General features: G+C 68.7%; 60 protein-coding genes, 1 tRNA gene and 2 pseudogenes (1 of these 63 running past the window's edge). 55 read left to right on the top strand and 8 right to left on the bottom strand.

The features are described from left to right. Together B042_RS0100320 and B042_RS0100315 are read right to left on the bottom strand one after the other, a co-directional pair. A protein-coding gene (locus B042_RS0100320) for an adenosine deaminase (protein WP_028646530.1) crosses the window boundary here: on the bottom strand, window positions 1-639 show its 5' portion. The gene continues 426 nt to the left of window position 1, outside the view; 639 of the gene's 1065 nt are visible here — the first part of the coding sequence; its start codon is at window positions 637-639; its stop codon lies beyond the left edge, outside the window. A gap of 160 nt (window positions 640-799) precedes the next feature. Continuing rightward, the gene (locus B042_RS0100315; RefSeq protein ID WP_028646529.1) at window positions 800-2008 is read right to left on the bottom strand and encodes a pyridoxal phosphate-dependent aminotransferase; all 1209 of its coding nucleotides are present in this window, start codon (window positions 2006-2008) and stop codon (window positions 800-802) included. A gap of 216 nt (window positions 2009-2224) precedes the next feature. Here B042_RS0100315 and B042_RS0100310 point away from each other — a divergent pair. From B042_RS0100310 to rplA, 5 genes and pseudogenes are all read left to right on the top strand, one after another. Next, window positions 2225-2297: transfer RNA gene (locus B042_RS0100310), tRNA-Trp, on the top strand. Window positions 2298-2383: 86 nt separating this feature from the next. Next, window positions 2384-2617: pseudogene (gene secE, locus B042_RS21510) on the top strand (preprotein translocase subunit SecE); the annotation flags it as partial. A gap of 380 nt (window positions 2618-2997) precedes the next feature. Then, window positions 2998-3795 (top strand): transcription termination/antitermination protein NusG, encoded by a 798-nt coding sequence (gene nusG / locus B042_RS0100300; RefSeq protein ID WP_028646528.1) that lies wholly within the window; start codon window positions 2998-3000, stop codon window positions 3793-3795. 236 nt (window positions 3796-4031) lie between these two features. Next, window positions 4032-4460, top strand: a complete 429-nt coding sequence (gene rplK / locus B042_RS0100295; RefSeq protein ID WP_028646527.1) for a 50S ribosomal protein L11 — start codon at window positions 4032-4034, stop codon at window positions 4458-4460. A 109-nt stretch (window positions 4461-4569) separates the two neighbouring features. Then, window positions 4570-5247: a 50S ribosomal protein L1 gene (gene rplA / locus B042_RS0100290; RefSeq protein WP_028646526.1), complete on the top strand. Its 678-nt coding sequence runs from the start codon at window positions 4570-4572 to the stop codon at window positions 5245-5247. Window positions 5248-5330: 83 nt separating this feature from the next. On the opposite strand, the gene B042_RS25480 is transcribed toward rplA, so the two are convergent. After that, on the bottom strand, window positions 5331-5498 hold the full coding sequence (locus tag B042_RS25480; RefSeq protein ID WP_155988806.1) for a hypothetical protein: 168 nt from the start codon (window positions 5496-5498) through the stop codon (window positions 5331-5333). Window positions 5499-6519: 1021 nt separating this feature from the next. Here B042_RS25480 and rplJ point away from each other — a divergent pair. From rplJ to truA, 41 genes are all read left to right on the top strand, one after another. Next, window positions 6520-7047: a 50S ribosomal protein L10 gene (gene rplJ, locus B042_RS0100275; RefSeq protein WP_028646524.1), complete on the top strand. Its 528-nt coding sequence runs from the start codon at window positions 6520-6522 to the stop codon at window positions 7045-7047. 96 nt (window positions 7048-7143) lie between these two features. Then, window positions 7144-7533: a 50S ribosomal protein L7/L12 gene (rplL, locus tag B042_RS0100270; RefSeq protein ID WP_028646523.1), complete on the top strand. Its 390-nt coding sequence runs from the start codon at window positions 7144-7146 to the stop codon at window positions 7531-7533. Window positions 7534-8150: 617 nt separating this feature from the next. Beyond that, window positions 8151-11618: a DNA-directed RNA polymerase subunit beta gene (gene rpoB, locus B042_RS0100265; RefSeq protein ID WP_028646522.1), complete on the top strand. Its 3468-nt coding sequence runs from the start codon at window positions 8151-8153 to the stop codon at window positions 11616-11618. 34 nt (window positions 11619-11652) lie between these two features. Then, complete coding sequence (locus B042_RS0100260) at window positions 11653-15531, top strand: DNA-directed RNA polymerase subunit beta' (protein ID WP_028646521.1); 3879 nt, start codon at window positions 11653-11655, stop codon at window positions 15529-15531. A 135-nt stretch (window positions 15532-15666) separates the two neighbouring features. After that, the gene (locus tag B042_RS0100255) at window positions 15667-17871 is read left to right on the top strand and encodes a hypothetical protein (RefSeq protein WP_028646520.1); all 2205 of its coding nucleotides are present in this window, start codon (window positions 15667-15669) and stop codon (window positions 17869-17871) included. Between the two features lie 495 nt (window positions 17872-18366). Then, window positions 18367-18738, top strand: coding sequence for a 30S ribosomal protein S12 (rpsL, locus tag B042_RS0100250; protein WP_014912437.1), 372 nt, complete (start codon window positions 18367-18369; stop codon window positions 18736-18738). 2 nt (window positions 18739-18740) lie between these two features. Then, a complete protein-coding gene (rpsG, locus tag B042_RS0100245) occupies window positions 18741-19211 on the top strand; it encodes a 30S ribosomal protein S7 (protein WP_028646519.1) in 471 nt (156 codons plus the stop codon). Between the two features lie 39 nt (window positions 19212-19250). Further along, window positions 19251-21362, top strand: coding sequence for an elongation factor G (fusA, locus tag B042_RS0100240; RefSeq protein ID WP_028646518.1), 2112 nt, complete (start codon window positions 19251-19253; stop codon window positions 21360-21362). A gap of 83 nt (window positions 21363-21445) precedes the next feature. Then, window positions 21446-22639 carry an elongation factor Tu gene (tuf, locus tag B042_RS0100235; protein ID WP_028646517.1) on the top strand — a complete coding sequence of 398 codons (1194 nt, stop codon included), beginning with the start codon at window positions 21446-21448 and terminating at the stop codon, window positions 22637-22639. A 254-nt stretch (window positions 22640-22893) separates the two neighbouring features. Further along, the gene (gene rpsJ / locus B042_RS0100230) at window positions 22894-23202 is read left to right on the top strand and encodes a 30S ribosomal protein S10 (RefSeq protein WP_014908366.1); all 309 of its coding nucleotides are present in this window, start codon (window positions 22894-22896) and stop codon (window positions 23200-23202) included. A 12-nt stretch (window positions 23203-23214) separates the two neighbouring features. Beyond that, window positions 23215-23865, top strand: a complete 651-nt coding sequence (gene rplC / locus B042_RS0100225) for a 50S ribosomal protein L3 (RefSeq protein WP_028646516.1) — start codon at window positions 23215-23217, stop codon at window positions 23863-23865. 3 nt (window positions 23866-23868) lie between these two features. Next, window positions 23869-24540: a 50S ribosomal protein L4 gene (rplD, locus tag B042_RS0100220; protein ID WP_028646515.1), complete on the top strand. Its 672-nt coding sequence runs from the start codon at window positions 23869-23871 to the stop codon at window positions 24538-24540. Continuing rightward, on the top strand, window positions 24537-24827 hold the full coding sequence (rplW, locus tag B042_RS0100215; protein ID WP_028646514.1) for a 50S ribosomal protein L23: 291 nt from the start codon (window positions 24537-24539) through the stop codon (window positions 24825-24827). The genes rplD and rplW overlap by 4 nt, the downstream gene beginning before the upstream one ends. Before the next feature lie 56 nt (window positions 24828-24883). After that, window positions 24884-25723, top strand: a complete 840-nt coding sequence (rplB, locus tag B042_RS0100210; RefSeq protein WP_028646513.1) for a 50S ribosomal protein L2 — start codon at window positions 24884-24886, stop codon at window positions 25721-25723. Between the two features lie 12 nt (window positions 25724-25735). After that, window positions 25736-26014: a 30S ribosomal protein S19 gene (rpsS, locus tag B042_RS0100205; protein WP_028646512.1), complete on the top strand. Its 279-nt coding sequence runs from the start codon at window positions 25736-25738 to the stop codon at window positions 26012-26014. Window positions 26015-26089: 75 nt separating this feature from the next. Next, complete coding sequence (rplV, locus tag B042_RS0100200; protein WP_017598542.1) at window positions 26090-26458, top strand: 50S ribosomal protein L22; 369 nt, start codon at window positions 26090-26092, stop codon at window positions 26456-26458. Beyond that, a complete protein-coding gene (rpsC, locus tag B042_RS0100195) occupies window positions 26458-27267 on the top strand; it encodes a 30S ribosomal protein S3 (RefSeq protein ID WP_028646511.1) in 810 nt (269 codons plus the stop codon). The genes rplV and rpsC overlap by 1 nt, the downstream gene beginning before the upstream one ends. A 2-nt stretch (window positions 27268-27269) precedes the next feature. Beyond that, complete coding sequence (gene rplP / locus B042_RS0100190) at window positions 27270-27683, top strand: 50S ribosomal protein L16 (RefSeq protein WP_028646510.1); 414 nt, start codon at window positions 27270-27272, stop codon at window positions 27681-27683. After that, complete coding sequence (gene rpmC / locus B042_RS0100185; protein WP_028646509.1) at window positions 27683-27937, top strand: 50S ribosomal protein L29; 255 nt, start codon at window positions 27683-27685, stop codon at window positions 27935-27937. Before rplP ends, rpmC begins: the two co-directional genes overlap by 1 nt. Then, on the top strand, window positions 27934-28206 hold the full coding sequence (gene rpsQ, locus B042_RS0100180; protein ID WP_028646508.1) for a 30S ribosomal protein S17: 273 nt from the start codon (window positions 27934-27936) through the stop codon (window positions 28204-28206). Before rpmC ends, rpsQ begins: the two co-directional genes overlap by 4 nt. 104 nt (window positions 28207-28310) lie before the next feature. Beyond that, entirely contained in the window at window positions 28311-28679 is a 369-nt protein-coding gene (rplN, locus tag B042_RS0100175) for a 50S ribosomal protein L14 (protein WP_014911091.1), read from the top strand. Between the two features lie 3 nt (window positions 28680-28682). Beyond that, window positions 28683-28988, top strand: a complete 306-nt coding sequence (gene rplX / locus B042_RS0100170) for a 50S ribosomal protein L24 (RefSeq protein WP_028646507.1) — start codon at window positions 28683-28685, stop codon at window positions 28986-28988. Then, window positions 28988-29563, top strand: coding sequence for a 50S ribosomal protein L5 (rplE, locus tag B042_RS0100165; RefSeq protein WP_028646506.1), 576 nt, complete (start codon window positions 28988-28990; stop codon window positions 29561-29563). Before rplX ends, rplE begins: the two co-directional genes overlap by 1 nt. Window positions 29564-29576: 13 nt before the next feature. After that, complete coding sequence (locus tag B042_RS0100160; RefSeq protein ID WP_028646505.1) at window positions 29577-29762, top strand: type Z 30S ribosomal protein S14; 186 nt, start codon at window positions 29577-29579, stop codon at window positions 29760-29762. A gap of 283 nt (window positions 29763-30045) precedes the next feature. Further along, the gene (rpsH, locus tag B042_RS0100155) at window positions 30046-30444 is read left to right on the top strand and encodes a 30S ribosomal protein S8 (protein ID WP_028646504.1); all 399 of its coding nucleotides are present in this window, start codon (window positions 30046-30048) and stop codon (window positions 30442-30444) included. 17 nt (window positions 30445-30461) lie between these two features. Next, window positions 30462-31001: a 50S ribosomal protein L6 gene (gene rplF / locus B042_RS0100150; protein ID WP_028646503.1), complete on the top strand. Its 540-nt coding sequence runs from the start codon at window positions 30462-30464 to the stop codon at window positions 30999-31001. Between the two features lie 2 nt (window positions 31002-31003). Continuing rightward, a complete protein-coding gene (gene rplR / locus B042_RS0100145) occupies window positions 31004-31384 on the top strand; it encodes a 50S ribosomal protein L18 (RefSeq protein ID WP_028646502.1) in 381 nt (126 codons plus the stop codon). A gap of 50 nt (window positions 31385-31434) precedes the next feature. After that, a complete protein-coding gene (gene rpsE, locus B042_RS0100140; protein WP_028646501.1) occupies window positions 31435-32037 on the top strand; it encodes a 30S ribosomal protein S5 in 603 nt (200 codons plus the stop codon). Between the two features lie 2 nt (window positions 32038-32039). Beyond that, a complete protein-coding gene (rpmD, locus tag B042_RS0100135) occupies window positions 32040-32225 on the top strand; it encodes a 50S ribosomal protein L30 (RefSeq protein ID WP_028646500.1) in 186 nt (61 codons plus the stop codon). Then, window positions 32222-32686 carry a 50S ribosomal protein L15 gene (rplO, locus tag B042_RS0100130; RefSeq protein ID WP_028646499.1) on the top strand — a complete coding sequence of 155 codons (465 nt, stop codon included), beginning with the start codon at window positions 32222-32224 and terminating at the stop codon, window positions 32684-32686. Before rpmD ends, rplO begins: the two co-directional genes overlap by 4 nt. 284 nt (window positions 32687-32970) lie before the next feature. Beyond that, window positions 32971-34284, top strand: coding sequence for a preprotein translocase subunit SecY (gene secY, locus B042_RS0100125; protein ID WP_028646498.1), 1314 nt, complete (start codon window positions 32971-32973; stop codon window positions 34282-34284). Continuing rightward, window positions 34285-34950, top strand: a complete 666-nt coding sequence (locus tag B042_RS0100120; protein ID WP_197024139.1) for an adenylate kinase — start codon at window positions 34285-34287, stop codon at window positions 34948-34950. It abuts the gene before it with no gap. Beyond that, a complete protein-coding gene (gene map, locus B042_RS0100115; RefSeq protein WP_028646496.1) occupies window positions 34950-35774 on the top strand; it encodes a type I methionyl aminopeptidase in 825 nt (274 codons plus the stop codon). The genes B042_RS0100120 and map overlap by 1 nt, the downstream gene beginning before the upstream one ends. Before the next feature lie 53 nt (window positions 35775-35827). Further along, on the top strand, window positions 35828-36277 hold the full coding sequence (locus tag B042_RS0100110; protein WP_028646495.1) for a DUF1707 domain-containing protein: 450 nt from the start codon (window positions 35828-35830) through the stop codon (window positions 36275-36277). Window positions 36278-36626: 349 nt separating this feature from the next. Then, the gene (gene infA, locus B042_RS0100105) at window positions 36627-36848 is read left to right on the top strand and encodes a translation initiation factor IF-1 (RefSeq protein ID WP_013156135.1); all 222 of its coding nucleotides are present in this window, start codon (window positions 36627-36629) and stop codon (window positions 36846-36848) included. 49 nt (window positions 36849-36897) lie between these two features. Further along, window positions 36898-37011 carry a 50S ribosomal protein L36 gene (gene rpmJ / locus B042_RS0100100; RefSeq protein ID WP_028646494.1) on the top strand — a complete coding sequence of 38 codons (114 nt, stop codon included), beginning with the start codon at window positions 36898-36900 and terminating at the stop codon, window positions 37009-37011. A gap of 211 nt (window positions 37012-37222) precedes the next feature. After that, window positions 37223-37603, top strand: coding sequence for a 30S ribosomal protein S13 (rpsM, locus tag B042_RS0100095; protein WP_028646493.1), 381 nt, complete (start codon window positions 37223-37225; stop codon window positions 37601-37603). 67 nt (window positions 37604-37670) lie between these two features. Beyond that, window positions 37671-38078, top strand: a complete 408-nt coding sequence (rpsK, locus tag B042_RS0100090; protein ID WP_028646492.1) for a 30S ribosomal protein S11 — start codon at window positions 37671-37673, stop codon at window positions 38076-38078. A 175-nt stretch (window positions 38079-38253) separates the two neighbouring features. After that, the gene (locus tag B042_RS0100085) at window positions 38254-39273 is read left to right on the top strand and encodes a DNA-directed RNA polymerase subunit alpha (protein ID WP_028646491.1); all 1020 of its coding nucleotides are present in this window, start codon (window positions 38254-38256) and stop codon (window positions 39271-39273) included. A gap of 70 nt (window positions 39274-39343) precedes the next feature. Further along, a complete protein-coding gene (rplQ, locus tag B042_RS0100080; RefSeq protein WP_028646490.1) occupies window positions 39344-39832 on the top strand; it encodes a 50S ribosomal protein L17 in 489 nt (162 codons plus the stop codon). Window positions 39833-39925: 93 nt separating this feature from the next. After that, window positions 39926-40771 (top strand): tRNA pseudouridine(38-40) synthase TruA, encoded by an 846-nt coding sequence (gene truA / locus B042_RS0100075; protein WP_028646489.1) that lies wholly within the window; start codon window positions 39926-39928, stop codon window positions 40769-40771. 46 nt (window positions 40772-40817) lie between these two features. Here the strand turns inward: truA and B042_RS26300 are convergent, their stop codons facing one another. After that, window positions 40818-42134, bottom strand: a complete 1317-nt coding sequence (locus B042_RS26300; protein ID WP_231493641.1) for a hypothetical protein — start codon at window positions 42132-42134, stop codon at window positions 40818-40820. 689 nt (window positions 42135-42823) lie between these two features. On the opposite strand from B042_RS26300, the gene rplM reads away from it, so the two are divergent. The 4 genes from rplM (at window position 42824) to B042_RS0100050 (ending at window position 46563) form a co-directional block, all read left to right on the top strand. Then, on the top strand, window positions 42824-43273 hold the full coding sequence (gene rplM, locus B042_RS0100065; RefSeq protein ID WP_028646487.1) for a 50S ribosomal protein L13: 450 nt from the start codon (window positions 42824-42826) through the stop codon (window positions 43271-43273). Between the two features lie 37 nt (window positions 43274-43310). Further along, window positions 43311-43823 (top strand): 30S ribosomal protein S9, encoded by a 513-nt coding sequence (gene rpsI, locus B042_RS0100060; RefSeq protein WP_028646486.1) that lies wholly within the window; start codon window positions 43311-43313, stop codon window positions 43821-43823. 408 nt (window positions 43824-44231) lie between these two features. Next, the gene (gene glmM / locus B042_RS0100055) at window positions 44232-45566 is read left to right on the top strand and encodes a phosphoglucosamine mutase (RefSeq protein WP_028646485.1); all 1335 of its coding nucleotides are present in this window, start codon (window positions 44232-44234) and stop codon (window positions 45564-45566) included. A gap of 22 nt (window positions 45567-45588) precedes the next feature. Further along, entirely contained in the window at window positions 45589-46563 is a 975-nt protein-coding gene (locus tag B042_RS0100050; RefSeq protein ID WP_028646484.1) for an ROK family glucokinase, read from the top strand. Window positions 46564-46632: 69 nt separating this feature from the next. Here the strand turns inward: B042_RS0100050 and B042_RS26970 are convergent. Beyond that, window positions 46633-46806: pseudogene (locus B042_RS26970) on the bottom strand (Uma2 family endonuclease); the annotation flags it as partial. A 304-nt stretch (window positions 46807-47110) separates the two neighbouring features. Between B042_RS26970 and B042_RS0100045 the strand changes: the two are divergent. The 4 genes from B042_RS0100045 (at window position 47111) to B042_RS21505 (ending at window position 51680) form a co-directional block, all read left to right on the top strand. After that, complete coding sequence (locus B042_RS0100045) at window positions 47111-47884, top strand: SDR family NAD(P)-dependent oxidoreductase (protein ID WP_028646483.1); 774 nt, start codon at window positions 47111-47113, stop codon at window positions 47882-47884. Between the two features lie 9 nt (window positions 47885-47893). After that, window positions 47894-48658: a crotonase/enoyl-CoA hydratase family protein gene (locus tag B042_RS0100040; RefSeq protein ID WP_028646482.1), complete on the top strand. Its 765-nt coding sequence runs from the start codon at window positions 47894-47896 to the stop codon at window positions 48656-48658. Window positions 48659-49263: 605 nt separating this feature from the next. Beyond that, window positions 49264-50274: a UDP-glucose 4-epimerase GalE gene (gene galE, locus B042_RS0100030; protein WP_028646480.1), complete on the top strand. Its 1011-nt coding sequence runs from the start codon at window positions 49264-49266 to the stop codon at window positions 50272-50274. Window positions 50275-50669: 395 nt separating this feature from the next. After that, complete coding sequence (locus B042_RS21505; RefSeq protein WP_051415361.1) at window positions 50670-51680, top strand: hypothetical protein; 1011 nt, start codon at window positions 50670-50672, stop codon at window positions 51678-51680. A gap of 60 nt (window positions 51681-51740) precedes the next feature. On the opposite strand, the gene B042_RS0100020 is transcribed toward B042_RS21505, so the two are convergent. After that, window positions 51741-52616 carry a hypothetical protein gene (locus tag B042_RS0100020; RefSeq protein WP_028646479.1) on the bottom strand — a complete coding sequence of 292 codons (876 nt, stop codon included), beginning with the start codon at window positions 52614-52616 and terminating at the stop codon, window positions 51741-51743. 179 nt (window positions 52617-52795) lie between these two features. Here B042_RS0100020 and B042_RS0100015 point away from each other — a divergent pair, with 179 nt between their 5' ends. Further along, the gene (locus tag B042_RS0100015; protein WP_028646478.1) at window positions 52796-53254 is read left to right on the top strand and encodes a flavodoxin family protein; all 459 of its coding nucleotides are present in this window, start codon (window positions 52796-52798) and stop codon (window positions 53252-53254) included. Window positions 53255-53486: 232 nt separating this feature from the next. On the opposite strand, the gene B042_RS0100010 is transcribed toward B042_RS0100015, so the two are convergent. Further along, window positions 53487-55088, bottom strand: coding sequence for a polyamine aminopropyltransferase (locus tag B042_RS0100010; RefSeq protein ID WP_081748520.1), 1602 nt, complete (start codon window positions 55086-55088; stop codon window positions 53487-53489). A 56-nt stretch (window positions 55089-55144) separates the two neighbouring features. Then, a partial coding sequence (locus B042_RS0100005) for a DUF350 domain-containing protein (RefSeq protein ID WP_028646476.1) occupies window positions 55145-55541 on the bottom strand: 397 nt, incomplete at its 5' end.

Raw genomic sequence — 55541 nt, 5'->3', positions numbered from 1 at the left:
GATGCTGCGCGGCCCCTGGAGCTCGCCGCCGTGGGGTGCTAACAGCAGCCCCGCGCGCCGGGCGATGCGGAACGCCCCCTCGAACTCCCGGGCACGCCCCTTGCGCTCGTCGTTGTTCAGGCCGAAGGAGACCACGCCCCGGCCCGCGTACTGCCGGGCCAGACGGGCCAGCACCTTGGCCTCCAGAGGGTGCTTCGTGCGGTTGGCCGCCACCATCAGGCCCACCGGCACCCCGGTCGCGTGCTCGGCCGCTCGGGCGGCCTCCAGCACCAGTTCCAGGGTGGGGGTCAGGCCGCCGAAACGGGAGGCGTAGCCGCTGGGGTCCACCTGGATCTCCAGCCAGCCCGAACCCGCGTCGCGCTCGTCCTCGGCCGTCTCGCGCAGCAGCCGGTACACGTCCTCGGGACGGCGCAGGGCGGAGCGGGCGATGTCGTAGAGGCGCTGGAAGCGGAACCAGCCGCGCTCGTCGGTGCCGCGCAGGCGGGGCGGCCACTCGTCGACCAGTGCCTGGGGCAGGCGGACCCCGTTCTCGTCCGCGAGTTCCACGAGGGTCGAGTGGCGCATCGACCCGGTGAAGTGCAGGTGCAGGTGTGCTTTGGGCAGCCGGTCCAACCGGCGGGTGCTGGTCGGTCTCTCCATGAACCAACTCTGCCGTATCCGCGCCACCGGCGGTACCGGGTTGAGCGGACTCGCGCGGAAACGGCGGCCGGACGCGGGTGTGCCCTCCGGCGCCGGCCGGAGGGCACACCCGCCTGCTCCCTCACCACGATCCGCTGCGAAGCGCAGCGCGGGTTCGAAGCTAGCGGGCCTCGGCCAGCAGCTTCTGGACGCGGCTCACACCCTCGGCGAGGTCCTCGTCGCTGAGCGCGTAGGACAGCCGGAGGTAGCCGGGGGTGCCGAAGGCCTCGCCCGGGACCACGGCGACCTCGGCCTCCTCCAGGATGAGCTCGGCCAGCTCGGCGGAGGTGGCGGGCGTCCTGCCGCGGATCTCCTTGCCGAGGACGCCCTTCACGGACGGGTAGGCGTAGAAGGCGCCCTGCGGTTCGGGGCAGACCACGCCGTCGATCTCGTTGAGCATGCGCACGATGGTCCGGCGGCGGCGGTCGAAGGACTCGCGCATCGTCGCCACGGCGTCCAGGCTGCCGGAGACCGCTGCCAGGGCGGCGGCCTGCGAGACGTTGGCCACGTTGGAGGTGGCGTGCGACTGGAGGTTGCCCGCCGCCTTGACGACGTCCTTCGGGCCGATGATCCACCCCACGCGCCAGCCGGTCATCGCGTAGGTCTTGGCGACGCCGTTGACGACCACGGTGCGGTCGGCCAGCTCGGGGACCTCGACGGGCATCGAGGAGAACTCGGTGTCGCCGTAGACCAGGTGCTCGTAGATCTCGTCGGTCAGCACCCACAGGTCGTGCTCCAGGGCCCACTGGCCGATGGCGCGGACCTGCTCGCGCGGGTAGACCGCACCGGTCGGGTTGGAGGGGGAGACGAACACCAGGACCTTGGTGCGCTCGGTGCGTGCCGCCTCCAGTTGTTCGACCCCGGCCATGTAGCCGGTGCTCTCGTCGGTGGTGACGAAGACGGGGACGCCGCCCGCGAGCTTGATCGACTCGGGGTAGGTGGTCCAGTAGGGGGCCACCACGATGACCTCGTCCCCCGGGTCGAGCAGGGCGGCGAAGGCCTCGTAGATGGCCTGCTTGCCGCCGTTGGTCACCAGGACCTGGGCGGGCTCGACCTGGTAGCCGGAGTCCCGGGCGGTCTTCTCGGCGATCGCCTTCTTCAGTTCGGGGAGCCCGCCGGCGGGGGTGTAGCGGTGGAAGCGCGGTTCGCGCGCGGCCTCGACAGCGGCCTCGACGATGTAGTCGGGGGTCGGGAAGTCGGGCTCTCCCGCGCCGAAGCCGATGACGGGACGTCCCTCCGCCTTCATGGCCTTGGCCTTCGCGTCGACGGCGAGGGTGGCGGACTCGGAGATGGCGCTGATACGTGCAGAGACTCGGGGTCGCTCAGTCATGGGCCCTATGGTGTCACGTGCACGCCCCCGGTGGTGGCGGGAGGGTAGCAGGCCGCAGTGGTGCGCTGCGGCCGTGCGCTGGGGGGAGGGGCGGGTTTGTCCGCGGCGGGCCGTGCGCATACACTCGTTCGCGTCGAGCCGGTTCACGGCATCGCGGGCCGTGATGGTGTGCGTAGCCGCGGTCGACCGGCTATGGTGGAAACGCAGTTTCCGTCGAGGGCAGTGGCTCAATTGGCAGAGCACCGGTCTCCAAAACCGGCGGTTGGGGGTTCGAGTCCCTCCTGCCCTGCAAGCGCACGGTGTGCCGACCCGGGTCGGCACACCGTGCGGGAGTTTACGGGGATGTTCCATGGCCCGCGACCCTAAGGACCCCAGGTGACCCAGACTGACGCCGACGCCAAGTCGGGCAAGGAGCCCCAGCGTCGCAACAACCCTTGGAACTTCACCAAGCAGGTCGCCGAGGAGCTGCGCAAGGTTCGCTGGCCCACGCGGCGCGAGCTGATCACCTACACCATCGTCGTGCTGGTGTTCGTGGTCCTGGTCCTGAGCTACGTCTCCCTCGCCGACTTCGTCTTCGCCGAGCTCATCACCTGGCTCTACTCCGGGTTCAGCCCCGAGGGCGAGTTCCGGGGGCTGGGTCTGTGGACCAGCATCGCCACCGGTGTCATGGCCGTTCTCATCGGTGCGGGCGCCTTCATGCGGAGCCGCGGCGACTAGACGGTGTTTTCTTTGAACCTCCGCTTCGGTTCGTGCTCGGACGCCCGGGGAAAGGGAACCTTCGGCACACCCCCTGAGGTAAGCACCACGTCCAAGGACAGGCCTTAAACCATGGCGGGGGCACGGCGCGGGCGCCGTGCCGTCCCGGTGTCTGCTGCCTGGTCCCATCCCGAACCGACAGACCTTAAGCTGGCAGGACCGGGTTCGACGTCGGCCGCTGACCGGTGCGCGTCGGCCCGTCCGCAGCGCATCCGACGAGAGAAAGAGCAGCCGTGTCCGAGTCCCCACTGACCTCTGACGACTTCCCCGAAGAGGAGCCGGGTCATCAGTCGTCGGCGGAAGAGACCGGCCCCGAGGACGAGCGGTCGGCGGACACGGTCGACCGGGCCGACACCGAAGCAGACCGGGAGGACGCCGACGAGGCGGAGGCCAACGGCGCAGCCGCCGAGGCGGATGAGCCCAAGCTCGACCCCGTCGAGGAGTTCAGAAGCGAACTCGTCCTGCTGCCGGGCGACTGGTACGTGGTGCACACCTACGCGGGCTACGAGAAGCGCGTGAAGGCCAACGTGGAGAGCCGCACCCAGTCCCTCAACATGGAGGACTACATCTTCCAGGTCGAGGTGCCCGAACACGAGGTCACCGAGGTCAAGAGCGGCAAACGCCAGCAGGTCGTGGAGAAGGTCCTGCCCGGCTACGTGCTCGTCCGCATGGACCTCACCGACGAGTCGTGGTCGGCGATCCGCAACACCCCCGGGGTGACCGGTTTCGTGGGCCTGTCCAACAAGCCCGCCCCGCTCAGCCTCACCGAGGTCGCCAAGCTCCTGGCGCCCGAGCAGGAGGAGGAGCCGGAGCAGGCGCAGCAGGCCAAGGCCGCCGCGGGCGGCGCGGGCCGCTCCGACGTCGCCTACGAGGTCGGCGAGTCCGTCACCGTCATGGAGGGGCCGTTCGCGACCCTGCCCGCGACGGTCAGCGAGATCAACCCGGAGACGCACAAGCTCAAGGTGCTCGTGTCGATCTTCGGTCGTGAGACCCCGGTCGAGCTCTCGTTCAACCAGGTCGCCAAGATCTGACGCGTTCGGGCCGCGGCCCGATCGGCGTAGACTTGACGGGTCCGCCCCCGGGCGGACCCGTCTCGTGTGCTCCGCCCACGGCGGGGCGCTCCGGCCCGCCCGGTCCCGGTGGGCCCCGCGGTCGCGGCTGCGGCACGCTCCTCCCCGGCGACGGCGCCCGGCGGTCCACGACCGTCCCCGGCTCCACCGGGAGGTGAGGGACCAGCACACATCGCACATCAGGCAAAGGACCCGATATGCCTCCGAAGAAGAAACTGGCCGCACTCGTCAAGGTGCAGCTTCCCGCCGGTCAGGCCACCCCGGCGCCGCCCGTCGGTACCGCCCTCGGTCCGCACGGCGTCAACATCATGGACTTCTGCAAGCAGTACAACGCTGCCACGGAGGCCCAGCGCGGCAACGTCATCCCCGTAGAGATCTCCATCTACGAGGACCGCTCCTTCAGCTTCGTCACCAAGACGCCCCCGGCGCCGAAGCTGATCCTCAAGGCCGCGGGCCTGGACAAGGCCGCCACCGACCCGGGCCGCAGCACCGCCGGTTCGATCACCGCCGAGCAGTGCCGCGAGATCGCGCAGACCAAGCTGCCCGACCTCAACACCGACGACGTCGAGGCCGCCGCCAAGATCGTGGCCGGCACCGCCCGCTCGATGGGCATCGAGGTCAAGTAGCCCTCGCGCCCCGCCGGGTCCCGGACCCGGATGGCGGGACGACGACGAGAACCCACCGTGGCAGGGCCATGCGCTGGCCCGGATACCACACGTTCCTGAGGAGAACAGCGTGAAGCGCAGCAAGAACCACCGCAAAGCCGCCGAGCTGGTGGACCGCGACCGGCTCTACGGGCCCGTCGAGGCCGTGAAGCTGGCCAAGGAGACCACCCGCGTCAAGTTCGACGCCACCGTCGAGGTCGCCCTGCGCCTGGGTGTCGACCCGCGCAAGGCCGACCAGATGGTCCGCGGCACCGTGAACCTGCCCAACGGCACCGGCAAGACCGCTCGGGTCCTGGTCTTCGCGACCGGTGAGCGTGCGGAGCAGGCTCGCGCCGCCGGCGCCGACTACGTCGGCGACGACGACCTCGTCCAGGAGATCCAGAACGGCTTCCTGGACTTCGACGCCGTCGTGGCCACCCCGGACCTCATGGGCAAGGTCGGCCGTCTGGGCCGCGTGCTCGGTCCGCGCGGCCTCATGCCCAACCCCAAGACGGGCACCGTCACCCCGGACGTGGCCAAGGCCGTGACCGACATCAAGGGCGGCAAGATCGAGTTCCGCGTGGACCGCCACGGGAACCTGCACTTCATCATCGGCAAGGTCTCCTTCGACGACGCCAAGCTGGTGGAGAACTACCAGGCCGCGATCGACGAGGTGAACCGCCTCAAGCCGTCCGCCGCCAAGGGCCGCTACATCAAGAAGGCCGTGGTCACCACGACCATGGGCCCGAGCATCCCGCTCGACGCCTAGCCTTCACGCAGACGCGCGGCGGCCCCCGGATCCACAGGGATCCGGGGGCCGCCTTCGTTCACCGTGCCTGTGCGGGCCGACGCCTAGAGGTCGAGGATGTCGCCTTCGGAGGGGACCTCGAAGGAGGTCTCGTCCAGGTTCGAGGAGGCCAGGGAGGTCATGTCCTGGCCGCTGCCGTAGTCGACGCGCATGGGGAAGCCGTCGTCGCTGATCCACACCGACACCTCCCTGACGCCACCGGAACCGTTCATCGAGCCGAAGATCTCCTGCTGTTCCGGGGGCAGGGCCGTGTACTGCTCGGCGGTCAGCGTGCCCTCGACCCGGGGGCCGGGACGCCGCGACCTCCGCGGTCCCCGTTTCCTCGAAGGGGTCGATGCCGGTGAGCGCGGAGTACGGGGAGCCCAGGTCCTCGCGGTCGAAATTCTGGTCCGAGATCTCCACCCGGGTGCCGGACCCGTCCCGGACCCACGGGGTGTCCGCGCCCCGGAGCCCGGTGTGGTCGGAGGGGAACGTCGTACCGTCGGGGAGGGTGGTCACGGTCGTGGTGCCGGGTTCCTCAGGGGGCAGGCCCTCGACGTCCTGCCCTTGGAGTTCGGCCATGCCCCGCACCGTCTCGGCCATGAAAGGCATGTACGTGGACGTCCGGACCGCCCCCGGGTCGTCCATGACCTCCATGGTGATGGAGATCTTGACCGCCTCCGGCCCGGTCAGGACGATGTCGGCCTCGACGGTGCGGTCGGTGAGCTCCGCTGTGCTGGCGGCCCACCCGTCGACGAGGCCGAGGACGCTGGTGGCCCCGGAGCCTTGTGAGGAGCCTTCGGAGGCGGTTGTGCCTTCCGGTTCGCTGCCGCCGTAGGCGGTGAGGGGCGGAGCGAGGGCACCGGCGCTGAGCGCGTCCGGTGTACCGGTCTTCATGTGCGTGCCTTCTTCAGCCGGGGGAGCGGGTTGACCCGTTCGACGGCGGGGGTTCGGGAAGGTTTCGTGGTGCCGGTGGCACGGGCCCCGCAAGTCATCACGAGCACCCCTCCGGGTCCGGTACGATGGGGACTTGCCGAAGACCGCTGGTCGTCACCCCGACGGGTGACCTAAGGACCCACCAGGTGGGCGCCCGCGCAGGTGTCACTCAGAGCTTTCCCGTTCCGGGTGCGCGTTCCCGCGCCCCGCGGACGCGGTCGTGCCCCGTGCGCCTGGCGCTCGGGGCCTTTCTCGTGCTGACGCCCGCTCGCGCGGGTCCTTGGGGACCAACCAGCGTTCACTGTTGGAAGGAGTCCCATGGCGAGGCCGGACAAGGCAGCCGCGGTCGCCGAGCTCACGGAGGAGTTCCGTGAGTCCAACGGCGCCGTGCTGACCGAATACCGGGGACTCAGCGTGGCCGGGCTCAACGAGCTCCGCCGCGCCCTCGGCCAGAGTGCGCGTTTTCGCATCGTCAAGAACACGCTGACCAAGATCGCGGTGGACGAGGCGGGCCTCGACGAGGAGATCAAGAACCTCCTCCAGGGCCCCTCCGCCATCGCCTTCGTCCACGGCGACGTGGTCGAGGCCGCCAAGGGTCTGCGTGACTTCGCGAAGGCGAACGAGCCCCTGGTGATCAAGGGCGCTGTCATCGACGGCAAGTCGATGTCCGCCGAGGACGTCACCAAGCTGGCCGACCTGGAGTCCCGCGAGGTGCTTCTCTCGAAGATGGCCGGTGCGCTCAAGGCCAAGCAGGGCCAGGCCGCCGCCGTCTTCCAGGCGCTTCCGCTCAAGACCGTGCGCCTGGCGCAGGCTCTTGCGGACAAGCGCGAAGAGGAAGCCGCCTAGACACCCCGAACCCCGGTGGGGGCCGTCGGCTCCCGCCACACGCCTCGCACGCGGTGCCCCGGGCACGCGTGTCAGTAGAGAAAGAGAGATCGCACCATGGCGAAGCTCAGCACCGAGGACCTGCTTGCCGCGTTCGAGGAGATGACCCTCCTTGAGCTCTCCGAGTTCGTGAAGCAGTTCGAGGAGAAGTTCGACGTCGAGGCCGCCGCCCCGGCCGCCGTCGTCGCCGCCGGCCCCGGCGGTGGCGGTGCCGCCGCCGAGGCCGAGCCCGAGAAGGACGAGTTCGACGTCATCCTCGAGGGTGCCGGCGACAAGAAGATCCAGGTCATCAAGGAGGTCCGCAGCCTCACCAGCCTGGGCCTCAAGGAGGCCAAGGACCTCGTCGACAACGCTCCCAAGCCGCTCATGGAGGGCGTCAACAAGGAGGCCGCCGAGAAGGCCAAGGAAGCCCTCGAGGGCGCCGGTGCCAAGGTCACCCTCAAGTAGGTCCTGAGCGGGCCCGACGGGTCCGCTGGTCTGCTCGACGCGGCCGTCCCTTTCTCCAGAAAGGGGCGGCCGCGTTCTCGTATGTCCTGCGGTCGGGCCGTGTCTGCCGGGCGACGGCACCGTCGTGTGCGAAGCTGGGGCGGTCGCGGGAGTGCGAAGTGTCCCTTCGGCAGGGTAATCTCCCGTCCTGGGAATCTTGACGCGGTCGGGGCGGAGTGTTTACCCGGCCCGGCGGAGGGAATCCTCTCGGATGTCCGAAGGCTCCGACCCCCTTGGGGCGCAGGGCGGGCAGCGCGGTTCGTCCATGGTCAACCGTGGTCCACGGGCTTGACGGATCGGCCGTCAGGGGTGATCCTTCGGGTGTCGTGAGTGGCGCCCAAGGGACCGCAAGGGACCGTGAGTGGACAGCAGTGTGGTGTTCGGCTACACTGACCTTTTGCGCTGCCCTTTGGTGATCCCTGTGTCGGTGTACGGCTTCCGTCATCTGATTTTCGTCTGGACACGGTAGCCCGCTCCCGCTCGATGCGACCGTCTCAACAGTGTTGCGGCGGTCCTTCCCGTGATGGATCGTCTGGCGTGCGCGCATCAACCGCCACAAGCCTTCGGAAGGACCCCTGTTGGCAGCCTCGCGCAACGCCTCCGCTAACGCCCTTGGTCCGCGCCGCGTTTCCTTCGCCCGTATCCAGGAACCGCTCGAGGTTCCGGACCTGCTCGACCTGCAGACCGTGTCGTTCGACTGGCTGCTAGGAAACGAGAAGTGGAAGAATCGGGTCGACACGGCCCGAAACGCCGGCGACAAGGGCGTTCCGGAGCAGTCCGGTCTCGAAGAGATCTTCGAGGAGATCAGTCCGATCGAGGACTTCTCGGGCACGATGTCCTTGTCGTTCCGGGACCACAGGTTCGAGCCGCCCAAGAACACCGTGGACGAGTGCAAGGAACGGGACGCGACCTACTCCGCTCCGATGTTCGTCACTGCGGAGTTCATCAACAACGACACCGGTGAGATCAAGAGCCAGACGGTGTTCATGGGCGACTTCCCGCTCATGACCGACAAGGGCACCTTCATCATCAACGGCACCGAGCGTGTCGTCGTGTCCCAACTGGTCCGCTCCCCGGGCGTCTACTTCGACCGCTCCGTCGACAAGAGTTCGGACAAGGACCTGTTCGGCTGCAAGGTCATCCCGTCCCGTGGCGCCTGGCTCGAGTTCGAGGTCGACAAGCGCGACTTCGTCGGCGTGCGTATCGACCGCAAGCGCAAGCAGGGCGTCACCGTCCTGCTCAAGGCGCTGGGCTGGACCACCGACCAGATCCTGGAGCGCTTCGGCCAGTACGAGTCCATCCGCAACACGCTGGAGAAGGACCCCACCGCCGGTACGGACGACGCCCTGCTGGACATCTACCGCAAGCTCCGCCCCGGAGAGCCGCCCACGAAGGAGTCGGCCCAGGCGCTGCTGGAGAACCTCTACTTCAACCCCAAGCGCTACGACCTCGCCAAGGTCGGCCGGTACAAGATCAACAAGAAGCTCTCCCTGGACGCCGACTACACCCAGGGCACGCTCACCGAAGAGGACATCGTCTCCACCATCGACTACCTCGTGCGCCTGCACGCCGGCGAGGTCGAGAAGGAGACCGACCTCGGCCCCCGCCGGATCGAGACCGATGACATCGACCACTTCGGCAACCGCCGCCTGCGCACCGTCGGCGAGCTCATCCAGAACCAGGTCCGCCTGGGCCTGGCCCGCATGGAGCGCGTCGTCCGCGAGCGGATGACCACCCAGGACGTCGAGGCGATCACGCCGCAGACCCTGATCAACATCCGTCCGGTCGTCGCCTCCATCAAGGAGTTCTTCGGTACCTCGCAGCTCTCCCAGTTCATGGACCAGACCAACCCGCTGGCGGGTCTGACCCACAAGCGCCGCCTCTCGGCGCTGGGTCCGGGTGGTCTGTCCCGGGAGCGTGCGGGCTTCGAGGTCCGGGACGTCCACGCCTCCCACTACGGCCGCATGTGCCCGATCGAGACCCCTGAGGGCCCCAACATCGGCCTCATCGGCTCGCTGGCCGCCTATGGCCGGGTCAACTCCTTCGGCTTCGTGGAGACCCCCTACCGCCGGGTGCAGGACGGCCGGGTCACCGACCAGGTCGACTACCTCACCGCCGACGAGGAGGACCGGTTCGTCATCGGCCAGGCGAACACCCCGCTGAACGCGGACGGGACCTTCACCGAGTCGCAGGTCCTCGTGCGCCACAAGGGCGAAGAGTTCGAGCAGGTCGGTTCGGAGGTGGTCGACTACCTGGACGTGTCGCCGCGCCAGATGGTGTCGGTCGCCACGGCCATGATCCCGTTCCTGGAGCACGACGACGCCAACCGTGCGCTCATGGGGTCCAACATGCAGCGCCAGGCCGTGCCGCTGCTGCGCGCCGAAGCGCCCTACGTCGGCACCGGCATGGAGTACCGCGCGGCCACCGACGCCGGCGACGTCCTCCTCGCCGAGAAGGCCGGTGTGGTCGAGGACGTCACCGCCGACTACGTCACGGTGATGGCCGACGACGGCACGCGCAAGACCTACCGGCTGCACAAGTTCCAGCGCTCCAACCAGGGGACCTGCTTCAACCAGCGGCCGATCGTCCAGGAGGGCCAGCGGGTCGAGGAGAAGGAGGTCCTCGCCGACGGACCCTCCACTGACCAGGGCGAGATGTCGCTGGGCAAGAACCTGCTCGTGGCCTACATGTCCTGGGAGGGCCACAACTACGAGGACGCGATCATCCTCTCCCAGCGCCTGGTCCAGGACGACGTCCTCTCCTCGGTCCACATCGAGGAGCACGAGGTCGACGCCCGCGACACCAAGCTGGGCCCGGAGGAGATCACCCGGGAGATCCCCAACGTCAGCGAGGAGGTCCTCGCCGACCTCGACGACCGGGGCATCATCAGGATCGGTGCCGAGGTCGTCGACGGCGACATCCTCGTCGGCAAGGTCACCCCCAAGGGCGAGACCGAGCTGACCCCGGAGGAGCGCCTGCTGCGCGCCATCTTCGGTGAGAAGGCCCGCGAGGTCCGCGACACCTCCCTGAAGGTCCCGCACGGTGAGACCGGCAAGGTCATCGGTGTGCGCGTGTTCAGGCGCGAGGACGGCGACGAGCTCGCCCCCGGTGTCAACGAGATGGTCCGTGTCTACGTCGCCCAGAAGCGCAAGATCACCGACGGCGACAAGCTCGCCGGGCGCCACGGCAACAAGGGCGTCATCGCCAAGATCCTGCCCCAGGAGGACATGCCCTTCCTGGAGGACGGCACGCCGATCGACATCATCCTCAACCCGCTGGGCGTCCCCGGCCGTATGAACGTCGGCCAGGTCCTGGAGGTCCACCTGGGGTGGATGGCCAAGAACGGCTGGCTGGTCGAGGGCGCCGAGGAGGCCTGGCAGCGGTCCCTCCGGGAGATCGGGGCGTCCGAGGCGCCGCCGGACTCCCGGGTGGCCACGCCGGTCTTCGACGGTCTGCGCGGTGACGAGCTGGGCGGCCTCATCCAGTCGGTCCGGCCCAACGCCGACGGCAACCGCCTGATCAACGAAGACGGCAAGGCCCGCCTCTTCGACGGCCGTACCGGCGAGCCCTTCGCCGAGCCGATCTCCGTCGGCTACAAGTACATCCTCAAGCTCCACCACCTGGTGGACGACAAGATCCACGCGCGTTCCACCGGCCCGTACTCCATGATCACCCAGCAGCCGCTGGGCGGTAAGGCGCAGTTCGGCGGCCAGCGCTTCGGTGAGATGGAGGTCTGGGCGCTGGAGGCCTACGGCGCCGCCTACGCCCTCCAGGAGCTGCTCACCATCAAGTCCGACGACGTGGTGGGCCGTGTCAAGGTCTACGAGGCCATCGTCAAGGGCGAGAACATCCCCGAACCGGGCATCCCCGAGTCCTTCAAGGTGCTCATCAAGGAGATGCAGTCGCTCTGTCTGAATGTGGAGGTGCTGTCCAGTGACGGTATGTCCATCGAGATGCGCGACAGCGACGAAGACGTTTTCCGCGCTGCGGAAGAACTGGGGATCGACCTGGGTCGGCGCGAGCCGAGCAGTGTCGAAGAGGTCTAACTTCCGCATCCTTCGAGAGCAGGGGACGAATTAAGTGCTCGACGTCAACTTCTTCGACGAGCTGCGCATTGGCCTCGCCACGGCCGACGACATCCGCCAGTGGTCGCACGGCGAGGTCAAGAAGCCCGAAACCATCAACTACCGGACCCTCAAGCCGGAGAAGGACGGACTCTTCTGCGAGAAGATCTTCGGTCCGACCCGGGACTGGGAGTGCTACTGCGGAAAGTACAAGCGCGTCCGCTTCAAGGGCATCATCTGTGAGCGTTGCGGCGTCGAGGTGACCCGCGCCAAGGTGCGCCGTGAGCGGATGGGCCACATCGAGCTGGCCGCCCCGGTCACGCACATCTGGTACTTCAAGGGTGTGCCCTCCCGCCTGGGCTACCTGCTGGACCTGGCGCCGAAGGATCTCGAGAAGATCATCTACTTCGCCGCCTACATGGTCACGTGGGTCGACACCGAGGCCCGTGAGCGCGACCTCCAGTCCCTGGAGGCGCGGATCGCGGTCGAGAAGCAGCACCTGGAGCAGCGCCGCGACTCCACAGTCGAGGAGCGCCACCGCAAGCTGGAGGCCGACCTCGCCGAGCTGGAGGAGCAGGGCGCCAAGAGCGATGCCCGCCGCAAGGTGCGTGAGGGCGCCGAGCGCGAGATGCGCCAGTTGCGCGACCGGGCCCAGCGCGAGATCGACCGCCTCGACGAGGTCTGGAACCGGTTCAAGAACCTCAAGGTCCAGGACCTCGAGGGCGACGAGATGCTCTACCGCGAGATGCGGGACCGCTTCGGCAAGTACTTCCGCGGCGGCATGGGCGCCCAGGCCATCCAGGACCGGCTCTCCAACTTCGAGCTGGACGCGGAGGCGGAGAAGCTTCGGGAGACCATCCGCACCGGCAAGGGCCAGAAGAAGGCCCGCGCCCTCAAGCGGCTCAAGGTCGTCTCGGCGTTCCTCAACACCACCAACAGCCCCATGGGCATGGTGCTGGATTGCATTCCGGTCATCCCGCCGGACCTGCGGCCGATGGTGCAGTTGGACGGAGGCCGCTTCGCCACCTCCGACCTCAACGACCTGTACCGCCGGGTGATCAACCGCAACAACCGGCTCAAGCGGCTGCTCGACCTCGGCGCGCCCGAGATCATCGTCAACAACGAGAAGCGGATGCTCCAGGAGGCCGTCGACGCGCTGTTCGACAACGGCCGCCGGGGCCGCCCGGTCACCGGACCGGGCAACCGTCCGCTCAAGTCGCTGTCCGACATGCTCAAGGGCAAGCAGGGCCGGTTCCGCCAGAACCTGCTCGGCAAGCGCGTCGACTACTCCGGCCGCTCGGTCATCGTCGTCGGTCCGCAGCTCAAGCTGCACCAGTGCGGCCTGCCCAAGCAGATGGCCCTGGAACTGTTCAAGCCGTTCGTGATGAAGCGCCTGGTCGATCTGAACCACGCGCAGAACATCAAGAGTGCCAAGCGCATGGTGGAGCGGTCCCGCCCGGTCGTGTGGGACGTCCTCGAAGAGGTCATCACCGAGCACCCGGTGCTGCTCAACCGTGCGCCCACGCTGCACCGCCTGGGCATCCAGGCCTTCGAACCGCAGCTGGTCGAGGGCAAGGCCATCCAGATCCACCCGCTCGTGTGCACGGCGTTCAACGCCGACTTCGACGGTGACCAGATGGCCGTGCACCTGCCGCTGTCGGCCGAGGCCCAGGCCGAGGCCCGGCTGCTGATGCTGGCCACGAACAACATCCTCAAGCCCTCCGACGGCAAGCCCGTGACCATGCCCACCCAGGACATGATCATCGGCCTGTACTACCTGACCACGGGGAAGGCGGGCGCCGCGGGCGAGGGGCGCGCGTTCCTCTCCCCGGCCGAGGCCATCATGGCCTATGACCTGGGCGATCTGGACCTGCAGGCCAACATCCGCCTGCGGATCTCCGACGGAGCCCCGACGCCCAAGGACTGGGAGGCCCCGGAGGGCTGGGAGCCGGGCCAGGACTACCTCCTGGAGACGACCCTGGGCCGGTACCTCTTCAACGAGACCACCCCGGTCGACTATCCCTACATCAACTACCAGATGGGCAAGAAGCAGATCTCGGCCCTGGTCAACGACCTGGCCGAGAACTACCCCAAGGTCCAGGTCGCCACGACCCTGGACGCCCTGAAGGACGCCGGATACCGCTGGGCCACCCGGTCCGGCCTGACCATCGGTATCGAGGACGTCGTCGCGCCTCCGCGCAAGGCCGAGATCCTCGAAGGGTACGAGCGCAAGGCGGACAAGATCCAGCGTGAGTACGACCGCGGCCTCATCACCGACGACGAGCGTCGCCAGGAGCTCACCGAGGTGTGGACACAGGCCACCGCCGAGGTCGCCAAGGACATGGAGGACAACTTCCCCGCCGACAACCCGGTGTGGATGATGGTCCAGTCCGGTGCCCGAGGCAACCCGATGCAGGTGCGCCAGATCGCCGGTATCCGCGGCCTGGTCTCCAACACCAAGGGTGAGACGATCCCGCGCCCGATCAAGTCCTCCTACCGAGAGGGCCTGTCCGTCCTGGAGTACTTCATCTCCACGCACGGACAGCGCAAGGGCCTGGCCGACACCGCGCTGCGTACCGCCGACTCGGGTTACCTGACCCGTCGTCTGGTGGACGTCGCGCAGGACGTCATCGTTCGCGAGCTGGACTGCGGCACGGACCGCTCCCTCTGGCACGAGATCGGTGAGAAGGGCGAGTCCGGCGCCGTGGTGCGCAAGCACAACGTCGAGAACACCGGGTTCGGGCGCACGCTCGCCGAGGACGTCGTGGACGCCGAGGGCAAGACCGTGCTGCCCGCGCTGTCCGACACCTCCGAGCAGAACATCGACAAGCTCATCGCCGCGGGCATCACCCGCGTGCGCATCCGCTCGTCGCTGACCTGTGAGGCCAAGATCGGCGTCTGCACCACCTGCTACGGCCGTTCCATGGCGACCGGCAAGCCGGTGGACGTCGGTGAGGCGATCGGTATCATCGCGGCCCAGTCCATCGGTGAGCCCGGCACCCAGCTCACCATGCGGACCTTCCACATGGGCGGTTCGGCCGGCCAGGACATCACCCATGGTCTGCCGCGTGTGCAGGAGCTCTTCGAGGCCCGTATCCCCAAGGGTGTGGCCCCGATCTCCGAGCTCGAAGGCCGGATCCGGATCGACGACACGGAGAAGAGCCGTAAGATCGTCGTCATCCCGGACGACGGCTCGGACGAGATCGCCTACCCGGTGCCGATGCGTGCCCAGCTCCTGGTGAGCGACGACGACCACGTCGCCGTCGGCCAGAAGCTGATCCAGGGCGCGATCGACCCGCACGAGGTCCTCCGCATCCAGGGCCCGCGCATGGTGCAGCAGCACCTCGTGTCGGAGGTCCAGGAGGTGTACAAGTCGCAGGGTGTGTCCATCCACGACAAGCACATCGAGATCATCGTCCGACAGATGCTCAAGCGGGTGAACATCCTGGAGTCGGGTGACACCGAGCTGCTGCCGGGTGAGATGGTGGAACGGCCCAAGTTCGAGTCGATCAACCGCCGCGTGGTGTCCGAGGGCGGACAGCCCGCCGCGGGGCGCCCGGTCCTGCTGGGGATCACCAAGGCCTCGCTGGCCACCGAGTCCTGGCTGTCGGCGGCCTCCTTCCAGGAGACCACCCGGGTGCTGACCGAGAACGCGATCCACGGCAAGAGCGATCCTCTGCTCGGCCTCAAGGAGAACGTCATCATCGGTAAGCTCATCCCTGCCGGTACCGGTATTCCGCAGTACCGCAACGTCAGGGTGGAGCCGACCGAGGAGGCCAAGGCCTCGATGTACTCGGTGTCCGGTTACGAGGAGCCCAGCGAGTACACCTTCGGGCAGGGATCCGGTGAGGCCGTCCCGCTGGAGGAGTACGACTTCGGGCCGTACAACCGGTAACGGCGGTGTCCGCGGCGGCGCTCCACCACCTCCCCACCGGGGTGGTGGCGCCGCCGTTCGGCGTTATCGCTATCCGCACAGGGCGGTGCGGACGGGGAACGAGCGCTACGGCGCTGTCTGGAGAGCAGGCACACAGTGACTGAAAACGGGGGCGGCCGGAACACGGGGGCGGGCAGCACCGACTCGTGGTTCAAGCCGACGGAGAACCGCTACCGCACGCAGTCGGAGTACCAGGATCCGCTGGAGGGCGAGGACCCGGACGAGACGGTCTTCCCCGACAGCGGCGGCTACTCGGGGCTGAGCACGTCCCGGCCGGCACTGGTGGAGCCCTACCCGGAGGCGCTCGGCGGGCCACCGCGGCCCCCGCACGCCGCGCCGGATCCGTCCTCTCCGCCGCTGAACCAGGACCCCATCTCCTACCCGGGGGCGGGGGCCGCTGCCTACCGGCCGCTGACACGGATCCCGGGGGAGCCCGTACCCGAGGAGGAACCCGCCTACCCCGGGGTGGCGGCCAGTGCCCAGGTCCCCCTTCCGCCCGAGACGCGGGAGGACGCCTCCCCCTTCTCGGGTGGCGGTCTCGAAACCCCGTCGTGGGAGGAGCCCGGGGACGCTCCGGTCTGGGGCGGGGCGCGGTCGGGCTCGGCCGCGCCGTCCTGGGAGGACTCGGAGGAGTCCGGGTCCTCTTCGTGGGAGCCGGAGGAGTCCCGGTCCTGGGAGGCGTCGGCGGATCTCGCGGCGCCCTATCGGGAGCCGGGGGCGTTCGACGGAGGGTCGGACCAGGCCGTTTCCCCGGACACCGGTACCTCCTGGGACCCTTCCCACGACACCGGTACCTCCTGGTCCCCCTCACGGGACACGGCCGCCCCGTCGTGGGAGGAGCCCGGGGACGCTCCGGTCTGGGGCGGGGCGCGGTCGGGCTCGGCCGCGCCGTCCTGGGAGGACTCGGAGGAGTCCGGGTCCTCTTCGTGGGAGCCGGAGGAGTCCCGGTCCTGGGAGGCGTCGGCGGATCTCGCGGCGCCCTATCGGGAGCCGGGGGCGTTCGACGGAGGGTCGGACCAGGCCGTTTCCCCGGACACCGGTACCTCCTGGGACCCTTCCCACGACACCGGTACCTCCTGGTCCCCCTCACGGGACACGGCCGCCCCGTACGCGGACACCTACGACGACGAACTCTCCGGGACCCCCTCACCCGCCTCGACACGTTTCGACGAGGGAGCGCTCGGCACGGGCAGCGGTAACACCTGGGCCTTCGGCCGCGACGATGAACGCCTGCCGGAGGCGGTGCGCGAGGCCGAACGCAGGCGCCGCGAGAGCACACCCTCCGAACCGCAGTACCAGGACTGGGGACCGGAGCCCTCCGGGCCGGAGACCGCCGCACTCTCCGCCGCGGTCCCCGAGTCCGAGGACCCGCTCTCCGCGCTCGCCGACATGCAGACGAGGGCCCGGGAACAGGACGGTGGACGGGAGGCCGGGTCCGAGGTCGACCCCCTGGGCTTCGAGGGCTCCTACGCGGACCACCGGGCGGAGCCCGACGGTGAGCGGGCCTTCGACGCTCCGTTGTACCCCGCCCGTGAGGAAGGGGACGGGTACCTCGGAACCGGCTACGAGGGGGGCGAACGCTACGACCAGGGCTACGGCGAGCCGTATTCTGACGACCCCCACCAGGACTACGGAGACCCGGACCGCTGGGACCGGCGCAGTGGCGAGTCCTACGGCCGGGCCGAGGGCGGGCCGGACCCGCTCACCGCCGATGCGCACCGCTTCGATCCGGAGGAGCGTCTTCCGGAGGACGCCTATTCCGGCGGTGCCGTCGTGCCCGGGGTGCCCTCGGACTTGGCGCCCCCCGTGCCCTACGTCCAGGACCCCGTCGCTCCGGGCGAAGAGGAGACCGAGGCACCCGGCGAGCAGGAGGAGGACCCGGAGTACGACGACGGGTTCACTCCCGCCGACTACGGGATGCCGGCCGGCCAGTCGGCACGCAGGGCCAGGTCCAAACGGCGCCGGGACCCGATCGCCGGCGACTTCCCCGGGTTCGACGATCGTCCCCTGGGCGGGGAGGCCGGGGACGCCTACCCGGGCTACGACAGCATCGACTTCCTCGCCGACACCGAGCGGGGGGCGCTGATCACCCTCTGGCTGGGCGCCGCCTCGCTGCTTCCCCTCGTCGGTCTGGCCACCGGTCCGGTGGCTCTGTTCGTCACCGGCCCCAAGGCCAAGCAGAGGATTCGCAGGTCCGAAGGTCGCTTGGACGGTTTGGGCTTCATTACCGGGGGAACGGTGCTCGCGACCCTGGGCCTCCTCATCAGCGTGATCTGTGTCGCCTTCTGGTTCGTCCTGTAGCGCACTCGACTGGTTCCTCCGGTCACCGGCCGCCCCTGAACGCCAGGTCGAGGGGGTGGCCGGTGCTTCGAACACCGCGAAGCGCCCTGGACACCGTGATCCTGGAGCGAAGCGCCCCCGGAAGCGAGTAGACTGAAAGCCGACCCACGGCTACGCGAGGATCGAAACTCGCCATGTCGCACACCGCTTTGACCGGGCCACCGGGGAGCGGTAGCCTGTGTGATTGTGCCCGTGAGTCGACGGGTCACACGCGTGTGTGCGGCACCTGAGGCCTCCCGGGAGTGGTCGATTCCTCCCCGGCGACGGCGTAGGCGCGCCGCGCATGTGAACCCCCTCCCATAACGGCTTCCGGCCGGGTGTGTTCGGTTGCGCCGTGCGTCAGAACAGGCGCGACACGCCCGACAGCGGGGGTCGGGGAGATTCGGGAAGTTCAGCAGGTCAATAGCGATATCGGCTACGAGAACCGGCGTAGGTCACGAGGAAGACGGAGACGCGGTGCCCACCATCCAGCAGCTGGTCCGTAAGGGCCGACAGGACAAGGTCGCAAAGAACAAGACCCCGGCGCTGAAGGGGAGTCCGCAGCGTCGTGGTGTGTGCACGCGTGTCTACACCACTACGCCGAAGAAGCCGAACTCCGCTCTGCGCAAGGTCGCCCGCGTGAAGCTGAGCAGCGGCATCGAGGTCACTGCCTACATTCCCGGCATCGGTCACAACCTCCAGGAGCACAGCATCGTGCTGGTCCGCGGTGGTCGTGTGAAGGACCTGCCGGGCGTCCGCTACCGAATTGTCCGCGGCTCGCTCGACACCCAGGGTGTCCGTGGCCGCAAGCAGGCGCGTAGCCACTACGGCGCCAAGAAGGAGAAGTAAGCATGCCGCGCAAGGGCCCGGCGCCGAAGCGCCAGCTCATCACCGACCCGGTCCACGGCTCGCCGCTCGTCACGGCACTGATCAACAAGGTGCTGCTTGACGGCAAGCGCTCCATCGCCCAGAGCGTCGTCTACGACGCCCTGGAGGGTGCTCGCGAGAAGACCGGCCAGGAGCCGCTGGTCGTTCTCAAGCGCGCCCTGGACAACGTCAAGCCCGCGCTCGAGGTCCGCAGCCGCCGCGTCGGTGGCGCGACCTACCAGGTGCCGGTCGAGGTCCGCGCCTCCCGGTCCACCACGCTGGCTCTGCGCTGGCTGGTCTCCTACGCGCGCCAGCGCCGTGAGAAGACCATGACCGAGCGTCTGATGAACGAGCTGGTCGACGCCAGCAACGGACTCGGCGCGGCCGTCAAGAAGCGTGAGGACACGCACAAGATGGCCGAGTCGAACAAGGCCTTCGCTCACTACCGCTGGTAGAGCGGCCGGATCGGAACGGACCGAGGGACGACGAGCCTCATGGCTAAGACTTTGCTTGACCTGGCCAAGGTGCGAAACATCGGCATCATGGCCCACATCGACGCTGGTAAGACCACGACGACGGAGCGCATCCTCTACTACACCGGTGTCACCCACAAGGTGGGTGAGGTCCACGACGGCGCCGCCACGATGGACTGGATGAAGGAGGAGCAGGAGCGGGGTATCACCATTACCTCGGCTGCTACCACCACCCACTGGGACGACCACACCATCAACATCATCGACACGCCCGGCCACGTCGACTTCACGGTCGAGGTCGAGCGTTCGCTGCGTGTGCTGGACGGTGCGGTCGCGGTGTTCGACGCCAAGGAGGGCGTGGAGCCCCAGTCGGAGCAGGTCTGGCGTCAGGCCGACCGCTACAACGTTCCGCGTATCTGCTTCGTCAACAAGATGGACAAGATCGGCGCCGAGTTCCAGCGCTGCGTGGACATGTTCCGCGACCGCCTGGGTGCCAACGCGATGCCGATCCAGCTCAACATCGGGACCGAGGGCGACTTCAAGGGCGTCATCGACCTGGTGAAGATGAAGGCCTACGTGTGGAACGCCGAGGCCGCGCTCGGCGAGATGTACGACACGATCGACATCCCCGACGAGCACGCCGACGAGGCCCGTGAGGCGCGCACCAAGTTCATCGAGACGCTGGCCGAGGCCGACGACGAGATCATGGAGCTGTACCTGGAGGGTCAGGAGCCCTCCGAGGAGCAGCTGGTCCCCGCGATCCGCCGTGCCACCATCGCCGGCACCGCCGTCCCGGTCCTGTGCGGCACCGCCTTCAAGAACAAGGGCGTCCAGCCCCTGCTCGACGCGGTCACCGCCTACCTCCCCTCGCCCCTGGACGTCGAGGCCATCGAGGGCCACGACCCCAAGGACGAGACCGAGGAGACCAAGCTCTCCCGCAAGCCGAGCGTCGACGAGCCGATGTCCGCCCTGGTCTTCAAGATCATGAGCGACCCGCACCTGGGCAAGCTGACCTACGTGCGCATCTACTCCGGTGTCCTGACCTCCGGCTCCCAGGTGATGAACAGCCTCAAGGGCCGCAAGGAGCGCATCGGCAAGATCTACCGCATGCACTCCAACAAGCGTGAGGAGATCGCGGAGGCAGGCGCGGGCGACATCGTGGCGGTCATGGGTCTGAAGGACACCACGACCGGTGAGACGCTGTGCGAGCAGTCCTCTCCGATCGTTCTGGAGTCCATGTCGTTCCCGGCTCCGGTCATCGAGGTGGCCATCGAGCCCAAGACCAAGAGCGACCAGGAGAAGCTGGGCATCGCGATCCAGCGCCTGGCCGACGAGGACCCCTCCTTCCAGGTGTCCTCGGATGAGCAGACCGGTCAGACCGTGATCTCCGGTATGGGTGAGCTGCACCTTGAGGTGCTGGTCAACCGCATGCGCGACGAGTTCAAGGTCGAGGCCAACATCGGCAAGCCGCAGGTGGCCTACCGCGAGACCATTCGCAAGAAGGTCGAGGGCCACGTCTACACCCACAAGAAGCAGACCGGTGGGTCCGGCCAGTTCGCCAAGGTCAAGATCGACCTGGAGCCCCTGGAGTCCGAGAGCGGCGACGCCAGCGGCTACGAGTTCGTCAACGCCGTCACCGGCGGCCGCGTGCCGAGGGAGTACATCCCCTCGGTCGACGCCGGCTGCCAGGAGGCCGCCGAGCTCGGTGTGCTCGCGCACTACCCGCTCGTGGGCATCAAGGTGACGCTCCAGGACGGGCAGTACCACGAGGTCGACTCCTCCGAGATGGCCTTCAAGACCGCCGGTTCGATGGCCTTCAAGGAGGCCGTCAGGCTGGCCAAGCCGACTCTTCTGGAGCCGGTCATGGCCGTCGAGGTCATCACCCCTGAGGACTACATGGGTGACGTCATCGGGGACCTGAACTCCCGCCGCGGACAGATCCAGTCCATGGACGAGCGTTCGGGTGCCCGGGTCGTCAAGGCCCAGGTTCCCCTCTCCGAGATGTTCGGCTACGTGGGGGACCTGCGTAGCCGCACGCAGGGTCGAGCCAACTACTCGATGGTGTTCGACTCCTACGCGGAGGTTCCGTCCGCCGTCGCCCAAGAAATTGTGGCGAAGGTTCGCGGCGAGTAACTCGCCTGCGGACACGTAACCAGTCCGGTCCCGCACCCGCGGGGGCGGACGTCAGATAGCTCTGTACGTCTAGGAGACATCCAGTGGCGAAGGAAAAGTTCGAGCGGACTAAGCCGCACGTCAACATCGGCACCATCGGTCACATTGACCACGGCAAGACCACGCTGACCGCGGCCATCACCAAGGTGCTGCACGATGCGTACCCGAAGCTGAACCCGTTCACCCCGTTCGAGGACATCGACAACGCTCCCGAGGAGCGCGAGCGCGGTATCACCATCTCCGTCGCCCACGTCGAGTACCAGACCGAGGCGCGTCACTACGCCCACGTCGACTGCCCCGGCCACGCCGACTACGTGAAGAACATGATCACCGGTGCGGCGCAGATGGACGGCGCCATCCTGGTCGTGGCCGCCACCGACGGCCCGATGCCGCAGACCAAGGAGCACGTGCTCCTGGCTCGCCAGGTCGGCGTGCCCTACATCGTGGTGGCCCTCAACAAGGCCGACATGGTGGACGACGAGGAGATCTTCGAGCTCGTCGAGCTCGAGGTCCGCGAGCTGCTCAGCGAGTACGAGTTCCCCGGTGACGACGTTCCGGTCACCAAGGTCTCCGCTCTGAAGGCCCTCGAGGGCGACGCCGAGTGGGGCCAGGCGGTCCTCGACCTCATGAAGACGGTCGACGAGTCCATCCCGGAGCCCGAGCGCGACACCGACAAGCCGTTCCTCATGCCGATCGAGGACGTCTTCTCGATCACCGGTCGCGGCACCGTGGTGACCGGCCGCATCGAGCGCGGTGTCGTCAACGTCAACGAGACCGTCGACATCGTCGGCATCAAGGAAGAGAAGCAGAGCACCACCGTCACCGGTGTCGAGATGTTCCGCAAGCTGCTCGACCAGGGCCAGGCCGGTGACAACGTCGGTCTGCTCCTGCGCGGCATCAAGCGCGAGGACGTCGAGCGCGGCCAGGTCGTCATCAAGCCCGGTACGACCACCCCGCACACCGAGTTCGAGGGCCAGGTCGTCATCCTGTCCAAGGACGAGGGCGGTCGCCACACGCCGTTCTTCAACAACTACCGCCCGCAGTTCTACTTCCGCACCACCGACGTCACCGGCGTCGTGACGCTGCCGGAGGGCACCGAGATGGTCATGCCCGGTGACAACACCGCCATGTCCGTCGTGCTGATCCAGCCGGTCGCCATGGAAGAGGGCCTGAAGTTCGCCATCCGTGAGGGTGGCCGGACCGTCGGTGCCGGGCGAGTCACGAAGATCATCAAGTAGGACCCAGGCCGGGGAGCCCCTCATCCGAGGGCGCTCCCCGGCGCGGTGGGCGGGCCGTGCCCGTCACGGCCCGCCCACCGCACCACTCAAGACGTCATCGGGCTCTGTGACGGTGACGCACCGCAGGGGCAAGCCCTGTTGCGGTTTCTCAAGGGAATAGGGGCTCACGGCACACGGCGGTTCCGCCGGGCCTGGGCGTCTGTGACCGGGACTGACACCGTTACGGACACTGAAGCGAAGGACGAACAGGCCATATGGCGGGACAGAAGATCCGCATTCGGCTAAAGGCCTATGACCACGAGGTCATCGACAGCTCGGCGAAGAAGATCGTCGAGACCGTGACGCGAACTGGCGCACAGGTCGCGGGCCCGGTGCCGCTGCCGACGGAGAAGAACGTTTACTGCGTCATCCGATCGCCGCACAAGTACAAGGACTCGCGCGAGCACTTCGAGATGCGCACGCACAAGCGGCTGATCGACATCATCGACCCCACGCCGAAGACCGTCGACTCGCTCATGCGGCTCGACCTTCCGGCGGGTGTTGACATCGAGATCAAGCTTTAAGGACGCACAGACATGGCCACCAAGCAGATCAAGGGAGTTCTGGGCGAGAAGCTCGGCATGACCCAGGTCTTCGACGACGCGGGAGAGATGGTTCCCGTGACGGTTCTGAAGGCCGGTCCGTGCGTCGTGAGCCGCATCCGGACTCCGGACACCGATGGCTACTCCGCCATCCAGCTCGGCTACGGGCAGATCAACCCGCGCAAGGTGAACAAGCCGCTCGGCGACTACCTGCGCAAGAACGACCTGACCCCGCGCCGCCACTACGTCGAGGTCCGCACCGAGGACGCCTCCGAGTACCAGCTCGGCCAGGAGGTCGCGGCGGACAGCTTCGAGAGCGGCCAGAAGGTCGACGTCACGGGTAAGAGCAAGGGCAAGGGCTTCGCCGGTGTGATGAAGCGCCACGGTTTCCGCGGCCTCTCCGCCACGCACGGCACCCAGCGCAAGCACCGCTCGCCCGGTTCCATCGGCGGCTGCGCCACGCCCGGCCGCGTTTTCAAGGGCATGCGGATGGCCGGGCGCGCGGGCAACGTGCGCAAGACCGTCCAGAACCTGACCGTCCACTCCGTGGACGCGGAGAAGGGGCTCATCCTGGTCAAGGGTGCCGTCCCCGGTCCCAACGGCGGTCTGGTGCTCGTCCGCACCGCGGTGAAGGGGGACAAGTAAGCCATGGCCCAGATCGAGGTCACCAGCCCCGAGGGCGGCGCCAAGGGCAGCGTGGAGCTGCCGGAGGACGTCTTCGACGCCAAGGTCAGCATTCCGCTGATCCACCAGGTCGTGAACGCCCAGTTGGCCGCCGGCCGTCAGGGCACGCACGCCACCAAGACCCGCGGCGAGGTCCGCGGCGGTGGCAAGAAGCCCTACCGCCAGAAGGGGACCGGCCGGGCCCGCCAGGGTTCGATCCGCGCCCCGCAGTACACCGGCGGTGGCACGGTGCACGGCCCCCAGCCACGCGACTACGGCCAGCGCACCCCCAAGAAGATGAAGGCCGCCGCCCTGCGCGGTGCCCTCTCCGACCGGGCGCGCCACGGCCGCATCCACGTCGTCACCACCTTCGTGGCCGACGACGTCCAGACCAAGCTCACACAGACCGCTCTGAAGGCGCTGCGCCAGGTGACTGGGTCCGACAAGGTCCTGATCGTGCTGGCCCGCGAGGACGAGCACAACCGGCGAGCCCTGCGCAACCTCCAGGAGGCGCACGTCCTCGACGCGGATCAGGTGAACACCTACGACGTCCTGTACTCGGACGACGTGGTCTTCACCGAAGCGGGCTACGCCGAGTTCCTGGCCCACGCGGCCGGTGCCTCCAAGGCCGCAGAGTCCGAGGAGGACGCCAAGTGAGGATCGCCGACCACCGGGACATCATCATCGAACCGGTGATCTCCGAGAAGAGCTACGGGCTCATGGACGAGAACAAGTACACGTTCATCGTCCGCCCCGACGCCAACAAGACCCAGATCAAGATCGCGATCGAGAAGATCTTCGACGTGAAGGTCGCGAGCGTGAACACGATCAACCGCAAGGGCAAGCGCAAGCGGACCCGTTTCGGTTACGGCAAGCGTCCGGACACCAAGCGCGCGATCGTCGGCCTCGCAGAGGGCCACTCGATCGACATCTTCGGTGTCTGACCTGCCGGGTCTGACCGCTACACATCCAGTAACACGTAAAGGAATGCGCGAAGAAGATGGGCATTCGTAAGTACAAGCCGACGACACCCGGTCGTCGCGGCTCCAGCGTGAGCGACTTCGTCGAGATCACGCGCTCGGAGCCGGAGAAGTCGCTGGTGCGCCCGCTCCACTCCAAGGGCGGCCGCAACGGCCACGGGCGTATCACCGCCCGCCACCAGGGCGGCGGTCACAAGCGCGCCTACCGTGTGATCGACTTCCGTCGCCACGACAAGGACGGTGTGGCGGCCAAGGTCGCGCACATCGAGTACGACCCCAACCGCACCGCTCGCATCGCCCTGCTCCACTACGTGGACGGCGAGAAGCGCTACATCCTGGCGCCCGCCGGCCTGAAGCAGGGCGACCGGATCGAGAACGGCCCGCAGGCCGACATCAAGCCGGGCAACTGCCTCCCGCTGCGCAACATCCCCACGGGTACGTTCGTGCACGCGGTGGAGCTCAAGCCGGGCGGCGGCGCCAAGCTGGGCCGTTCCGCGGGATCGCAGATCCAGCTCCTGGCCAAGGAGGGGCGCTACGCGACGCTGCGCATGCCCTCCGGTGAGATGCGCATGGTGGAGATCACCTGCCGCGCCACCGTCGGCCAGGTCGGCAACGCCGAGCAGTCCAACATCAGTTGGGGCAAGGCCGGACGTTCGCGGTGGAAGGGTAAGCGCCCCACCGTCCGCGGTGTCGTGATGAACCCGGTGGACCACCCCCACGGTGGTGGTGAGGGCAAGTCCTCGGGTGGCCGTCACCCGGTCAGCCCCTGGGGTCAGAAGGAAGGCCGGACCCGGGCCAAGAAGAAGGCCAGTGACAAGCTCATCGTCCGGCGTCGGCGTAGCGGTAAGAAGAAGCGGTAAGGAGCACGTCTGATGCCACGTAGCCTGAAGAAGGGTCCGTTCGTCGACGACCACCTCATCAAGAAGGTGGAAGCGCAGAACGAGGCGAAGACCAAGAACGTCATCAAGACGTGGTCCCGACGGTCCATGATCGTCCCGGACATGATCGGTCACACGATCGCCGTTCACGACGGCCGCAAGCACGTCCCCGTGTTCGTGTCCGAGTCGATGGTCGGCCACAAGCTCGGCGAGTTCGCTCCCACGCGTACTTTCCGCAGCCACGTCAAGGAAGACCGCCGTAGCCGCCGTTAGCGGTTGCAGCAGGCAGTTAAGAACCACGTTCTCCACGGTGAGTGGGGATGAATTTCCGTGAGCGAGGGAAAAGCGATGGGAACGAGGGCTCAGGCACGGTTCGTCCGTGTGACGCCCCGAAAGGCCCGCCGGGTGGTGGACCTTATTCGCGGGTTGCCCGCTGACGAGGCACAGGCGGTGCTCCGGTTCGCTCCCCAGTCGGCGAGTGAGCCCGTTGGCAAGGTGCTGGCCAGTGCCATCGCCAATGCCGAGCACAACGACAAGCTGGACCGCGAGACGCTGGTGGTCGAACGCGCGTGGGTGGACGAGGGTCCGACCCTGAAGCGCATTCGCCCCCGGGGTTTCGGCCGCGCCTTCCGAGTGACCAAGCGGACGAGCCACATCACCGTGGTCGTCGCTGAGAACTCGGGCGCCTCGTCCAAGACGAAGGAAAGGACCCGATAGTGGGGCAGAAGGTAAACCCGCACGGGTTCCGCCTCGGTGTCAGCACCGATTTCAAGAGCCGCTGGTACGCGGACAAGGTCTACAAGGACTACGTCAAGGAAGACGTCGCGATCCGGCGGATGCTGACCCGCAGCATGGAGCGCGCGGGCATCTCCAAGGTCGAGATCGAGCGCACCCGCGACCGTGTCCGTGTGGACGTCTACACCGCCCGTCCGGGCATCGTCATCGGCCGCCGCGGTGCGGAGGCCGACCGTATCCGGACCAAGCTGGAGAAGCTGACCGCCAAGCAGGTGCAGCTCAACGTCTTTGAGGTCAAGAGCCCGGAGACCGACGCGCAGCTCGTCGCCCAGGGCGTCGCCGAGCAGTTGAGCAGCCGTGTGGCCTTCCGCCGCGCGATGCGCAAGGCCATGCAGAGCGCGATCAAGAGCGGGGCCAAGGGCATCCGTATCCAGTGCGGTGGCCGTCTGGGCGGGGCCGAGATGTCCCGCTCGGAGTTCTACCGCGAGGGCCGCGTCCCGCTGCACACGCTGCGAGCCGACATCGACTACGGCTTCTTCGAGGCCCGTACGACGTTCGGCCGCATCGGTGTGAAGGTGTGGATCTACAAGGGTGACGCGCCCGCGACCCGCGCCGAGCGCGAGGCGGCCCGTGCCGCGCAGCGCTCCACCGGTGGCGGCGGTGGCGGTGGCGGCGGTCAGCGCCGTGAGCGTCCGCAGCGCCGTCGGCGCGGCGGTGCCGGCGGTGCCGGCGGCGGCCAGGGTGCCGAGTCCAAGGCTCCGGCCCAGTCCGCGAAGCCCGAGGGGAGCTAACCGTGCTGATTCCTCGTAAGGTCAAGTACCGCAAGCAGCACCACCCGGACCTGCGCGGCAAGGCCAAGGGCGGCACCGAGATCAACTTCGGCGAGTACGGCATCCAGGCCCTGGAGTCGGCCTATGTGACCAACCGCCAGATCGAGTCCGCTCGTATCGCCATGACGCGCCACATCAAGCGCGGCGGCAAGGTGTGGATCAACATCTTCCCGGACCGCCCGCTGACCAAGAAGCCGGCCGAGGTCCGGATGGGCTCCGGTAAGGGTTCGCCCGAGTGGTGGGTCGCCCCGGTCAAGCCGGGCCGTGTGATGTTCGAGCTGTCGGGTGTGCCCGAGGACGTGGCGAAGGAAGCCATGCGCCGTGCGATCCACAAGCTCCCGATGAAGTGCAAGTTCATTAAGCGGGAGGGGGAGTGATGGCGAAGTCCGTGACCGCTGACGAGTTGCGTGACCAGTCCGTCGAGGACCTGGTCGCCAAGCTCAAGGAAGCCAAGACCGAGCTCTTCAACCTCCGCTTCCAAGCCGCCACCGGCCAGCTTGAGAACCACAGCCGTCTGCGCACCGTCAAGCGCGAGATCGCGCGGATCTACACGGTCCTGCGGGAGCACGAGCTGGGCATCATGCCGCTGTCTGGCGCGTCGGCTGAGGAGACGAAGGAAGCAGCCGAATGACTGAGAACCAGACCGCGACCCGCAATTACCGCAAGGTGCGCGAGGGCTACGTCGTCAGCGACAAGATGGACAAGACCGTCGTCGTCGAGGTCGAGGACCGCATCACGCACGCCAGGTACGGCAAGGTCATCCGCCGGACGAGCAAGTACAAGGCGCACGACGAGGCGAACTCCTGCGGCGTCGGCGACCGGGTCCGACTGATGGAGACCCGGCCGCTCTCCGCGACCAAGAACTGGCGCGTCGTGGAGATCCTGGAGAAGGCTAAGTAACCCCGGCCTGGTGGCGGCCGACACACGCGGTCGGCCGCCGCCCCCAGGGGTGAGACCACCTAGCCGTGCGGTAGTGGACCGCACGCATCACATCAGGAGCAGACGTGATTCAGCAGGAGTCGCGACTCAAGGTCGCCGACAACACGGGTGCCAAGGAGATCCTCACCATCCGTGTACTCGGTGGCTCGGGTCGGCGCTACGCCGGGATCGGTGACACCATCGTCGCCACGGTGAAGGACGCCCTGCCTGGCGCTGGAGTCAAGAAGGGCGACGTCGTCAAGGCCGTTATCGTGCGCACCGTCAAGGAGCGCCGCCGGCCCGACGGCTCCTACATCCGCTTCGATGAGAACGCTGCCGTGCTCATCAAGGACGGTGGGGACCCGCGAGGCACCCGCATCTTCGGCCCGGTCGGCCGTGAGCTGCGAGACAAGAAGTACATGCGCATCATTTCGCTGGCGCCGGAGGTGCTGTAGGCGATGAAGATCAAATCTGGCGACGAGGTCATCGTCATCGCCGGCAAGGACAAGGGTGCCACGGGCAAGGTCGTCAAGGCCCTCCCGCGGGAGAACCGTGTCGTCGTCGAGGGCGTCAACCTGGTCAAGAAGCACAGGAAGGCCAACCCGGCGGGTGGCCAGCAGGGCGAGGTCGTCACGAAGGAGGCCCCGATCCACGTGAGCAACGTTGCGCTCGCGGAGGACGGCAAGGCCACCCGTGTGGGCTACCGCTTCGAGGAAGACGGAACCAAGGTTCGGGTCTCCCGCCGCTCTGGTAAGGACATCTGATGACGGTTACCAACGACATCACGGTCCCTCCGATGCCGCGGCTGAAGGAGAAGTACCGTAACGAGATCGTTCCGGCTCTCAAGGACGAGTTCGAGCTCGGCAACATCATGCAGGTCCCTGGCCTGACCAAGATCGCGGTCAACATGGGTGTGGGCGAGGCCGCCCGCGACGCCAAGCTGATCCAGGGCGCGATCGCCGACCTGTCGGCGATCACCGGTCAGAAGCCGCGGATCAACCGCGCGAAGAACTCCATCGCGCAGTTCAAGCTGCGCGAGGGCCAGCCGATCGGCGCCAGTGTCACGCTGCGCGGCGACCGGATGTGGGAGTTCCTCGACAGGATGCTCTCCCTGGCTCTGCCCCGTATCCGGGACTTCCGAGGCCTGTCCCCGAAGCAGTTCGACGGGAACGGAAACTACACCTTCGGTCTGACCGAGCAGGTCATGTTCCACGAGGTGGACCCGGACAAGGTCGACCGTCAGCGTGGGATGGACATCACGATCGTCACCACGGCCACGACCGACGACCAGGGCCGCAGCCTGCTCAAGCGGCTCGGTTTCCCGTTCAAGGAAGCCTGAGGGGTAAGCACACATGGCGAAGAAGTCCCTGATCGCGAAGGCGGCCCGCAAGCCGAAGTTCGCCGTTCGCGCGTATACTCGATGCTCGCGGTGCGGCCGTGCCCGCGCCGTCTACCGGAAGTTCGGCCTGTGCCGTATCTGCTTCCGAGAGATGGCACACCGGGGCGAGCTGCCCGGTATCACCAAGTCGAGCTGGTAGTCTCCGGCGTTTCGGCCCCGCGTCGCGTCCGTCCCCCGGGCGGGTTCCGCGGGGCCGCCACCGGAGGCCGCCGGTCGGCGGTGTGACAGAAGTGGCCGCGTCCGCTGGAGCGGACACGGCTCGGAGATATCCAACCATCAGGGCACGGCAGTCCTCCGGGACCGCGGTGCCCACGACCACGCCGTAGGTCCGTTTGTGCACCCGCACGGGGCGATCCCGTGGACGGGGCAGGCCCTGGGAAGGCCCGCACTCGGAAACCGCGGTGAGGAAGGGCCAATCGGCCATGACGATGACCGACCCGATCGCAGACATGCTGACACGTCTGCGCAACGCGAATTCGGCTTACCACGACACCGTGACGATGCCGTATTCCAAGATCAAGGCGCACATCGCCGAGATCCTCCAGCAAGAGGGCTTCATTCAGGGCTGGCGGAGCGAGGAGGCCCCCGTGGGCAAGAGCCTCGTCCTGGACCTGAAGTACGGCCCCACCCGTGAGCGTTCGATCGCGGGCATCCGCCGGGTCTCCAAGCCCGGTCTGCGTGTGTACGCGAAGAAGGAGAACCTGCCCCGGGTGCTGGGCGGCCTCGGTGTGGCGATCATTTCGACGTCCGGTGGCCTGATGACCGACAAGCAGGCCAAGAAGCACGGCGTTGGCGGCGAAGTCCTCGCCTACGTCTGGTAACAGGGAGAGATTGAAGCATGTCGCGTATTGGCCGACTGCCGATCTCGGCCCCCAAGGGCGTCGAAGTCACGATTGACGGGCAAGACGTCACTGTCAAGGGGCCGAAGGGCGAACTGAAGCACACCGTCGCCGAGCCGATCACCGTCTCCAAGGACGAGTCCGGTGTTCTCACGGTGGCGCGTCCCGACGACAAGCCGGAGAACCGGTCGCTGCACGGCCTGACTCGTGCGTTGATCGCGAACCTCATCGAGGGCGTCTCCAACGGCTACACCAAGACGCTGGAGATCCACGGTGTGGGTTACCGCGTCCAGAAGCGCGGCAACAACCTGGAGTTCTCGCTCGGGTTCAGCCACCCTGTCGTGGTGGAGCCGCCGGAGGGCATCACCTTCCAGGTGGACAAGCCCACGCTGCTCCGTGTCGAGGGGATCGACAAGCAGCAGGTGGGCCAGGTGGCCGCGAACATCCGCGGTCTGCGCAAGCCCGACCCGTACAAGGCCAAGGGCGTGCGGTACCAGGGCGAGCGTATCCGCCGCAAGGCCGGAAAGGCTGGTAAGTAGGCATGTCCATCACCGTGAACCGGAAGCGGACCGCCAAGCGCGCCGTCTCCCGTGCGCGCCGCCAGTTCCGTGGCCGCAAGAAGATCGTGGGGACCGCCGAGCGTCCGCGCCTGGCCGTGTTCCGCTCCTCCAAGCACATCGTCGTCCAGGTCATCGACGACACCAAGGGCCACACGCTGGCCGCCGCGTCCTCCGTCGAGGCGGACGTCCGGGCGGCAGAGGGCACCAAGTCAGACAAGTCCGTGAAGGTCGGCCAGCTCGTCGCGCAGCGCGCGAAGGAGGCCGGTGTCTCCAAGGTCGTCTTCGACCGCGGCGGCAACCGCTACGCCGGACGTATCGCCAAGCTCGCCGACGCGGCGCGCGAGGGCGGACTGGAGTTCTAGCCGATGACCTTTGCAACGGGCAGGATCAACCACGAGATGAGGAACCACTGATGGCTGCAGCACCGCGGCGCGGCGCCGGTGGCGAGCGGCGTGATCGCCGTGACGATCGCCGCGGCGGCGCCGCAGACAAGGGTGTCACCTACATCGAGAAGGTCGTGACCATCAACCGGGTCGCGAAGGTCGTCAAGGGCGGCCGCCGCTTCTCCTTCACCGCTCTGGTCGTCGTCGGCGACGGCAACGGCATGGTCGGTGTCGGTTACGGCAAGGCCAAGGAGGTCCCGGCCGCGATCGCCAAGGGTGTCGAGGAGGCGAAGAAGAACTTCTTCCGCGTCCCCCGCGTCCAGGGCACGATCGTGCACCGGGTCCAGGGCGAGGACGCGGCTGGCGTCGTCCTGCTCCGTCCGGCCGCCCCGGGTACCGGTGTGATCGCCGGTGGTCCGGTGCGCGCCGTCCTGGAGTGCGCCGGTATCCACGACGTGCTGAGCAAGTCGCTCGGCTCGTCCAACCCGCTCAACATCGTGCACGCCACGGTGGCGGCTCTGAAGGGGCTCAACCAGCCCGAGGAGATCGCCGCCCGCCGTGGCCTGCCGATCGAGGACGTCGCTCCGGCCGCGCTGCTGCGTGCCCGTGCCGAGGCGAAGGCGGGTGCCTGACCATGGCCAGGATCAAGATCACGCAGACCCGTTCCAAGATCGGCGGCAAGGTGAAGCAGCACGCTGCTCTCCAGTCGCTGGGTCTGGGCCGGATCGGGAAGTCCACCGTCCGTGAGGACCGCCCCGAGGTGCGCGGTCAGATCACGATCGTCTCGCACCTCGTCTCCGTCGAGGAGGTTGCCGAATGAGCGACTACAGCCCCGACGAGCCGCTCAAGCTGCACCACCTGCGTCCGGCTCCCGGCTCCAACAAGGCCAAGATCCGCAAGGGTCGCGGTGAGGCGTCCAAGGGCAAGACCGCAGGTCGTGGCACGAAGGGCACCAAGGCTCGCAACACCGTGCGGCCCGGCTTCGAGGGCGGCCAGATGCCGCTCATCCGCCGGGTGCCCAAGCTCAAGGGCTTCAGTAACGCCCGGTTCAAGAAGAACTACCAGGTCGTTAACCTGGACCGGCTGACCGAGCTCTACCCCGAGGGTGGCGCGGTCACGGTCGAGGACCTGGTCGCCAAGGGCGCGGTTCGCAAGAACCAGCTCGTCAAGGTTCTGGGTACCGGTGAGATCACCGTCGCCGTGCAGGTGAGCGCCAACGCGTTCTCCTCCTCGGCGAAGGAGAAGATCACCGCGGCCGGTGGCTCCGTCACCGAGCTGTAGGGACCTGTACCGCGATGCGGTCTCGTGGGGGCGTTCACCGGCAGGGTCCGTCAGGGCCAGGCGGTGGACGCCCCCCGCGCGTTGGGACCGACAGGTGAGGGTGACCTGATCCTCACACGGCGAGTGATCACTGTTACAGTGCCATCTGTTCGACCCCCCGGTCTGACGTAATGTGAATACTTCCGAGCACCGGGCACGTGCCCCGTGCTGACGATCTACGACGATTCAGGATCGGCCGCGATGTCTGGAACCCGTTACGCCGCCGACGTGGCGCAGGAGGAGACGTGCTAGGTGCGTTCGTTCGTGCATTCCGCACGCCCGACCTGCGTAACAAGCTGCTGTTCACACTGTTCATCCTGACGCTGTTCCGTCTGGGTGCGGTCATTCCCGTGCCGGGGATCAACTCCGCGGCGATCCGGGACCAGATGGAGGCTCTGCGCTCTGGGGACAGCACCGGCTTGTACGACATGGTCAACCTGTTCAGCGGCGGCGCGCTGCTGCAACTGGCCGTGTTCGCGCTCGGGGTCATGCCCTACATCACCGCGAGCATCATCATCAACCTGTTGACGGTGGTCATCCCCCGCCTGGAGGCCCTCAAGAAGGAGGGGCAGGCCGGACAGGGCAAGATCACCCAGTACACCCGCTATCTCACGCTGATGCTCTCGGTCCTGCAAGCGACCAGCATCGTGGCCATGGCCCGCACGGACATGCTGTTCCAGGGGATCATCCCGGTGCAGGCCTACATGCCCAACCAGGACATCATCACCCTGGTCACCATGGTCTTCGTCATGACCGCCGGCAGTGCGCTGGTCATGTGGTTCGGTGAGCTCATCACCGAGCGCGGTGTCGGCAACGGCATGTCGCTGCTCATCTTCACCACCGTCATCGCGGCCTTCCCGTCCTCGATCATGGGGATGTACGAGGAGCGCTCGGTGTGGGTCTTCTCCATCATCTGTATCGCGGGCCTCGCCCTGATCACCGCGGTGGTCTTCATCGAGCAGGCGCAGCGCCGCATCCCGGTGCAGTACGCCAAGCGCATGGTGGGCCGCCGGATGTACGGCGGAAGCTCCACCTACATCCCGCTGAAGGTCAACCAGGCCGGTATCATCCCGGTGATCTTCGCCTCCTCGATGCTGTTCCTGCCGCAGATGATCATCAACTTCGCGGGCCAGGACTCGGACAACATCGTCATCACCACCCTGCGGACCTACTTCCTCGACGTCACGAGCCCCGTGTACATGGGCACGTTCTTCGTCATGATCGTGGGCTTCGCGTTCTTCTACGTGGCGATCACCTTCAACCCCGAAGAGGTCGCCGACAACATGAAGAAGTACGGTGGGTTCATCCCGGGTATCCGGCCCGGGCGTCCGACGGCCGAATACCTCAGCTACGTGCTGACCCGGCTGACGACGCCCGGCTCTCTGTACCTGGGCGTGATCGCTCTGCTGCCGATGGTGGCTCTGGGGGCCACCGGCGCCTCGATGAACTTCCCGTTGGGCGGCACGAGCATCCTGATCATGGTCGGTGTCGGGCTGGACACGGTGAAGCAGATCGAGAGTCACCTCCAGCAGAGGAACTACGAAGGTTTTCTGCGATAAATGCGTGCAGTATTGGTGGGGCCGCCTGGGGCCGGTAAAGGTACCCAGGCCCAGATCCTCGCGTCGGACCTGTCGATCCCTCAAGTATCCACAGGTGACATCTTCCGGGCCAACGTCAGCGGCGGTACCGAACTGGGCAAGAGGGCCAAGGAGTACATGGACCGCGGTGACCTCGTCCCAGACGAGGTCACCAATGCCATGGTCAAGGACCGCTTGTCCCAGGACGACACGGCCGGAGGCTTCCTGCTCGACGGGTTCCCCCGCAACGTTCCCCAGGCGGAGAAGCTCGGTGAGATGCTCGCCGACCTGAAGGTCGACCTGGACATCGTGCTGGAGCTCAAGGTCGACGAGGAGGAGGTCGTCAAGCGGCTCTCGGGCCGCCGCTCGTGCTCCGAGTGCGGCCGCGCCTACCACGTCGAGTACGACGCCCCCGCGGTGGAGGGCGTGTGTGACACGGACGGCGTCGCCCTGTACCAGCGCCAGGACGACCGGGAGGACACCATCCGGCACCGCCTGGAGGTCTACCGGAAGCAGACAGCTCCCCTGGTGGACTTCTACGCCTCCCAGGGGCTCCTGTCGGCGATCTCCGCTACGGGCTCCGTGGGCGAGGTGACGGCCCGCGCCAAGGCCGCCATCAAGGAGAAGGCGAGCGGGGCCGATGCCTGATGTTCGGTAGATCCAAGCCGGACGTGCAGCTCAAGACGCCGGAACAGATCGCCAGGATGAGGGCGGCGGGCCAGGTCGTGGCCCGCACGTTGGACACGCTCCGGGCCGCGACGCGGCCCGGGGTGTCCACCCTCGAACTCGACGCGATCGCGGAGAAGTCCATCCGGGACGCGGGCGCGGTGCCCTCCTTCAAGGGCTACCACGGTTTCCCGGCATCCATCTGCGCCTCCGTCAACGAGGAGGTCGTCCACGGCATCCCCAGCCGGGAGCGGGTGCTCGCGGAGGGGGACCTGCTCTCCATCGACTGCGGTGCGGTCCTGGAGGGCTGGCACGGCGACTCCGCGATCACGCTCCCCGTGGGCGAGGGCCGTCCGGAGGACCTGGAGATGCTCCGGACCTGCGAGGAGGCCATGTGGCAGGGGATCGCGCAGTTGCGCCCCGGCCGGACCCTCGGTGACATCGGTCATGCGATCGGCGGGTACATCTCCCGCAACGGCGACTACGGCAACGTCCGCGAGTACGGTGGCCACGGCATCGGTACCGAGATGCACATGGACCCGCACGTGCTCAACCACGGCCGCCGGGGCAAGGGTCTGCGCTTGATGGAGGGCATGTGCCTGGCCATCGAGCCGATGACCACCCTGGGCGGGCACGAGGTCCACCAGCTCGACGACGGCTGGACCGTGGTGACGCGTGACGGCGCGCGCGCGGCCCACGTCGAGCACTCCGTGGCGATCACCGCCGAGGGGCCGCTCGTGCTCACCGCGCGGGAGGAGAACCGCGATAAAATAACGCAGATGGGGTTCGTCCAGCCGACCTGGTAGCGGATCCGGCGCCCCGCGCCGGTTCGTCCCGGAGGAGATGCGAGGTGCGCGCAGTGTCCGACCCGGTTCCTTCCATGCGGACGACCGACGCCGACCGCGACCGTGTCGCGGCGTTCCTCCAGGAGCACTTCGCCCAGGGGAGGCTGGACCAGGACGAGTTCACCGAACGGCTGGGGCGGGCCTACAAGGCCCGGACCGCCGGTGAGCTCGCCGAGATCACCGGGGACCTGCCCGAGCGCGACCTCGCGGACCTGCGGAGCGAGCAGGCGGCGGTGGCACCTGCGATCAGCATGCGCGACCCCGCGCTGCTGGTGCCCTGGGCGCTCTACGCCGGGGTGAACCTCCTGTGCTTCGTCATCTGGCTCATTCTGGTCCTCACCGGACAGAACACCTATCCTTGGTTCCTGTGGGTGCTGGGGCCCTGGGGTGTCGTGATGGGCATGGTGACGTTCGGGGTGCTGGCCGCGCAGAGGAACCATCCGCACCGCGGCGACACCGCCTAGGCTCCGTTTCGGAGCGGCTGCGCCGCGGGCGTCGTTTGAGGGTGGTGGGTGGGGGCACCGCGTGCTCTTACCGGCCCCGGACGCGGTGTAGAGTACTCCGTCGGCCGGAGCACGGGTCCGGAGGCGATAGACTGTCAGGGCCCATACGCGGGCTGTTGGGTCAGTCTGCCTTTCCTGTGCCACGTCTGTGCATCGACGTACGCTCTCGCAGTTGGCCTGAACTTCCAGTGTGTCCCGGCTTCGGTGGTACCGCACACGGTGCCGCCGGGGCTTCGTGCGTGCGCACGGGTGCACCGGAGACCCGTCGGGTTGTCCCGAAGAATCGATCGATGAGCGAGGCGTGGAGGACATGGCGAAGAAAGACGGCGCCATCGAGATCGAGGGTTCCGTTGTCGAGTCCCTACCCAACGCTATGTTCAAGGTAGAGCTCGACAACGGGCACCAGGTCCTTGCCCACATCAGCGGCAAGATGCGGATGAACTACATTCGCATCCTTCCCGACGACCGGGTCGTCGTGGAACTGAGCCCGTACGACCTCACACGCGGGCGCATCGTTTACCGCTACAAGTAGCCCGCTCCGGACCGTGGTCCGGAAGGGGGACATGAGTTCGGAGTCCACCATGAAGGTCAAGCCGAGCGTGAAGAAGATCTGCGCGAAGTGCCGCGTGATCCGCCGGAACAAGCGGATCATGGTCATTTGCTCGGACCCGCGCCACAAGCAGCGCCAGGGCTAGCCGCCCGCGTCTGTCCGCCGCGGTCTCACGCACACTCCCGGACGGGGAACACGTACCTCGCCGGGGCGAAACAACACATACCTGTTCCGATTCCCGACACCCGTGGGTGTGGGGAAGAACCCCCGGTCGGAGGCCGGGGCCTCGTCGGTTGGGCGACGGGAGGAGGGAACGGGTCAGACCTCCGCACACATCTGGATGGAGTCTCGCCCACATGGCACGTATCGCCGGCGTCGACCTCCCGCGCGACAAGCGCGTGGAGATCGCTCTCACGTATGTCTACGGGGTCGGGCGCACCCGCGCGCTCGAAACCCTGGGGAACACCGGTGTCGACGGCAACACGCGCGTCTACCAGCTCTCCGAGGAGGACCTGGTCAAGCTGCGCGACTGGATCGAGCAGCAGTACCAGGTCGAGGGCGACCTGCGCCGCGAGGTCCAGGCCGACATCCGCCGCAAGATGGAGATCGGCAGCTACCAGGGGATCCGGCACCGGCGCGGCCTCCCGGTCCGCGGTCAGCGCACACAGACCAACGCCCGTACCCGCAAGGGCAAGAAGAAGACCGTGGCCGGTAAGAAGAAGGCCGGTAAGAAGTAGTCCGCTCGGACCGTACGACCGCGTCCGAGAGCAATGCACGGACCGATGATCTCTGGGAGTTTCGCTCATGCCGCCCAAGGGCCGCCAGCAGGGTGCCGCGCGCAAGGTGCGCCGCAAGGAAAAGAAGAACATTGTCCACGGACACGCTCACATCAAGAGCACGTTCAACAACACGATCGTGAGTATCACCGACCCCAACGGTGCCGTGATCTCGTGGGCCAGCTCCGGCCAGGTCGGTTTCAAGGGTTCGCGCAAGTCGACCCCCTACGCCGCGCAGATGGCCGCCGAAGCCGCCGCACGCCGTGCCCAGGAGCACGGTGTCCGCAAGGTGGACGTCTTCGTCAAGGGTCCGGGCTCGGGCCGGGAGACCGCCATCCGTTCGCTCACCGCGACCGGCCTTGAGGTGGGCTCCATCCAGGACGTCACCCCGGTTCCGCACAACGGCTGCCGTCCGCCCAAGCGTCGCCGGGTCTGATCCCGGCCGCGCGTCCGCGCCTCCTACCGCGCGGGCGCGCGCGGCCTCGCGCCGTGTGGCCCCCGTGGGGCCGCACGGCTCTGGGTAGGAATCCGAGTAGAGGGCACCCGTCACGCGGTGCCCGTCCGGTGGCCGTCATATAGCGGTCGGCCATGTGGAAGGGAAAACACGGACCATGTTGATCGCACAGCGTCCCACGCTGACCGAGGAAGCCGTCTCGGACCTGCGCTCGAAGTTCGTCATCGAGCCGCTGGAGCCGGGCTTCGGCTACACCATCGGCAACTCGCTTCGGCGTACCCTGCTGTCCTCCGTCCCCGGCGCGGCCGTGACCAGCATCCGCATCGAGGGTGTCGAGCACGAGTTCACGACCGTGCCCGGGGTCAAAGAGGACGTCACCGAGATGATCCTCAACCTCAAGGGCCTGGTCGTCAGCTCCGAGCACGACGAGCCGGTGCTGATGTACCTGCGCAAGCAGGGACCCGGTGTGGTGACCGCCGCGGACATCGCTCCGCCGGCCGGCGTCGAGGTGCACAACCCCGACCTGCACCTGGCCACGCTCAACGGCAAGGGCAAGCTGGAGATGGAGTTGACGGTCGAGCGCGGCCGCGGCTATGTCTCGGCGACGCAGAACAAGCAGATGGGTCAGGAGATCGGCCGTATCCCGATCGACTCCATCTATTCGCCGGTTCTGCGTGTGACGTACAAGGTCGAGGCCACCCGCGTCGAGCAGCGCACCGACTTCGACCGCCTGATCGTCGACATCGAGACCAAGCCGGCCATCCGTCCGCGTGACGCGGTCGCCAGCGCGGGCAAGACCCTGGTCGAGCTGTTCGGCCTGGCACGTGAGCTCAACATCGACGCCGAGGGCATCGACATGGGCCCCTCGCCCACGGACGCCGCTCTGGCGGCGGACCTGGCACTGCCGATCGAGGACCTCAACCTGACGGTCCGGTCCTACAACTGCCTCAAGCGTGAGGGCATACACAGCGTCGGTGAGCTGGTGGCCCGCTCGGAGCAGGACCTGTTGGACATCCGCAACTTCGGTGCCAAGTCCATCGACGAGGTGAAGCAGAAGCTCGTCGACATGGGCCTGTCCCTGAAGGACTCCCCGCCCGGATTCGACCCCAGCACCGCGGCTGACTCGTACGGCTCCGACGACGAGGGCGAGTCCTTCGTCGAGACGGAGCAGTTCTAACCGACCTTCGTCGCCCACATGGTCCCCGGCCGAGTGCGGCCGCGGACCGCGTCACTAGGAGAACGACACCATGCCCACGCCTACCAAGGGCGCCCGTCTGGGTTCCGGGCCCGCTCACGAGCGGCACATCCTGGCGAACCTCGCCACCGCGCTGTTCCAGCACGGCCGTGTCCGCACCACCGAGGCCAAGGCCAAGCGTCTGCGCCCCTACGCCGAGAAGCTCATCACCCTCGGCAAGCGCGGTGACCTCCACGCCCGCCGCCAGGTCCTGACCAAGATCACGGACAAGGCCGTCGTGCACGAGCTGTTCACCGAGATCGGTCCGCGCTACGAGAACCGCCCCGGCGGTTACACGCGCATCACCAAGATCGGTCCGCGCAAGGGCGACAACGCCCCGATGGCGATCATCGAGCTGGTCGAGGCGCTCACCGCTTCCGCCGCTCCCGCGGCTCCGGCCGCGCCTGCTCAGGAGGAGTCCGAGGCCCCGGCCGCGGAGACCCCCGCAGCGGAGGCCGGTGAGGCCGGGGAGGTCGCGGAGAACGGCTCCGAGAGCAAGTAGGCGGGCGCGCGCCCGTCGCGGCGCGCACCGCGCACCGAGTGCCCGGCTCCCCCGAGGGGCCGGGCACTCGGCCTTTCCCGGGAAGCGGATGCGATGGACAACGACGACACGGTGGTCCGGCTGCGGCTGGACCTCTCCTACGACGGAACGGACTTCTCCGGGTGGGCGACCCAGCCCGGGCGCCGGACGGTACAGGGGGAGCTGGAGGCGGCCCTGGCCCGCGTACTGCGTCTCCCCGAGGCCTCCCTGACCTGTGCCGGGCGCACGGACGCCGGGGTGCACGCCCGGGGCCAGGTAGCCCAGGCCGACATCCCGCGGCCGGTGTGGGAGGCCGAGGGGGAGCGGCTGCTGCGCCGCCTGGCGGGTGTGCTGCCCAAGGACGTGCGGGTGCGCGCGGTGCGTCCGGCGCCGCCGGGGTTCGACGCGCGCTTCTCGCCGCTGTACCGGCGCTACGTGTACCGGGTGAGCGACGCGCCCTACGGGGTCGACCCGCTGCTGCGCAGGTACGTGCTCTGGCACCGCAGGCCGCTGGACGAGGCGCGGATGAACGCGGCTGCGGCACTGCTGACGGGTGAGCACGACTTCGCGGCGTTCTGCAAGAGGCGGGAGGGGGCCACCACGATCCGCGAGCTCCTGAGGCTGGAGTGGGGGCGCGTGGACGGGGCCCTGCTGGAGGGGACGGTGCAGGCGGACGCCTTCTGCCACAACATGGTGCGCGCGCTCGTGGGTGCGCTCCTGGCCGTGGGGGACGGCAGCCGAGACGTCTCCTGGCCCCGCGAGGTGCTCGGCGCGGGTGTGCGCGACTCCTCGGTGCACGTGGTGGGGCCGCAAGGACTGAGTCTGGAGGAGGTCCGCTACCCGGCCGACGCGGAGCTGGCCGGGCGGGCGACGGCCACACGGCGGGTGCGGGAGCTGCCCTGCCGGGGCCGCGCAGACTGAAGGCGGTGGCGGGGCACCCGCCAGGGTGCCCCGCCACCGGCCGCGGTCACTCGGTTTCCGCGGTGAGCCGAGCGAAGGTCTCGTCGAGGAAGTCCTCGCTGACCGACCGCAGGGCGGTGGCCGCCTCGGCCTCGGCGGAGGCGTCCTCCGCCGATCCGTCGCTGTTGGCGGCGAGGGCGAAGAGCACGTAGCTGCCCCACTGGCCGCTGCTGCCGTGGCCGCCGGAGGACCCGAGCCGCTGCGTCGGCGTGCCCTCCTCGCCGGCCAGGCCGGCGAACCACTCGGCAGCGACGAGGTCCTGCCCCTCCTGGGCCGCCACGGCGTCCGCCTCGCTGTCGAGCGTGGCGACGCCGATGGTCACCGCGCGGGCCTCGTCCTCGCTGACATAGGAGGCCCGGATCAACTGCTCGCACCCGCTGTCGGTGAGGACCTGCCCGTATCCGTTGTGCGTTCCCTCGGCGCACTCCGCGGTCTCGTCGACCACCACGCGGGTGAACGTTCCCGCGTCGCCCATGTCCACGGACCCGGGGAAGAACGACTCGGCGGCGAGCGGGGCGACGGGGGAGCCCTCGGAGCCGTCCCCTTCGCCGGAGAACCCGCCGCGGGCGAAGAAGAACGCACCGCCGCCCGCGATGACCAGCAGCACCACGAACCCCGCGATGAGGAGCGGCCGTGTCCTGTCGGGGCCCCCGGAAGCGCCGGAGTGCCGCCGGTCGGGGTAGTCCTCGTAGGAGTCGTAGTCCTCGACGTCGAACTGGGTGGTCGACGATCCCGGGTCGGCGGGGACCTCGTCCCGGTACAGGGGCCGGTCCGCGGCCGCTCCGGGGGTCGGGGGGACGGCCGGGATGTACTGTGTGGGCCCCTGCGCCTCCGTGGGGAACACCGGGTCGGGCCCGGGGGCGCCCGGGGCCTGAGGGAGCGCGTGAGGGGTGTACGAGGGCGGGTCGAACGCGCCCGCGCGGGGAAGCGCGCCGGGGCCCGGGGGCATCGGCGGCTGGGGACCGCTCGGCGGCCCCTGCGGGAAGGGGTTCTCGTGCGGACGCACCGGGGACTGGTGGCCGGTCGGCCCCTGGAAGTGCCGCTGCGGGCCGCTGGGGGGCAGGTGGGGTCCGCTCTGGTGGGGGTAGTACCCGCCGGCTGCGGGCTGCTCGCCCGTCGCGGGGGGAGCGCCCAAGCCCTGCTCCCGGCCGGGGCCGAGCGGGTACCGGCCCTCACCGGGCGCCTCGGGGTAGGGCCGCTGGTAGGGATCCTGGTACGGGTCGGCGGTGGGTTGCGGCCCGCTCTGGGGGTGGGCGTACGGGCTCTGCGGCCCGCTGGGGCTCCGGCCGTAGGGCGGCGGGGGGATCGGGGTGCCGGGGGGCACCTGGGGCGTCGGTCCGGTCCTGCCGGGCTGGGGGTGTTCACCGGGTACGGGAGGCCGACCGTCCGGATGGGGGAGGCCCGAGCCGAGCAGGTCCTGTCCGTCCCCGTGCTCCGGGCCGGTGGGATACCCGTCGGGGCCGTGCTGCGGCTGGTGGGGATGCGTACTGATGGGTGTCTCCGATGGCTCAGAGGGGGGACTGGACGACCGTGCGGGGTCCGGTCCGGCCGGGCTACCGTGACGGGCGTCTCCGTACTGCGCGTTCGCGCCCGTCATACCGGGCGGAGAGCGGGTGTTCGGTACAAGCGTAACCAAACCCCGGGCGGAAGAAGGACGAAGCACTCCCGATGACAGGCATAATAAAAGGCGGAGAGGTCACGGATGTGACCCCGTGCCGGCGCTTTCCCGCCAGGCGTGGTCGTGCCCGGACACCCGCCGTCGGCTTTGACCTGCGCATGGTGACCGGGTAGGATATACCGTCGTTGTGCGTTGAGTTGCCGTGGTCCCCAGACTCGACAAGTCGGGTGCCGATCCACGCACCATCGTCTGCGCACTCACCCTCCGGGTCGTCCTCATTGGCATGGGACATCCGGCCAAGTAACGCCTCCGTACCCGCGGTGGCGTTTCGTAATACGTGTCCACCATCCCGGACGGGGATGGGGCAGCCGACTGAAGAGCGAAGGCAAACGATCGTGCGCACATACAGCCCCAAACCAAGCGATATTCAGCGTCAGTGGCACGTTATCGACGCTACCGATCTCGTGCTCGGGCGTATGGCGAGCCAGGTTGCCACGCTCCTCCGGGGCAAGCACAAGCCGTACTACGCGCCCCACGTCGACACCGGCGACTTCGTGATCGTCGTGAACGCCGAGAAGGTCGCCCTCACCGGTAACAAGCTGGCCCAGAAGCGCGCCTACCGGCACTCCGGCTACCCGGGCGGTCTGCGTTCCATCGCCTACGCCGAACTGCTGGAGAAGAACCCCGAGCGCGCCGTGGAGAAGGCCGTCAAGGGGATGCTGCCCAAGGGGTCGCTCGGTCGCCAGATGGCCAAGAAGCTCAAGGTGTACGCCGGGCCGCAGCACCCGCACCAGGCCCAGCAGCCGGTGCCGTTCGAGATCACCAAGATCGAGCAGCCGGCCTAGGCGTTCGCGAGAACTGACAGGAAGCACGAGGAGAACCGTGGTCGAGCCCACCGGCATCGAAGACGTCGAGCAGGAATACGCGGAGAACCCGGAGGAATTCCCCTCCGAGTACACCAGCGAGTCCGACGAGGCGGCCGACGCCGCCTACGTCCCCACCGCGTCCGGCCCCAGCGCCGGAACCGGCCGCCGCAAGAAGGCCGTGGCCCGTGTCCGCATCGCCCCCGGAGCGGGCGAGTGGAAGGTCAACGGCAAGTCCCTGGAGGCCTACTTCCCGGACAAGGTCCACCAGCAGACCATCCGGGAGCCGTTCGTCTCCCTCGGGTTCGACGGCGCCTACGACGTCTCCGCCCGCCTGGACGGTGGCGGCCCCAGCGGCCAGGCCGGTGCGCTGCGCCACGGGATCGCCCGTGCGCTCGCGTCGCTGGACCCCGAGAACAACCGGCCGACCCTGAAGAAGGCCGGTTTCCTCACCCGCGACTCCCGTGAGGTGGAGCGGAAGAAGGCCGGTCTCAAGAAGGCCCGCAAGGCGCCCCAGTTCTCCAAGCGCTAGGCTGTGTTCTTTTGAACCGCCGCTGCGCTTCGGCCCGCCCGTCGCCCGCCACCGCCCCCAAAGGACGTCTGGCGGCGCGGCTCGGTCTCTCTCGGGCGTCGGGGGAACGGGGACCTTCGGCACCTAGGGCGTGTTCACTCGTTCCTCGCGGACACGCCTCCGGTACCTCCAGAACCCCGTGGGCGCCCTCGCGACACCCTCTGTGGTGCGGCATGTGTTCAAAGAACAGCTCCTAGAACCTCATGTGTCGGCCTCTGTTCGGCTGAGCGCTCACCCGTGTGTCGTCCCCGCGTCGGGGCGGCACGCGGGTTTTCTCGTTATTGCCCGCTACCCGTGGCGCCCGCAGCGGCGCCGAAACTCTTCTCCGTCGGCGTCCGAGGACGCCGTTCTCGAAAGGGGCTGTGGCCTGTGACACGGCTGTTCGGAACAGATGGTGTGCGCGGGGTCGCCGGTCGTGACCTGACCGCCGCCCTCGCCCTGGAGTTGTCCGTCGCGGCCGCCCGTGTGCTGGCCGACCGCGAGCAGGGGCGACGCCCCCGCGCCGTCGTCGGCCGAGACCCGCGGGCGTCGGGCGAGTTCCTGGAGGCGGCCGTGGTCGCCGGCCTGGCGAGCACGGGGGTCGACGTGGTCCGGGTCGGTGTCCTGCCGACCCCGGCCGCGGCCTTCCTCACCGCCGATCTCGATGCCGACTTCGGTGTCATGCTCTCCGCCAGCCACAACCCCGCGCCGGACAACGGCATCAAGTTCTTCGCCCGGGGCGGCCGGAAACTGGCGGATGCCCTGGAGGATGAGATCGAGGGCATGCTCGGCGTCCCTTCCACCCCGTGCGTGGGCGACGAGGTGGGCCGGGTCACCGACTCCTCCGACGGCGCGGAGCGCTACATCAACCACGTGCTGGCCTCCGTGCCGCATTCCCTCGACGGGCTGAAGGTCGTCGTGGACTGCGCGCACGGCGCGTCCTCCACTGTGGCTCCCGAGGCGCTGCGCCGTGCGGGGGCCGAGGTCGTGGCGATCGGCGACGCCCCGGACGGCTACAACATCAACGCGGGCCACGGGTCCACCCACCTGGAGGCCCTCCAGCGGGCCGTGGTGGAGCACGGTGCGGACGCGGGCATCGCCAACGACGGCGACGCCGACCGGTGCCTGGCGGTGGACGCACAGGGCCGGGTCGTGGACGGGGACCAGATCCTCTCCGTCCTCGCGGTGGAGGCCAAGGAGGCGGGGCGGCTCGCCGCGGACACCCTCGTGGTGACGGTCATGTCGAACCTGGGCCTGAAACTGGCGATGGAGCGCGAGGGCGTCTCCGTGGTGGAGACCGCGGTGGGTGACCGGTACGTGTTGGAGGAGCTGAAGCGCGGCGGGTTCAACCTGGGCGGTGAGCAGTCCGGGCACGTGATCCTGCTGGACCACGCCACCACCGGTGACGGCGTCCTGACCGCGCTGCACCTGCTGGCCGCGATGGCCCGCCGAGGGCAGGGGCTGGCGGAGCTGGCCAAGGTCATGACGCGCCTGCCGCAGGTGCTTATCAACGTCTCCGGGGTCGACAAGACCCGGGTGGCCACGTCGGGGGAGCTGGCCGCCGCGGTGCGCGAGGCCGAGGCGGAACTGGGCGGGGCCGGCCGGGTGCTGCTCCGGCCCAGCGGTACGGAGCCCAAGGTGCGCGTGATGGTCGAGGCGAAGGAAGCGGGTCAGGCCACCGAGGTCGCTGAGCGGCTCGCGGACGTGGTCCGCTCCGCCCTCTAGAGCACGGGGCCTGGGGAAGGACATGGCGGACGTACCGGGTGGAGGCGCCCTGACGATCGGTGTCGATATCGGCGGGACCAAGGTCGCCGCCGGTGTGGTCACGCCGGAGGGGCGGGTACTCGCCAGGGTCCGGACCGAGACCCCCGAGCGGAGCAAGAGTCCCGACGTGGTCGAGGACACCATCGTCGGGGCCGTCCAGGAGCTCAGCCGGGGGTTTCCGGTACGGGCCGTGGGCGTGGGTGCCGCGGGGTTCGTGGACGAGCAGCGCGGCCACGTGCTGTTCGCACCGCATCTGTCCTGGCGCCGGGAGCCGCTGCGGGAGGCCCTGGGCGCGCGCCTGGGGCTGCCCGTGGTGGTGGAGAACGACGCCAACGCCGCTGCCTGGGCCGAGGTGTGGGTCGGGGCCGGGCAGGGCGTGGACCACGTCGTGGTGGTGAACCTGGGAACGGGGATCGGTGGGGCAGTGGTCCTCGACGGGAAGCTGTGGCGGGGCCGCCACGGGATCGCGGGCGAGTTCGGCCATATGACCGTGGTTCCGGGCGGGCACCGCTGTGAGTGCGGGAACCGGGGATGCTGGGAGCAGTACGCCAGCGGGAACGCCGTGACACGTGAGGCCCGTGAACTGGTCCGCTCCGAGTCCCCGGTAGCGCGCGGACTGCACCAGGCCGTCGGCGGCGACGCCCGGCTGATCACCGGGCCGCTCGTCAGTGAACTGGCGAGCAAGGGGGACCGGGCCTGTGTGGAGCTGCTGGAGGACGTGGGCGCCTGGCTGGGCGCGGGCCTGGCCAACCTGGCGGCGGCGTTCGATCCGGAGCTGTTCATCATCGGAGGAGGGGTGTCGGAGGCTGGGGAGCCGCTGCTCGGGCCGGCGCGGACCGCCTTCGAGCGCACCCTGCCCGGCCGTGGCTTCCGGCCCGCGGCCCGTGTGGTCGCGGCGGCGCTGGGCAACGAGGCGGGGATGATCGGCGCGGCCCGCCTGGCCGGAGAGGCGCTGTGACGAAGCTCCCCGCCCCGGTACGGGGTCCGACCGCCGCCGGGCGCTCCGGGCCCGACGGCGATGCGTCCAGCGCCGGACCAATCCCCTCACGTCGATGTCGATGGGGAGGGGCACGTCGAGCTTGAGCCGTTCCCGGGCGACCGTGGTCGGAACATACCTGGGGCCGTGTGTCCCGTCGAGTTCGTAGACGTGGATCGCGGGACCCGTGTCCTCCGGTTCGCTGCGCCAGAAGTGCGAAGTCCCCGTCGGGGCGCACCTGGAGGGAGATCGTCCATGCCATCGGCGGTTCAGCCGCCGGGCGGTGGGGTGAACCATGCGGGGAGCGGCTGGGCGGGCGTCGAATCCTCCGGAGACGATTCCTGGGGCCACCCTAGGAGCGCGGGTTTTCTCAGGGCAGGAAGGCAGCCCGGGGTGATGACCGCGAACGCGGTTTCCGTGCGGGCTCTCGGGAGGCCCGAACGGCCCGGGGCACGGGGCCCTGCGACGCGGTGCGTTGAACCGAACCCGGTTCTAGTGTGTGGGCCGCATCGTCTGTAGAGTGCGGCCCATGGATCTCAACGGAATCTCCGCCCTCGTCTCGGGCGGTGCGAGTGGCCTCGGTGAGGCCACCGCCAAGGAACTCGCGGCGGCCGGCGCCACCGTCGTCATCGCCGACCTCAACGCCGAGCGCGGCGAAGCCATCGCCAAGGAGATCGGCGGTGTCTTCGCCGCCACGGACGTCTCCCAGGAGGACCAGGTCCAGGCCGCGGTCCGGGCCGCCGTCGGCACCGGCAAGCCCTTCCGTGCGGCCGTCTCCTGCGCAGGGATCGGCTGGGCGACCCGCACCGTCGACCGCTCCGGCAACCCCCACGACCTGGACAGCTACCAGAGGGTCATCCAGGTCAACCTGATCGGCACGTTCAACGTGCTGCGCCTGTCGGCGGCCGAGATCGCCAAGACCGAGCCCGTCAACGAGGACGGCGAGCGCGGCGCCATCGTCAACACCGCCTCGCTGGCAGGGATCGAGGGGCAGATCGGCCAGATCGCCTACTCCTCCTCCAAGGGCGGCGTGATCGGTATGACGCTGCCCGCAGCGCGCGACCTCGCCGCGGTCGGCATCACCGTCAACACCATCGCCCCCGGCATCCTGGAGACCCCCATCTACGGGGAGGGTGCGGGTGCCGAGGAGTTCAAGCAGCGCCTGGCCGCGCCGGTCCCGTTCCCCAAGCGCCTCGGCACCGCCGGGGAGTTCGGGAGGCTGGCCCGTGCCCTGCTGGAGATCAGTTACGTCAACGGCGAGGTCGTCCGGATCGACGGCGCCCTGCGCATGCCGCCGAAGTAGGGGGAGATCATGTCCGACGAGGTGCTCTACACGGCTGAGGACGGCATCGCCGTCATCACCATCAACCGCCCCAAGGCCAAGAACGCGGTCAACGCGGCCGTGGCCGCACAGGTCGCCGAGGCGCTCGACGACCTCGACGCCCGCGAGGAGCTGGGTGTCGGGATCATCACCGGTGCCGGGGGGACCTTCTGCTCCGGTATGGACCTGAAGGCGTTCATGAAGGGTGAGTTCCCCTCCGTCGAGGGCCGCGGGTTCGCGGGCCTCACCGAGCGCGGCCCCAGGAAGCCCCTCATCGCCGCCGTCGAGGGCTATGCCCTGGCCGGCGGGTTCGAGGTGGTGCTCGCGTGCGACCTGGTCGTCGCGGCCGAGGACGCCAGGTTCGGTATCCCCGAGGTCAAGCGCGGCCTGGTCGCGGCGGGCGGTGGTCTGCTGCGCCTGCACCACCGCATCCCGCGCAACATCGCGATGGAGTTGGCCCTGACCGGTGACTTCGTCGGCACGCCGCGCCTGTCGCAGCTCGGTCTGGTCAACCAGGTGACCCCCAGCGGGGGCGCGCTTGCCGGGGCCCGGGACCTGGCCGCCCGCCTCACCCCGAACGGGCCGCTGGCCCTGAAGGTCTCCAAGGAGGTCGTCCAGGCCTCCGACGACTGGTCCACCGCGCAGATGTGGCAGAAACAGGGCGAGCTGACCGGACCGGTGTTCGCCAGCCACGACGCGATGGAGGGGGCGGCGGCCTTCGCCGAGAAGCGCGCCCCCGTGTGGAGGGGCGAGTAGCCCCGAACCCGGTTCCTGCGGCGGCAGCTCCGAGGGGCAGCCGCCGCCTTCGTGTGCTCAAGGTGTCCTCACGGGGGAGAGCGAGGGCAGGGAGAAAGAACGGAGCATGCTTCCTTCCCGGTGAGCGGCGCTGGCTCCTGGCCGGTGCGGCCCTGTTCCACCGCAGCTTCGTGCTGGGCTGCGTGGGTGGAGAGGTCGACCGGCCCAAGGGCACGGGGGCCGGTCTTCGGCGGCTGGCCCGACTACGTCTTCGACCGGACCCGGGCCGCGCGCTCACCGGGTCCGCCCGCACCCGTTCGGCGGTATCGAGTTCCCGATGGGTGTGTTCATCGTCGCCCCGCCGGCCGGGATGTTCTCCGGGGCCGTGAGGCTCGCCGCCATCGCGGGTTCGGCCGTCCCCAGGCTCGCGTTCGAGGCGCTGCTCGTCTGCAAGCTCTGGCGGTACACCCGCCGGTTCGAGCGGGTCGACGGCGGCATCAGGGCCCCCTTCCGGAGCGGTCCGCGGCCGCCTGAGAGGTCGGCCCCGGTGGGAGCGCCGTCCGTACGGGACGCCGGCAGGCGCGTAACCTCGGAGGACAGGTGCTTGCGAGGAAGGGGCGGGAACCGTGCGGATTCTGTTGACGGGTGGCGCTGGATACATCGGCTCGCACACGGCGGTCGAGGTGCTGGAGCGCGGCCATGAGGCCGTGGTGCTCGACAATCTGGTGAACAGCAGCGCGGAGGCCGTGCGACGGGTCGAGAAGATCACCGGACGGCCGGTGCCGTTCGTGGAGGGCGACTGCACTGACCCGGAGGTGGTCGAGCGCGTCTTCGCCGAGTACGCCGTGGACGCCGTCGTGCACTTCGCCGGTCTCAAGGCGGTCGGTGAGTCCGTGGCCCGGCCCCTGCGGTACTACCGCAACAACCTGGACGCGCTCCTCACCCTGGTGGAGGCCATGGACCGGGCAGGGGTCCGCCGCCTGGTGTTCAGCTCCTCCGCCACCGTCTACGGCGACCCCGGGACGGTCCCCATCACCGAGCCCAGTCCGCTCAGCGCGGTGAACCCCTACGGTGCGACCAAGCTGTTCGGTGAGCAGATCCTCAGGGACCTGGCGGTGTCCTCCCCCGACTGGCGGATGACCCTGCTGCGGTACTTCAACCCGGTCGGGGCCCACCCCAGCGGCCTGATCGGTGAGGACCCCAACGACATCCCCAACAACCTCTTCCCCTACATCTCCAAGGTCGCCGCGGGACGGCTCCCCGAACTCACGGTCTTCGGAGACGACTACGACACCCCCGACGGCACCGGTGTGCGTGACTACCTGCACGTGGTCGACCTGGCCAGGGGGCACGTGGCGGCGCTGGACCGCCTGGAGGGCCGGGAGGGGCTGAAGGTGTACAACCTGGGCACCGGGAAGGGCACCTCCGTCCTGGAGGCGATCCGCGCCTTCGAGAGGGCCAGCGGGTGCCCTGTCCCGTTCACGGTGGGTCCCCGCCGTCCCGGCGACATCGCCACCTGCTTCGCCGATCCGGGGCTGGCGGTCCGCGAACTCGGCTGGCGGGCCGAGCACACCGTGGACCAGGCCTGTGCCGACGCCTGGCGCTGGCAGTCGACCCATCCCGACGGGTACCGCTGACCCGGGCGGCCGCGGTCCGGAAGTGGGCTCCTCGGCCTGCGTACCGGAACCTCCCGAGCGGAGTTCGCCTGAGGCGATGTGCATCACTTGCTTGTGCAATTCCTTGTCGTGGGGGGCGGCGCGGAAGCCATGCGATTCCGCGCCCGTTGAGCGTGGTTCATGTCAGCTTGCAGGCATGTGGGACTGTTTGGGGGTGATGTGGATCATTCCAGCGGCCGGGTTCCTGACCACCTGGACGGCTGTGCTGACGGGATGAGGGGGGACCCATCCCGGTGAGGGCCTATGGGCGCGGGCTGGGGTGCGGCTTCGTGTGTGGTCTGTTACTTGTGGTCTGTATCGTCAAAGGCCACATGTCGGCTTCGGTGTGAAAGTCTCACATGAACTCCCTCTTTCCCATGGATGACGTCCCTTGGGCCTTCGAAGCACGCGGGTCGGCCTGGGTGGAGTCCCCTCTGCAGTTCCTGGCCGCCGTCGAGGCCTACGCGAGCGGCGATCTGTCCACGCACGGCATCGTCATGCTCAGGCAGGACGCCCCGGGGCTGAGCGCCATCCACGCGGAGCTGCGTCGGCTCCATCCCGCGGTCCAGCCCGCCGCACTCGCCCGGCGTCCGGCACGCCCCCGTTCGGACGACTACACCTGGGTGCTCGGCGACCCCTTTTCCGGCAGGGTCCAGCGGGCGCTGCTCAAGGCGGCACGCTGCCGCCTCGTGCTCGTCGACGACGGGGTCTCCCTCTGGCACCTGCTGCGCCTGCTCAGCGACCCCTCACCGCGGGCTCTGGTACGGGCACGGGTCCGCAGGACCCTGCCGCGAATCGCCTTGGGCCGCTCCACGGCGCGGGTGCTGCGCACGGCGGCGGCCGAGGGGCGGCTGACGGTGTTCACCATGCTCCCCCTGCCCGAGGACCTGCTCTCGGCGGCCGAGGCGTCCGGGATCAGGGTGGTGCGGCACGACTTCCCCCTGCTGCGCTCGCTGCCGGAGGAGAAGCTTCCGGACGAGGAGCGGATCGTTCTGGGTACCGCGCTGGTCAACGACGGCCTCCTGCGCATGCCCGCCTATCTGTCCTGGGTAGGGGATCAGACAGCGCGGGGGACCATCGCCTACTATCCGCACCGCCGTGAGGACCCGCGGGTCCTGGCCCGGCTGGCCGAGGACGGGCGGGTCCGTCTCGTGAAGCCGGGGCTGCCCGTGGAACTGGCGCTTCGGGGGCTGGGGTCGGGACACGAGATCCGTTCGCTGCCCTCCACGGCGCTGGTAGCGCTGCGGCGGCTGGTGCGGGGCGCGTCCGTCGGCGCGCAGGAGGTCGCCGACGGCTGGTGGACGAGGTCGGCACCGCGGCGTCTGCGGTCGGATGTGGCGCTGACCGCCTCGGTGGTCAACGAAGGGGAGCGCGCGGGCGGGGTGTGACAGGGCCGCCCGGCGGGCAGCGGGGCGGGGCCTTCCGGTCCCGCCCGGGACGGCACGCTCCTACCAGGACAGGGCGACGTTGGTCTCGTTGCCGCCGTAGGTCTCCGAACTCACGCCCATGTACGTGATCGCGTCGGCGTCGGGGACGTCGAAGGGGATGGTCACGCTGGTGAAGCCGTTGCCGGAGTCCACGATCACGCTGACACCGCCGTTGGCCTCGTTGGTGAGGTCGTAGTCCTCCTCGTACCAGGTGCCGTCCGCGGTGTAGACGCGCTGCTCGTCCATCCAGAACCACTCGGAGCCGGAGGTGGCCGAGGCCACGTCCATGGACACGACGAGGTACTCACCGGACGGGGTCGAGCCGCGGTACTCGTCCACGACCTCCGCACCGGTGATGACGTAGGTCATCCCCTCGTGGGTGAACTCCTCGCCGATCTGGTGCATGTCCGGGTTGTCGACGGACGGGTCCTCGGGCTGCGCGGGCTCCTCCGACCCGCTGGACACCTGGGGCGTGGAGGGTTCGGCCGGCTCGGAGCCGTTGAAGACCAGGGCGATGAGGACCACGGCCACGACGCCGAGGACGAACAGGCCGGCACAGCCCAGGCCGACGAACAGCCAGGGGGAGGTCTTCTTGCGCTGTGGGGGCATGCCCGGCTGGCCGTAGGGGGTGCCGTACGGGTCGACGGGCGGCGGGCCGTAGCCGTACGGGTCTCCCGGCGGGGGGCCCATGGGGGGCTGGCCGCCGGTGTAGGCCCCCTGCGGGGGCATGCCCGGCTGGCCGTAGGGGGTGCCGTACGGGTCGACGGGCGGCGGGCCCATGGGGGGCTGGCCGCCCGGCGGGGGGGTCATGGGGGGCTGGCCGCCGGTGTACGGCCCCTGCGGTGGCATGTCAGCGGGCTGACCCTCGTAGGGGCTGTTCGAAGGAGGCTGGCTCATGGCGGTCCTTGGCTTTCTTCCGTGAGCGGGGCGGAGTGCCCCCGTCCGGGCGCGGGCGCGCCCGGGGGGATGGGGTCGGCGGTCGTCCGGAACCGCCCGCGGTCCGCGGCCGGGGTCCTTACTGGTTCGGATGCCGGGAGAACCGCGGTGGTTCCGGCGGCGGTGCCTAGTGTTGGGGTATGGCTCGACTGCTCATCGTGCACCACACCGTCTCGCCCGCGACCCAGGAGATGCTGGAAGCGGTACTCGACGGCGCACGCACAGACGATATCGAAGGGGTGGCGGCCAGGTCGACGCCGGCTCTGTCCGCGACCGCCGCTGACCTGCTGGAAGCCGATGCCGTCCTGCTGGGCACACCGGTCAACATCGGGTACATGTCGGGGGCGCTGAAGCATTTCTTCGACAATGTCTACTACCCCGCCCAGGACGGGACCGACGGTCTTCCCTACGCGCTCTTCGTCCACGGGGACAACGACGCCTCGGGGGCGGTGCGGGCTGTGGAGTCCATCACCAAGGGGATGGGGTGGCGGCGGCACCGGCCCCCGGTCCTGGTGACCGGGCGGCCCGACGGGGCGGCTCGGGAGGCCTGCTGGGAACTCGGGGCGGTCATGGCCCTGGCCGCCCTCGGCGAGGTGTGAGGGCGGAGGCGGGGACACGGCGGTCCGGGCACCCTCGTACCGTCCGAGCGGAAAGCCCGGGGAAAGTCGGGGTCAGCGTTGCCCGAAACGCGACGGCGCACCACCGTGTCAGCGCCTGAGCCGGACAGGATGGCCGTGTCCGGTGCTTTCCGATCCACCGCGTGGCCTGCCCACCGGCCCGAGATACCCGAGGGCCGCGCGGTGCCCCCTCTTTTCCGAACCGCGCCGAAGGTCAGTATCCGCGCCAGCCTTCCAGGTGGTAGTCGATGATGCGGGGGTTCATGAGGGTGGACGATCGCACCCCGGGGTCGCGCCGGTCCATCGGGAACACCAGGGCGGCCTCCAGGAGTTCGGCGTCCAGGAAGCGCAGCGGCGGCGCGTCCTCCGGGACGGCCGGCGCCGGGGCGGTGTCGTGGGAGGCCAGGTAGAACCCCCAGTTCCCGAAGGAGGGGACGTCCACGTTGTAGGGGGTGGCGGCCAGCCCCGCCTCCTCCAGGGAGTGGCTCACGCTCCAGAACGCCTCGGGCGCGAAGAACGGTGAGCCGGCCTGGACCACGAGGCGGCCGTCCTCGGCCAGGGAGTGCTTGACCAGGGAGTAGAACTCCACCGAGTACAGCTTGGCCGGGCCGACGTCGGACCCGTCCGGCAGGTCGGCGACCACCGCGTCGAAGGTCCGCGCGTTCTCCCGGAGCCAGTTGAAGGCGTCCGTGTGGACGACCTCCACACGGGGGTCCTCGAAGGAGCCCTCGTTGGCGGCTCTGATCACCGGGTCGGTGGAGGCCAGTTCGACGACGGCGGGGTCGAGGTCGACCAGGGTCACCGAGGAGACGTCGTCGTAGCCGAGGATCTCGCGCAGGGCCAGGCCGTCGCCGCCGCCCAGGACGAGCACGTCCTCGTGCGGCCCGTCCATCACCGGGTGGATCAGCGACTCGTGGTACCGGTACTCGTCCAGGGTCGAGAACTGCAGGCTGCCGTTGAGGAACATGCGTGTGTCCTCACCGTCCAGCGACTGCGTGATCACGATCTCCTGGTAGTCGGAGCGCTCGGCGTGCACGATCGGGGCGCGGTAGAGGGCCTGCCGGGCGTCGACCTCGAACCGTTCGGCGTACACGAAGGCCAGGGCGAGCACGGCGACGATGAGGGCGAGCCCGGACGCCAGGGCGATGTGGGCGCGCCGGGTGAGCTGTGACCTGAAGAGCCAGAGGACCACCGCCACACCGACCACGGCGTTGAGTGCGCCGACCATCAGCGCGCCCTTGGGCAGACCGAACAGGGGCAGAAGCAGGAAAGGGAAGGCGAGGCCGCCGATGAGCCCGCCCACGTAGTCGGCGGCGAACAGGTCGGCGACGGCCTCGGATGCCTTCTGCTCGCGGATGCGCTGGATCAGCGTCATCAGCAGGGGGATCTCCATACCGATGAGCATCCCGATGACGAAGGCCAGCACGACCATGGCCGGCTGGTAGGCCTGCAGCCAGGCGAAGGCCCCGTAGAGCAGGAGGACCGACAGGCCGCCGACCAGGGAGAGCACTCCTTCGATGACGGCGAAGGCCACCACCGGGCTGGACTGGTACCGCTTGGACATCAGCGATCCGACGCCCATGGCGAACACCATCACCGACAGGACCACGGAGGCCTGGGTGATGGTGTCGCCGAGCAGGTAGCTGCCGATGGCCACGAGGGCCAGTTCGTACACCAGGCCGCACGCGGCGCAGATGAAGACCGCGCTGAGGATGAGGAAGCGCGCCAGCCGCGGCGGCACGGGTAGGCGGAACCCGGTTCGCGTGCTGGACGGGCCGGTCCGCTCGGTGGTCTCTGTCTCGGCGGTGTCGGTCACGGGTGGTGCCTGTCTGTGGGGGTGGGTCGGGCCGGGAGCGGGGGCCGTTGTCGGGGTCAGGTGAGTGCGGCGGCGATGACGACGGCGATGGCGATGTGGGCGGTGGCGCTGACCCAGGAGGCGGGGTGGGGCTCGGGGTTGCTGATCATGTGGGAGATCTTGACGGGGGTGATGAGGTCGATCAGGAGGAAGGCCAGGGCCATGACGGTGAGGCCGATGAGGCCGTAGACGCCGGTGGAGACCAGGCCGGGGACGAGGCCGAGTTCGGATTCGCTGCTCATGATCGCGGAGAAGACGACGAGGGCGGCGCCGAGGGTGTTGGCGGAGACGAGGAGGACGGCGTTGGTGTTGCGGTCCTCCCAGATGAGTGTGTGGAGTTTGCCGGGGGTGAGCAGGTCGACGATGAGGTAGCCGACGACGAGAATGGCGATGCCCACGCCGCCGTAGGCGAGT

The sequence above is a fragment of the Nocardiopsis sp. CNT312 genome (genome assembly GCF_000515115.1).
In the GTDB taxonomy this organism is placed as follows: domain Bacteria; phylum Actinomycetota; class Actinomycetes; order Streptosporangiales; family Streptosporangiaceae; genus Nocardiopsis.
The sequence above is the reverse complement of the archived record's forward strand: the minus strand, read 5'-3'. Positions and strand labels throughout refer to the sequence as shown.

What these genes read in the sequence shown, in the direction of transcription:
- rplK (WP_028646527.1), top strand. Translation starts at nt 4,032, where the DNA reads ATGCCTCCGAAGAAGAAACTGGCCGCACTCGTCAAGGTGCAGCTTCCC.
- infA (WP_013156135.1), top strand. Translation starts at nt 36,627, where the DNA reads ATGGCGAAGAAAGACGGCGCCATCGAGATCGAGGGTTCCGTTGTCGAG.
- B042_RS0100085 (WP_028646491.1), top strand. Translation starts at nt 38,254, where the DNA reads ATGTTGATCGCACAGCGTCCCACGCTGACCGAGGAAGCCGTCTCGGAC.
- rpsH (WP_028646504.1), top strand. Translation starts at nt 30,046, where the DNA reads ATGACGATGACCGACCCGATCGCAGACATGCTGACACGTCTGCGCAAC.
- B042_RS0100040 (WP_028646482.1), top strand. Translation starts at nt 47,894, where the DNA reads ATGTCCGACGAGGTGCTCTACACGGCTGAGGACGGCATCGCCGTCATC.
- rpsM (WP_028646493.1), top strand. Translation starts at nt 37,223, where the DNA reads ATGGCACGTATCGCCGGCGTCGACCTCCCGCGCGACAAGCGCGTGGAG.
- B042_RS0100315 (WP_028646529.1), bottom strand. Translation starts at nt 2,008, where the DNA reads ATGACTGAGCGACCCCGAGTCTCTGCACGTATCAGCGCCATCTCCGAG.
- rpsE (WP_028646501.1), top strand. Translation starts at nt 31,435, where the DNA reads ATGGCTGCAGCACCGCGGCGCGGCGCCGGTGGCGAGCGGCGTGATCGC.
- rplC (WP_028646516.1), top strand. Translation starts at nt 23,215, where the DNA reads ATGGCCACCAAGCAGATCAAGGGAGTTCTGGGCGAGAAGCTCGGCATG.
- rpsK (WP_028646492.1), top strand. Translation starts at nt 37,671, where the DNA reads ATGCCGCCCAAGGGCCGCCAGCAGGGTGCCGCGCGCAAGGTGCGCCGC.
- rplF (WP_028646503.1), top strand. Translation starts at nt 30,462, where the DNA reads ATGTCGCGTATTGGCCGACTGCCGATCTCGGCCCCCAAGGGCGTCGAA.
- fusA (WP_028646518.1), top strand. Translation starts at nt 19,251, where the DNA reads ATGGCTAAGACTTTGCTTGACCTGGCCAAGGTGCGAAACATCGGCATC.
- rpmD (WP_028646500.1), top strand. Translation starts at nt 32,040, where the DNA reads ATGGCCAGGATCAAGATCACGCAGACCCGTTCCAAGATCGGCGGCAAG.
- rpsJ (WP_014908366.1), top strand. Translation starts at nt 22,894, where the DNA reads ATGGCGGGACAGAAGATCCGCATTCGGCTAAAGGCCTATGACCACGAG.
- rplD (WP_028646515.1), top strand. Translation starts at nt 23,869, where the DNA reads ATGGCCCAGATCGAGGTCACCAGCCCCGAGGGCGGCGCCAAGGGCAGC.
- rplX (WP_028646507.1), top strand. Translation starts at nt 28,683, where the DNA reads ATGAAGATCAAATCTGGCGACGAGGTCATCGTCATCGCCGGCAAGGAC.
- B042_RS25480 (WP_155988806.1), bottom strand. Translation starts at nt 5,498, where the DNA reads ATGAACGGTTCCGGTGGCGTCAGGGAGGTGTCGGTGTGGATCAGCGAC.
- map (WP_028646496.1), top strand. Translation starts at nt 34,950, where the DNA reads ATGTTCGGTAGATCCAAGCCGGACGTGCAGCTCAAGACGCCGGAACAG.
- B042_RS0100045 (WP_028646483.1), top strand. Translation starts at nt 47,111, where the DNA reads ATGGATCTCAACGGAATCTCCGCCCTCGTCTCGGGCGGTGCGAGTGGC.
- truA (WP_028646489.1), top strand. Translation starts at nt 39,926, where the DNA reads ATGGACAACGACGACACGGTGGTCCGGCTGCGGCTGGACCTCTCCTAC.
- rplB (WP_028646513.1), top strand. Translation starts at nt 24,884, where the DNA reads ATGGGCATTCGTAAGTACAAGCCGACGACACCCGGTCGTCGCGGCTCC.
- rpsQ (WP_028646508.1), top strand. Translation starts at nt 27,934, where the DNA reads ATGACTGAGAACCAGACCGCGACCCGCAATTACCGCAAGGTGCGCGAG.
- rpsG (WP_028646519.1), top strand. Translation starts at nt 18,741, where the DNA reads ATGCCGCGCAAGGGCCCGGCGCCGAAGCGCCAGCTCATCACCGACCCG.
- B042_RS0100050 (WP_028646484.1), top strand. Translation starts at nt 45,589, where the DNA reads ATGGCGGACGTACCGGGTGGAGGCGCCCTGACGATCGGTGTCGATATC.
- B042_RS0100015 (WP_028646478.1), top strand. Translation starts at nt 52,796, where the DNA reads ATGGCTCGACTGCTCATCGTGCACCACACCGTCTCGCCCGCGACCCAG.
- rplQ (WP_028646490.1), top strand. Translation starts at nt 39,344, where the DNA reads ATGCCCACGCCTACCAAGGGCGCCCGTCTGGGTTCCGGGCCCGCTCAC.
- B042_RS0100120 (WP_197024139.1), top strand. Translation starts at nt 34,285, where the DNA reads ATGCGTGCAGTATTGGTGGGGCCGCCTGGGGCCGGTAAAGGTACCCAG.
- B042_RS0100020 (WP_028646479.1), bottom strand. Translation starts at nt 52,616, where the DNA reads ATGAGCCAGCCTCCTTCGAACAGCCCCTACGAGGGTCAGCCCGCTGAC.
- B042_RS0100160 (WP_028646505.1), top strand. Translation starts at nt 29,577, where the DNA reads ATGGCGAAGAAGTCCCTGATCGCGAAGGCGGCCCGCAAGCCGAAGTTC.
- rpmC (WP_028646509.1), top strand. Translation starts at nt 27,683, where the DNA reads ATGGCGAAGTCCGTGACCGCTGACGAGTTGCGTGACCAGTCCGTCGAG.
- rplO (WP_028646499.1), top strand. Translation starts at nt 32,222, where the DNA reads ATGAGCGACTACAGCCCCGACGAGCCGCTCAAGCTGCACCACCTGCGT.
- rplE (WP_028646506.1), top strand. Translation starts at nt 28,988, where the DNA reads ATGACGGTTACCAACGACATCACGGTCCCTCCGATGCCGCGGCTGAAG.
- rpmJ (WP_028646494.1), top strand. Translation starts at nt 36,898, where the DNA reads ATGAAGGTCAAGCCGAGCGTGAAGAAGATCTGCGCGAAGTGCCGCGTG.
- B042_RS21505 (WP_051415361.1), top strand. Translation starts at nt 50,670, where the DNA reads ATGGATGACGTCCCTTGGGCCTTCGAAGCACGCGGGTCGGCCTGGGTG.
- rplV (WP_017598542.1), top strand. Translation starts at nt 26,090, where the DNA reads ATGGGAACGAGGGCTCAGGCACGGTTCGTCCGTGTGACGCCCCGAAAG.
- rpsS (WP_028646512.1), top strand. Translation starts at nt 25,736, where the DNA reads ATGCCACGTAGCCTGAAGAAGGGTCCGTTCGTCGACGACCACCTCATC.
- rplR (WP_028646502.1), top strand. Translation starts at nt 31,004, where the DNA reads ATGTCCATCACCGTGAACCGGAAGCGGACCGCCAAGCGCGCCGTCTCC.
- rplJ (WP_028646524.1), top strand. Translation starts at nt 6,520, where the DNA reads ATGGCGAGGCCGGACAAGGCAGCCGCGGTCGCCGAGCTCACGGAGGAG.
- rplL (WP_028646523.1), top strand. Translation starts at nt 7,144, where the DNA reads ATGGCGAAGCTCAGCACCGAGGACCTGCTTGCCGCGTTCGAGGAGATG.